Consider the following 57,671-nt stretch of genomic DNA (forward strand, 5'->3'; position numbering starts at 1 on the left):
GCCGGCGCCGGCGCGCTCCACCTTGATCACATCCGCGCCGAACCACGCGAGCAACTGCGTGCAGGTCGGGCCTGATTGCACATGCGTGAAATCGAGAATGCGCACACCGTCGAGTGCCTTGCCCATGCTACGTCTCCCATCATCGTTGAATGCTTGCCGCTGGCGCTGCTCGTGTTCCGGGGGGGTGCTTCCCTCCGCGTCGAACCCGCCTGATATGTGATATATCGTATTTACAGGTCGCTATTTGGGCAAGCTTTTTCCCCAGTTTTTGAGCGGGGATAAACCCCAGGGTGTTTTTTGCTTGAGGTGCGATGTCGCCTCGGGCGGCGAGCGGCTTTTTGTTGGTTTTCGCGAGGCGTTTTCGGATGTGCTTTTTCGCTGGCATCCGCGTGGCGCCTACGCGGCGCGGGCGTTGCCCCTGTGCGGGGCGGCACCTACTTTTCTTTGCAGCGGCAAAGAAAAGTAGGCAAAAGAAAGCCGCTCACACCGCCAACTCTTGACGTTTACCCACGGGCCTCCCACGTCCCTACACTTCGCACGGCAACTTGCAACGAGATCTCCGTTGCAATCGCGCTGATCCAGCGCCTCATCCATTTCATGCAACGACGTCGAAGCCCACAATATGGAAAATCCCCGCCCCACGTGGCAAACGACGTAAGAGGGCCTTCGCGCAGCATCGGGCACCATCGCAAGAGAACGGTTTTCTGTCCGTGCCGTGGCCTGAACGGCATGGCGACCTACACACAGTTTGCCACCTGGGCGGCGCAAACGATTCGCTGCCGCTGGCTACGCTATGGGTGAGTGAAGTGGGTGATGCGCCTGTTCAATGCGTTGGCAACGGCGTCAAATAGCGCGATGCCGCGCGAAGGACGGGGACACGTTGAGAGCCCCTGGGCAAACGTCAAGGATTGGCGGTGTGAGCGGCTTTCTTTTGCCTACTTTTCTTTGCCGCTGCAAAGAAAAGTAGGTGCCGCCCCGCACAGGGGCAACGCCAGCAAACCAAAGACATAGCGCGGATGCCAGCGAAGCGAAAACCCCAAAAACCCAGGATGGCGACTGCGTCGCAGACAAAAAAACCTACACCGCCTACGGCGAAATAATAGCCACAACAGCGCCGCGCGCAGCGGCAATAGCAGCTGCCTCAGTGGCAAAAACAGTCTGATCGACAACCTGTTGAAAAGGCAAAACGGCAATGGGCGCCTCAGCCCCATCATCGAGCTTACGGACGGCAGCAAAAGCAGCCCACCCACCGTTATGAATGAACTGCATCGCAGACAGTTCGAGCTGGTAAGGTCCAAAGTTTTCTACACGCATCGATATTCTCCGTGCGATCGCCACGACGGCGATGAACAAGATATAAACGACTGCGCGAAGCGCAAAGCGGCCCGTTACGTGACCGCCTTCAGGCAACAATACAAAACGACACCTCAGGCGCCGACACGCGCCTCAAGTTCCGCGATGCGCTTGCGCAGACTGCGGTCTTCCTGGAAGCGCGCGGTCTCATCGCGGATCACCGCAACGATGCCCGTCAACTCGCGCTCGGGTGAGTAAAGCAATGCAACGGTAAAAGCAATGGACAGCGCACGGCCATCCTTGTGAACGGAAGGCACACGCAACAGGTCGTGACCATAGCGCGTCTGTCCCGTCGCCATGGTCTTCTCATAGCCTTCCCAATGACGCCCGCGAAGACGTTCGGGAATGATCAGATCGAGCGATTTGCCGAGTGCTTCTTCCTGCGTGAAGCCGAACATGCGCTCGGCTGCGGGATTCCACAGCGTGATCGCGCCGCTCTTGTCCGAGATCACGACGGCATCGCCGATCACGTTCACCAGCTGTTCATAGTCGATGGCTGCTTGCATATAGGGGCTCGTGTGTAATTTGACTTAGCTGCCGCTCAGTTGAAAACAGCGCCACGCCGGCGCTGTTCAGCGGACCGCGCTGCCTTCATTGCAGCGCAGTCCATTCAAACGCCTCCTGTGATTACACCACCTTCGCTTCCCGCATGTTGGCGATCTGCTCGAAGCTGTAACCGAGGCCCGCGAGCACTTCTTCCGTGTGCTCGCCGAGCAGCGGCGAACCCGTGATCTCCGGCTTCATGTCCGAGAACTTGATCGGGCTGCCGACCGTCAGGTACTTGCCGCGCGCCTTGTGGTCCACTTCCACGATCGTGCCGCTCTTGCGCAGCGATTCATCTGCCGCGATTTCCTTCATCGACAGAACCGGCGAGCACGGAATATCGAACTTGCGCAGGATGTCGACCGCTTCGAACTTCGTCTTGTCGGCGAGCCACTGTTCGATCGTGTTGAAGATATCGAAGATGTGCGGCTGACGTGCCTGCGCCGTCTTGTAGGCCGGATCGTCGATCCATTCCGGCTTGCCGATTGCACGGCAGATCGGCTCCCATGCGTGGCCCTGCACCGTGAAGTAGATGTACGCGTTCGGATCCGTTTCCCAGCCCTTGCACTTCAGCACCCAGCCCGGCTGACCGCCGCCGCCTGCATTGCCGCCGCGCGGCACGACATCGGTGAACTCGCCGTGCGGGTACTGCGGATATTCTTCGAGGTAGCCGATGCGGTCCAGACGCTGCTGGTCGCGCAGCTTCACGCGGCACAGGTTGATCACGCTGTCCTGCATCGACACGGCCACCTTCTGGCCCTTGCCCGTCTTGTCGCGGCCGATCAGCGCCGTGAGAATGCCGATGGCAAGGTGCATACCCGTGTTGCTGTCGCCGAGCGCCGCTGCGCTGACCGTCGGCGGGCCGTCCCAGAAGCCCGTCGTCGATGCGGCGCCGCCTGCGCACTGCGCGACGTTTTCATAGACCTTCAGGTCGTCGTAGTGGTGGCCGTCGCTGAAGCCCTTGACCGAGGCGACGATCATCTTCGGATTCAGTTCGTTGATGCGCTCCCACGTGAAGCCCATGCGGTCCAGCGCGCCCGGTGCGAAGTTCTCGACCAGCACGTCCGATTCCTTGATCAGGCGTTCGAGCACTTCCTTGCCGTCCTGCGTCTTCGTGTCGAGCGTCAGCGAACGCTTGTTGCTGTTGAGCATCGTGAAGTACAACGCGTCGGCTTCGGGAATGTCGCGCAACTGGTTGCGTGTCACGTCGCCAGCACCGGGACGTTCGACCTTGATCACATCCGCGCCGAACCAGGCAAGCAACTGGGTGCACGCCGGACCTGCCTGGACGTGCGTGAAGTCGATGATCTTGACGCCTTCGAGTGGTTTGCTCACTTTTGTATCTCCGTGATGGGCTGCTGTTACTTTTTCATTGCCGCGCTTTGCGGGTTCAGATTGGTCAGGCGTCCGCTTTCCGTGCCCGCCGCTTCGTCGATCACTGCGTTGATGAGCGTCGGCTTGCCGGAAGCGATGGATTCCTTCACGGCCTTCTCAAGCTCTTCAGGCGTCGTCACGTTGTAGCCGATGCCGCCGAATGCCTCGATCATCTTGTCGTAGCGCGCATCCTTGACGAACACGGTCGGCGCAACGTCCTTGCCGCCCGTCGGGTTCACGTCGGTGCCGCGATACACGCCGTTGTTGTTGAAGATGATCGTGCACACGGGCAACTCGTAACGGCAGATCGTTTCGAGTTCCATGCCGCTGAAGCCGAACGCGCTATCGCCTTCGATCGCCAGCACCTGCTTGCCGCTCGTCACGGCCGCGCCGATCGCGAAGCCCATGCCGATGCCCATCACGCCCCACGTACCCGAGTCGAAGCGCTTGCGCGGCTGGTACATGTCGATGATGGCGCGCGCGTAATCCAGCGTGTTCGCGCCTTCGTTCACCACGTTGATGTCCGGGTTCTCCTTGACGATGTCGCGCAGCACGCGCAGTGCGCTGTGGAAGTTCATCGGCGACGGACTCTTCGCGAGCGTCGCGGCCATCTTTTCGAGGTTCGTGTTCTTCTTCTGGCTGACGGCGTCGAGCCATTCCTTCGGCGGCTGCGGGAAGTTGTCGCCGACCTGATCGAGCAGCGATGCGACGCACGAACCGATGTCACCGACGATCGGTGCCGCGATCGCGACGTTGCTGTCCATTTCCTGCGCCGAGATGTCAATCTGCACGAACTGCTTCGGCTTGCCCCACGTCTTGCCCTTGCCGTGCGCCAGCAGCCAGTTCAGACGCGCGCCGATCAGCACGACGACGTCGGATTCGGCGAGCACGAACGAACGCGCCGCGGAAGCCGATTGCTCGTGCGTGTCGGGCAGCAGACCCTTCGCCATCGACATCGGAAGATACGGAATGCCCGTCTTCTCGATGAATGCGCGGATTTCCTTATCGGCCTGCGAGTACGATGCGCCCTTGCCGAGCAACACCAGCGGACGCTTCGCGCCCTTCAGCAGATCGATGGCGCGCTTGACGGAATCCGGTGCGGGCAGTTGACGCGGCGCGGCGTCGATCACACGGACGATCGACTGCTTCGCCTTGACGGCGTCGATGGTCTGCGCCAGCAGCTTCGCGGGCAGATCGAGATACACGCCGCCCGGGCGGCCCGACACGGCAGCGCGGATCGCGCGTGCGAGGCCGATGCCGATGTCCTCTGCGTGCAGCACGCGATACGCAGCCTTCGCATATGGCTTCGCTGCGTTCAGCTGATCCATTTCTTCGTAGTCGCCTTGCTGCAGGTCGACGATTTCGCGTTCGCTCGATCCGCTGATCAGGATCATCGGGAAGCAGTTGGTCGTCGCGTTGGCGAGTGCCGTGAGGCCATTCAGGAAGCCCGGCGCGGACACCGTGAGGCAGATGCCTGGCTTTTGCGTCATGTAGCCGGCGATGGCGGCTGCATGACCTGCGTGCTGTTCGTGACGGAAACCGATAAAGCGCATTCCTTCGGCTTGCGCGAGGCGCGCGAGGTCGGTGATAGGAATGCCGACCAGACCAAAAATGGTGTCGATATCGTTCGCTTTCAGCGCATCGATGACGAGGTGGAACCCGTCCGTCGTTTGTTGTGCGTTCTCTTCAGCGGATTCTTGCGGTCTGATCTCAAGTACATCTGCCATGACGTCTCCTCCTTGGCCGGGTGTTGTGTGGCGTCTCGTGATATACAATATTCCAAACACAATATTAGTCAACGAATTTTTGCGGGTGCTACTGGGTGTTGCTGCATTGCAAAAGGTCTCGCGGGCTTTGTGTCTGAAGGGTTTGGGCGCCTGAATCGTGCGATGCATCAAGCGTCCGTACGGGATAGTCCTGGGGTCGCGTTACGTCGTTTGTGTCGTGTGACGGCGGCCTTAGTCCAGAAAATCGCAATGTGTTTCGACATACAGCGCGAGGTCGAGCGAATGCTGACGCACGAGCGTTTCGACCTGCTCGGTGTCGCGCGCCTCGAGCGCCTCGATGATGCGCATGTGGTCCTCGATCGAACGCGATGCGCGGTCGCTCTGCGCGATCGTCATGCGGCGTATCGCGCGCACGTGCATGAAGATGTTCTTGATCGTATCGAGGATGATCTGCGAGCCGGACAGTTCGACGAGCGCCTGATGAAACGCGATGTTCACCTCGCTGTACTCCTCGATGTGATCGGTCGGCGTCGCGGAATGGAAGTCGTCGAACATGGCCCGCAGCTTCGCGATGTCGGCGCTCGACGCCCGTTGGGTCGCGAGGCGCGCCGCGACGCTTTCCAACGCGGCCCACATGCAGATCATCTCGACGATCTCTTTCTTGGTCTTGCGCAGGATGTAGACGCCGCGGCGCGGCACCGTGCGCAGGAAGCCCTCCTGTTCGAGCAGCGTCATCGCCTCGCGCACGGGCGTGCGGCTCACGCCGAGCGCTTCGGTCAGTTCCTTCTCATCCAGACGCACTTCTTCACGCGAGTGATAGATGTCGGTGTTGGCAATCGCCTGCTTGAGCCGCGCGTACGCCTGATCGCGCAGCGAAGCCGTCGCGTTGATCGGCGTGAGGTTCAGGCTCAACGGGACCGCGCGGACATTTTCTTGCGTGTCGGTGGACATGGTCGACGTGTCTCCTCGATGTCGAAAACGGTGATGGCCCACTCGACGGACGCCGGATACGGGGTGGTCGTTGAGCCTTTCTGCGTGTCTGCGTATACCGCTTTGTATATGTGCAATACTGTATATCACATATCTATCCGCGACCAATTCTCCTGCACCCTAGGTTTGCAGCGGTCTTTCCATACATGTTAGTTAATGGTTTTCAAAGAAAACTTTAACTATCGTGAATTGATTGATTTGCCTATGCTGTCTTCACGGCAATCGATGACATGGAGGGGATGATGCGCAACGCACACGATCAACACCGGACCGACTACGACCACGCGGTCGAGATGCAGCTGTGCGCGTTCAATAGCGCGTTTGCAGATCTCGGTCTGCGGTTCCGCTGGGACGCTGAGACGCTGACGTCGCTTGCGACGATCGATGGCGAGCATGCTCGCGTGGTGGCCTATCTTCAGGCGCAGCAGGCGCATTTGCTGAATGCGTATAGCGCTGAGTTTTTGTGTGCGGCCATTCTGGCCAAGAAGAGCGCGCATACGGCTGCTGTTTTGCCGACTCAGGCATCTGTCGATGCGGGTCGTGCCCGGCCGTCGGTGTTTTCTATCTCGCGGTATTTCGCCGATGATGGTGTGCCGGCGTTGGCGGGGGCTTAAGGTTTTTCGCCTGCGGCGCGGCGTTGCCGGTTTGGTTTTTTGCTTTTGGTTTTGGTTTTGCTCTCTTGGCTTTGGCTTTTCGCTGGCATCCGCGTTTTGCCTTCGCAGTTCTAGCGTCGCCCCTGTGCGGGGCGGCACCTACTTTTCTTTGCAGCGGCAAAGAAAAGTAGGCAAAAGAAAGCCGCTCACACCGCTAATCCTTCTTCCTGCCTGCGGGCCCCCTACGGGTCCCGCACTTCAAACGGCACCACATCATTTTGCGCCCGTTGCCAGCGCGTTGAAGCGACGCATCCCCCACTCCAATCACCCGCAGGATAGCCAGCGGCAGCGAATGATCCGCGCCGCCCAGGTGGCAAACTGTGTGTAGGTTATCGCACCGTATGCGTTCGCGCTTCTACGACACCGATCCCGCTTTTCAGTCCGGAGTGGTGCATTTCCGTCGTGACGACCTACACACAGTTTGCCACCTAGGCGGCGGTGGAGGCCTGATAACGCAGTCCGTGACGCGGGAGTGCGAAGCGGGGGATGCGTGCAGTTAGCACGCTGGCAACGCACATGAATTAGCGCGATGCCGCGCACAGGACGGGGACGTTGAGAGCCCCTGGGCGAACGTCAAGGATTGGCGGGGTTAGCGGCTTTCTTTTGCCTACTTTTCTTTGCCGCTGCAAAGAAAAGTAGGTGCCGCCCCGCACAGGGGCGACGCTAGAACGACGAAGGCAAAGCGCGGATGCCAGCGAAAAGCAAAAGCAAAAAGCAAAAACAAAAACCCAAACCGGCACCGCCGCGTCGCAGACAACAATCACTCGCCAGAAGTCGCGCTCAACCGCGACGCACTCGCCGAAGAGGAACTCGCGGCACTCCCCTCGATCCACCGAGCCCGCATCGGCGCCAGCACGAATTTCGCCGAGACGCCGGCAGCAATCGTAATCACAGCCGACACGATGAACACGAGATTCCACCCACCTGCAGCCGACAGCACCGAAGCCAGCGGCACGAGCAAAGCAGCCGTTCCCTTGGCGGTATACAACGTGCCCGCATTCGATGCGGCAAACTTGCTGCCGAACGTGTCCGCGCAAATCGCCGGAAAGATCGAGAAGATCTCGCCCCAGAACAGGAAGATCAACGCAGCGAACGTCATGAACGCATAAGGATTCTGGCCATACTGCATCATGCCCAGCAGTGCGAGCCCTTCGCCGATGAAGATCGCGAACATCGTGTTCTCACGGCCGATCTTGTCCGAGATGAAGCCGCACAGCGGACGCGTAAAGCCATTGCAGATGTTGTCGATCGACAATGTCATCGTCAGCAGCGGCAGCGTCATGCCGAACATCGTCATCGGCAGCTTCGCGAGGCCCCAATCCTTTGCGATCGGACCGATCTGCGCCGTCGCCATCAGACCGCCCGCCGCTACCGCGACAAACGACACATAGATCACCCAGAACACCGGCGTCTTGATCATCTGACCCGGCGTGTAGTCCACCTTGCTCACCGCGAACTTGCGCTTCACGTTGCCCGTCGCACGCGCCACCGGCTTGTGCAGCAACAGCGCCAGCACCAGAATCGCGACGCCCTGCAGAATGCCGAAGAACTGGAACGTGTGCTCGTAACCCGAGCGCGTAATCATGTTCGCAATTGGAACCACGGTGACGGCAGCGCCTGCACCGAAGCCCGCAGCCGTCAGACCGGCAGCAAGACCACGCTTGTCCGGAAACCACTTCAGCGCATTGCCCACGCACGTGCCATACACGCCGCCCGCGCCGATGCCGGCGATCACGGAGCCAATGTACAGCTCGGGCAGCGTCGTCGCATGCGCGAACATCATCCACGCGAGGCCCGCGCAGATCGCGCCGCCCGCCACGACGGGACGCGGACCGAAACGGTCGACGAGCCAGCCTTCAACGGGCACGAGCCACGTTTCCGTGAGAATGAAGATCGAGAACGCAAGCTGAATCGATGCTTCGCCCCAGTGATGCCGCGCATTCATCGGCGCAACAAAGAGCGTCCAGGCGTATTGAAGGTTAGCGACCAGCGCCATGCACAGCATGCCGATCACCAGCTGACACCAACGGTTTGAGAGCATGCCGCTCCCCGTCGCCTGTCGGGTGTTTCCATTCATGAGCATCGTCTCCGCTTTCTATATTGTGTCGATGCTGGCCGCGCCATTCGTGACAGCGCCGCTGCATCCGCCTTACTGGTTTTCTTCTACCCGGCGTTGGGGACTTTCGACAGACCTGCGTAGTTAACCATTCAAACAGGTTGTCAGTCTTTACATTTTTATTCCAGCAGCCTGCGGATTTTCCCCAATGCGATGCACATGAATGCGCATTCGCACGCGTTAACCCTTATGTCAGACCACTACCGGGCGAATCCATCGTAAGGTGCCGCGGCGGATTGCGAATAATTAAAGAAAGTTATCGACACTATTCGCGATCGTTTATGGATGCGATGGCGCGGGGCGCGCAGAGGAGCATGCTGCTTGGCAATGAGGGAAGACGCGAACATCCTGGAAGGATGTCCGCGATAGATCAACAGCGGATCAACGGCAGGCGTGACTTGCCCGCAGGATTACGCTCAGTCGAGGAAGTCGCAATTCGCTTCGATGAATGCGGCAAGATCGAGCGAGTGCTGGCGCGTCAGACGCTCGGCGAGTTCGGTGTCTCGCTTTTCCAGTGCTTCGATGATGCGCAGGTGATCGACGATCGAGCGCGACGCGCGGTCGCTCTGCGAAATCGTCATGCGCCGGATCGCGCGCACATGGATGAAGATGTTCTTGATCGTGTCGAGAATGATCTGCGACTTCGACAGTTCCACGATCGCCTGATGGAACGCGATGTTTGCATCCGAGTACTCGGCGATATGCTCGGCCGGCGTCGAATCGCGGAACTGGTCGAACATGTGGCGCAGCCTCGCGATCTCCTCGTCGGTGGCATGCAATGTCGCGAGACGCGCGGCCATGCTTTCCAGCGCGGCCCACATCTGGATCATCTCGACGATCTCGCGCTTGCTCTTGCGCACAATGTAGATGCCGCGACGCGGTATCGTGCGCACGAACCCTTCCTGCTCGAGCAGCGTCATCGCCTCGCGCACGGGCGTGCGGCTCACACCCAGCGATTCACTCAGCGCGCGGTCGTCGAGACGAATCTCTTCGCGCGACGCGTAGATATCGGCATCGGCGATCGCCTGACGCAGCATCGCGTATGCGCGGTCGCGCAGGCTGGCACTGGTGCCGATGGGTTGCAATGACAGGGTAAACGGCGTGGCCGCTGGCTGGCTGTCCAGTTCTGACGACATGCATCGCCTCTGATCCGGTCGGTGCGAAGTGAGCACCGTAAGTTGACTCGAGCGGCGTACTGCGCCGCCTCCGTATCCGCGTGTTGCCTGCTGCCGTCGCCGTCACGCGGACTCTGAATGTATTTAGTATATCAGCGTGTGAGGTATTGTCGACGTCAGCCGCATGCACACTGGCCCGGCGCGGCGCGAAACCGCGATCAGGGATTGGGAACCGTCGACGCGGCGCCCGTCGCGGCCGCCGTCAATGCTTCGGGCGCCGCAGACGCCTCGCGCGGCGCTTCAAGCGCTATCGTGCCGCATTGAAGCCGGCCGTTGTCGCTGGATTCGAGTTCGGCGGCGTTCAGGTTGGCGCAGGCCGCATCGACGATCGTGCCGATATCGTGCCGGTTGCGCTCACGCGCGGCGTGCTTCATTTCGGCGTGGAGCCAACCGCTAAAACTGAAAACGGCGAACACGGCAAGGGCGGAAAGGACGGACTCGGTCTTGGTCAAACGCATCTTCGTTATGGCTTTGCATGAGGGACGGCCATTCACGTTATCGGCAGCGGCGCGGAAAGCTTGAATGCATCAACACACGTCGTAGAAGCCTTCAAACAGCGCGATGGGCGCATCGACGGCCAGCGCGCGCAACGGAAAACATTGCGCGATCTCGTGCACGCCTGTTTGCCGCGCGAGCCGTTCGAGGAATAGCGCCCTCATGTCCGGCCTCACGTTGCCGTGCCGGTCGAGGAATTGCCCCCACAGCGACATGCTCTGAAAGCGCGACGATAATTCGCGCGCCGTATCTATATAGCCGGAGGGAAAGAGCCTGCGATAAGCGGGCAGATTGTAAAGCCACGACGTGCCCAGAACGCGTTGTATCGCCCGGCGCGTTTGCCGGATGCGCTCGACATGATCGAATAACGCGCGTAATTCGGCGCGCCTTGCACCGATACGCTCGCTGCTCAGTGGCGAGCAATCATGCGACTCCGTATTGGCGAAATGCAGTCGAATGGCGTCATTGCCCGCATTCGAGAATGAAAAGCAGCCGAATGTCGCAACCAGCAAAGGCGGCGGCACATGGGGTCGCGTGAGAAAGAAACGCCAACTCCACTCCACAGGCTCCGCTGCATTGGACAACCCGTCGATATAAATTCGCCACACAGGATGGTTAGTATCGAATTCGCGGCCCAATCCGAAGCGAATATAGAAATTCGTGTAATGCAGCAGCGCCTGCTCGCACGGCACGCCCGACATAGCGGCAACGCGTTCGGCAAATTGCCATTGCAGTTCGAAAAATGCCCGGCTATACCTGATCACGCGTCGCCCTTCATGCAAATTGCGTCGAGCCAATCGTCTTGATGTTAGCTGAAATGATCCTTTGGCTTGCCGACGGCCTCAATAGCACCAACATTACCGCCGGCTTTCAAACGCCGAATAGAAATCTGCAAACCGGCATACACACATCTATTCATTGGAGCGCGTCACATGGCCGCCGAACCTGGGAGTTTCCGCGATCGGTTCGTCTCGCTGTTTCAGTCAGCCGTCGATCAGGTCGTGCGCAACACGACGCCTTCCACGGCGCTCGTCACGCGGCCCGGCACGGACAACGCGCTCGTCAATGCAGCCGCGGCAATCGGCTCGCTGACATCATCGCAGGTGCCGGGACAGACACCGTTGCCCGACACCGCGCCCGGCGGCATCGCGCAGGACGCATGGACCTGCGCGAAGATGGGCTTCGCGCTGTTGCAGGCTCGCGCCCGCGGCGATACGGCGGGTGCGTCCAGCATCGAGGACGACCTCCGCTTCAACGTCTGCGATCCGGCCTGGATCAAGGTCATCGAGAGCTACGTGGCGTTCTTCGGGCCCGACGGCAAGGGTGCGTCGATTCCGTATCGGCGCGCGGCCACGATCGGGCCCGTCACGCTGCCGCTGAAAGCGGGAGCAACCGTCGCGCTGATCGCCGACTGGGGCACGGGCACACAAGTCGCCGTCGATCTGCTGGAACAGGCGGCGCTGCAGAATCCCGATGTCGTGATCCATCTCGGCGACATCTACTATTCGGGCACGCCGGAGGAATGCGACGCGAACTTCAGGAACATCGTCGACACGGTACTCGCGCGCAGCACGAACGACGTACCCGTCTACACGCTCGCCGGCAATCACGACATGTATTCCGGCGGCGCCGGCTATTACGGGCTGATCGACACGCTCAACGATCACGCGCGCCGTCAGCCCGCGAGTTTCTTCTGTCTGCGCAATGACGACTGGCAGTTCATCGCGATGGATACGGGGCTGCACGATTACATCCCGATTGTCGGCAATGAAATGCTGACGTTCCTCGAAAAAGACGAGGAAGACTGGATCACCGAACGCATCGCCGAATTCGGCGGCAAGACGATCCTGCTGTCGCATCATCAGCTGTTTTCGGCGCTGTCGCAGATCGGCCCGCTTCAGTCCGGCAACAAGCTCATCGCGCACAATCCGAAGCTGCTGCCGAGCTTCCAGCGTTTCGCGCAAGCCGCGAAGCAACCCATCTCCGCATGGTTCTGGGGCCACGAGCATAACCTGAGCATCTATCAGCCGTATCTCGGACTGAACCGCGGACGCTGCATCGGGCACGGCGCCGTGCCCGTGCTCGCCGACGGTCCGGAGAATGCGCCTGATCCGCGCATCGTCAATCCGCCCGCGCTGCAAGGCGTCTTGCTGAAGGAGGCGAACAAGGTCTACATGCACGGCTTCACGATCATCCGGCTCGGGCAAGGCGCACAGCATGCACAGGCGTCGGCGGAATACTACGAAAGCAGCGACGGCACGACGCCCATGTTCACGGAAATGCTCTAGCGCTTCATCGACGCATTCATACCTCGACGATCACTTCGAAGCCGCCGTAGATCAGCCGCTTGCCGTCGAACGGCATGGTCATCACGTCGGGTTGAAGGCGCGGATCGGCCATGACTTTTTTCATGCCTTCGTCGCGCACCGCGCGCGAAGGCCATTCGACCCACGAGAACACCACCACTTCGTCCGGCTCGCGCTTCACGGCCATCGGAAACGATGTGAGCTTGCCTTCGGGCACATCGTCGCCCCAGCATTCGACGACCTTCAGCGCACCATATTCCCTGAACACCCCTGCCGCAGTAGTAGCATGCCTGCGGTAAAGATCGCGATTCTCCGCCTTGACCGCAACGACGAACCCGTCCACATAATTCATTGCAACGCTCCTTTGCGATGTTGTCGGAACCCGGGCATAAACAGCGTGACTGCCCGGTCCTATACACACGACGAACGAGCCGATAGCGAATCGACAGCCTCGCGAAGATTCTCACGTTCGAATACGCGATTGCGCCTCGCAGCGCACGCCGGTGTCATAATTCCGCGCAGCGTCGCGTAGACGGTTCCACAACACGGTTTCAACATGTCGAGTCAGTTCCATCGGAAGATTGGCAGCATCATCGGATTGCTCGCGATCCTGATGGCGACGCTCGCGCCCACTGTTTCGCAGGCTATCGCGGCGAAGCGCGGCGCCTATGATCCCGCCGCCGCGCTCTGCTCGGCGCAAACGGCCAGTCCCGCCGACGCACAAGAGGACAATCCCACCGACACCCACACTCTGGCATCGCACTGGCACGCATGCGGCTATTGCAGTCTGCTCACGCATGTTCCCGTGCTGCCCGCGTCACCGTCGGCCTTCGCGCTGACGGTGACCGTCATCTCGCAGCGTGTCGCGACACGTTTCGAAAGCGTCGCGCTGATTGCGCCGTTCGAGGCTGCGCAACCGCGCGCGCCGCCCATTTCTCTCTGAGTCGATTTTGCGTTGCGGCTGCGCCGACAGGGTGCAGCCGTTCTCGCGCGTGCCGCTTCGCCTCGCGCAAGCGGTCCGCGCACGCCCCTGCTCAGGATGAACCGATGAACAACCGACACCACAGGCGCGGCGCGTTGCCGCTCGCCTGCTGCATGCTTGCAGCCCTGCTCTTGCCTTCCGTCACCCACGCCCATGCGATCGCCGGCGACCGCGTCTTCCCCGCCACGATGGCTGTCGACGACCCGGGCGTCGGCGACGAACTCAATCTGCAATACGGCCATCAGCGCGTGCCCGGCGACGACGGCGACCAGAGCGTCAACACCTTCAGCTTCGAATACGACAAGCTGATCACGCCGCGGCTCGCGGTGTCGATCTCAGGCGCGTATGTCGGGCAGAACAATCCGACCGCGCATGGCTTCGACAACTTTGGCGTCGGCGTCAAATATCTGCTGTACGTCAACGACGCGCACGAGTTCATGACGTCGGTCGGCTTCGACGCGGATCTGGGCGGCACGGGCAGCCACGCGATCGGCGAGAGCTTCTCGACCCTCTCGCCGACGATCTTCGCCGGCAAGGGCTTCGGCGACCTGCCCGATTCGCTCGCGTATCTGCGCCCAATCGCGATCACCGGCGAAGCAGGCCCTGCGTTCACAACGGGCGCCGGCCAGCCGAACGCGTTCAACTACGGCGTGACCGTGCAATACAGCCTGCCGTATCTGCAACAGCATGTGCGCGACGTCGGCTTGCCGCAGCCGCTCGCGAACCTGATCCCCATCGTCGAAATTCCGTTGTCGCGCAGCCAGGGGCAAACCACGGGCACGGTGAACCCCGGCGTCATCTGGATCAACCGCTATGGTCAGTTCGGCATCGAAGCGCAGATTCCCGTCAATCGCGCGAGCGGTTCGCACGTCGGCGTACTCGTGCAGGCGCACCTCTTCTTCGACGACATCGCGCCGACCACGATCGGCAAGCCGCTCTTCCACTAACGAGGACACGATCATGAACAACACGACTCGATGCGCGGCAGCGCTCGCGCTTTCACTCGCGCTCGCGCTGGCGCCCCTCGCCGCGCGAGCCCATGTGTTTCCACAGAAGCAGGACCCCGGCGCGGGCGCGACCGTCGAAGCGCCGGCGAAGGTGACCATCGCGTTCGACGGTCCGCTCGAACCGGCATTCAGTTCGCTGACCGTGACGGATGCATCGGGCAAGCAGGTGAACACGGCGAAATCGACGGTCGATGCGCAACATCCTGACGTCGCTTCCGTCGCGCTTCCGACGTTGGCCGCGGGCAAATACACCGTGCATTGGGTGGCCGTGGCATCGGACGGCCATCGCACGCACGGCGACTACTCGTTCAACGTGAAGTGACATAGCGAGGCATGCCTCGCGGTTCACCGAAGGACGCACCGGGTTCACGGACCTCTGCTGCGCGGCAATAAAAAATGACGTAAAAACTGGGCTCGCGTGTGCAGCGACGGCGTCATGGCAATGGCCATGACGCCGCGTCGAGAGAGGCCGTGCTACTGTCGCTGCACATGTGTTGCATGTCCTGTCGACTGTCCAATCCCGCTTTGGAGTGTGCGTGAACAATCCGCTGATTTTCGGCTTTGCGCTCGTCGCAATCGATGTCGTGATCTGGCGTTGCGCGATACCCAAGAACGAAGTGGCGCGGCTGCTGGTGCGCCTGTGCGTGTATGCCGCGTTCAGCTCGCTGCTGTTCAGCTCGGGCTTGAGCCCGTTCTCGCAGGCACCGTATGCGGATTCGAAGCCGCTGCACGTGCTCGGTCAGGTGCTGGAAGTCATCTGGTGGCTGATGGGCGCACGCCTGCTCAGCATGGCGCTCGACACGCTGCTGCTGCCGAAGACCTGGCGCCGTCAACGGCTCTTTCAGGACGTATTCGGCGCGCTCGTGTTTCTCGCGGCCGTCGTCGCCGCGCTCGGCTTCGTGCTGGAGTTGCCCGTGCGCGGGCTCGTCGCCACATCGGGTGCGCTCGCCATCGTGCTGGGCCTTGCGATCCAGAGCACGCTCAGCGACGTATTCGCGGGCATCGTGATCAACACGACGGAGCCGTATCACATCGGCAACTGGGTTTCCATCGACGGCGTCGAGGGCAAGGTGCTGGAGATGAACTGGCGCGCGACGCATCTGCTGACGTCGCAGGGCAACATCGTGATCGTGCCGAACGCCGTCGCGGCGAAGGCGAAGATCACGAACAGCAGCCGGCCGCCGACGCTGCACGGCGTGACCATTCTGCTCGAGATCACACCCGAGGCCCGGCCTGGCACCGTGCTGGCCGCACTCGAAGCCGCGCTCGCGGGCGTGCGCGCGGTGCTTGCCGACCCGGCGCCGTATGCGCTCGTGAAGCGGACGAGCGCCGTGTCCGTCACCTACGAAGCGACCGCGTATGTCGACGACATGGGCAAGAAGCTCGCGGTCACGAACGAGCTTTACGACCTGTGCTATCGCCAGCTCGAGGCAGCGGGTGTCGCGCTTCGTCCGCTGGGTGCCGGGTATGCGCAGCCGTTGGCGGCGCCTGCACCGGAAGCCGATCCGCGTATGAATCTGCTGCGTCGGGTGGAGATGTTTGCAGCGTTGACGCAGGACGAACTCAAGCGCCTTGCGCCGCTGCTTTCGCGCCGCGATTACGAACGGGGCGACACGGTGGTCACACCTGACAAGGTGCTTGACCAGTTGACGATCGTCGATTCGGGCGTGCTGTCCGTCGTGGCTGAAGATGCATCGGGTCCCGTCGAGGTGACGCGGCTCGGTCCCGGCGATGCGCTGGGGGAAGCGGGACTGCTGGCGGGCATGCCGGCGCGCGTGACGATTTCCGCGCTGACTGCGGCGACTGTTTTTCAGTTGAACAAGGATGATTTGACGCCTTTGCTGAAGGATAAGCCGGATGTGGCCCGGCTTATGTGCCAGATGCTTTCTCGCAGGCGGGATACGCTTGATAAGCTCGGGACGCCGACGCCTGTTGCCCAGTCGGAGCAGTCGGTGTTTCAGTGGTTGTTGGATGGGATGAAGAAGTTGCACGATCTGACGTTTTGAGTTTTTTATTGTCTGCGACGCAGTCGCCATTCTGGGTTTTTTATGTTTTGATTTTCGCTGGCATCCGCGATTTCATGTCGGTGTTCAGGCGTTGCCCCTGTGCGGGGCGGCACTTACTTTCTTTGCCGCCGCAAAGAAAGTAAGCAAAGAAAGCGGGCTAACACCGCCAGTGCTACTCGTTGCCTGCGGGCCCCCAGCCGTTCTTATGCTTCACGCGGCAACACGCTATTTTTCCGCCCGTCGCCAGCGTGCTAACTGCACGCCTCACCCACTTCACACTCCCTCGTCACGAACTGCGTTACCAGACGTCCACCGCCGCCCAGGTGGCAAACTGTGTGTAGGTCGTCACGACGGAAATGCACCACTCCGGACTGAAGAGCGGGATCGGTGTCGTAGAAGCGCGAACGCATGCGGTGCGATAACCTACACACAGTTTGCCACCTAGGCGGCGCAAACCATTCGCTGCCGCTGGCTGCGTTACGGGTGAGTGGAGTGGGTGATGAGCCTGTTCAACGCGCTGGCAACGGGCGGAAAAGGGTGCGTTGCCGTTTGAAGTGCGGGACCCGTTGGGGACCCGCAGGCAATCACTAGCACTGGCGGTGTTAGCGGCTTTCTTTTGCCTACTTTTCTTTGCCGCTGCAAAGAAAAGTAGGTGCCGCCCCGCACAGGGGCAACGCCAGCAAACCAAAGACATAGCGCGGATGCAAGTGAAAGAAAACCAGAAAACCAGAAAACCTGGAACCGCGACTACGTCGCAGACAAAAAAGAGCCCCCAATGCCCGCATCACCCACGCCAAAACCGCCATCATTAGAATGCCGCTCGCTGAGCAAAACCTACACAGCGACAAGAACGGTACTAGACCGGTTGGACTTCAAGCTCGCCGCAGGCGAATTCATAGCGATCATGGGCGACTCAGGCGTCGGCAAGTCGACGCTATTGAACCTGATCGCGGGCCTGGACCGCGCCGACTCCGGCGATGTGCTGATCGACGGCACACCGATCTCCACCCTCGACGACGACGCCGCAACGCGCCTGCGTCGCCAGAAACTCGGCTTCGTGTTTCAGGCCTTCCACGTGCTGCCGCATCTGACGCTCGCGCAAAACGTCGCGCTGCCGCTACTGCTGAACGGCCTCGCGCCGCAACGCGCCCACGACATGCTCGCAGCCGTAGGGCTCGCAGGACGCGACGACGACTTGCCCCGCCAGCTCTCGGGCGGCGAACTGCAACGCGTCGCGATTGCGCGCGCCCTCGTGCATCGCCCGACGCTGATTCTCGCCGACGAACCAACGGGCAATCTCGACCCCGACACCGCACACGAAGTGCTCGCGCTGTTGCGCGAAGAGACCAAGGCGAACGGCGCGGCCACGATGATGGTCACGCACTCGGAAGCCGCCGCCGCTTTCGCCGATCGCGTGCTCGTACTCAGCGACGGCAAGCTGCACGCAGCAGACAACCCGCAAGCACACGCGTTGCGCCCTTCGCATGAATGACGCCGCACTCGACGCAAGCAAGCCCGCACGCCACGGCCTGCGCACCCTCACCCGCTGGCTCCTCGCCGCCGAATGGCGCAGCCACAAAGGCCGCGCGCTCATCGCCATCGCGACGATCGCACTCGGCGTCGCGCTCGGCTATGCCGTTCAACTGATCAACAGCGCCGCGTTCAACGAGTTCTCAGCGGCAGCGCGCAGTCTGTCAGGCCAGGCTGACCTGCAGGTGCGCGGCGCACAGCCCACGTTCGACGAACGCGCCTATCCGCCGCTCGCGACCCAGGCCGGTGTCGCGCTCGCAAGCCCCGTGCTCGAACTCGACGTGACCGTGCCGAACCGCACTGCGCCGCTGAAAGTGCTCGGCATCGACGTGTTCCGCGCGCGCCGCATCGCGCCCGACCTGACGGGCGTGACGGACGGCGACACGCCGCTCGATGCGCTCGCCGACGACGCCATCTTTCTTTCGCCCGCGGCGCAGCAATGGCTCGGCGTGCGCATCGGCGACCCGGTGACGCTGCGAAGCGGCACGTCCGACGTGCGTCTGCGCGTCGCGGGCGGGATCGTGAGGGCGCGGCCCGGACAACGCATCGCGGTGATGGATATCGCTGCCGTGCAATGGCGTTTCGGGCGCATCGGCAAGCTGTCTCGCGTCGATCTGCAACTCGAACGAGGCGTCGATCGCGAACGCTTCCGGCGCGAGTTGCAGGATCGTCTCGGCAGCCGCTTCGTGGTGGGCGAGACGCACGATGTCGAAAGCCGCACTGACCGGCTGTCGCGCGCCTATCGGATCAACATGAACGTGCTCGCGCTCGTCGCGCTCTTCACGGGCGCGTTTCTCGTGTTCTCGACGCAGGCGCTCGGTGTGGTGCGGCGTCGCGCTCAATTCGCGATGCTGCGCGTGCTCGGCATCACGCGCGCGCAGTTGCTTCGGCAGATCCTGCTCGAAGGCGCGTTGCTCGGCACGCTCGGTTCGATTGCGGGCATCGCGCTCGGATTCGCGCTCGCCTATGTCGTGCTGCGCTTTTTCGGCAGCGATCTGGGTGGCGGCTATTTCCCGGGCGTGCAGCCGACTGTCGGCTTCGAGCCGCTTGCCAGCGCGATTTTCGTCGTGCTCGGCATCGGCGTGTCGCTGCTCGGCAGTCTCGTGCCAGCACTCGAAGCGGCGCGCGCGCATCCCGCGCCCGCGCTGAAGGCGGGCGGCGAAGAAGCCGCGCTCCACAAGCTCTCGACGCCCTGGCCCGCGCTCGTCTGCCTCGCGCTCGGCGTGGCGCTGACGCAAGCGCCGCCCGTGTTCGATGTGCCCGTTGCGGGTTATCTCGCCGTTGCGTTGCTGCTGATCGGCGGCATTGCGTTGATGCCGCGCGTCACGTCGATGCTGTTTCGCACCCTGAGTCGCGCAGGCAACGGACGGCGACGCTCACCTGCGACCGCGCTGGCGCTCGCGCGGCTCGCGAATGCGCCGGGCCAGGCATCGATTGCGATGGGCGGCGTGCTGTCGAGCTTCACGCTGATCGTCGCGATGGCGATCATGGTGGCGAGCTTTCGCGTGTCGGTCGAAGACTGGCTCGCGCATCTGCTGTCGGCCGACGTCTACGTGCGCGTCGCACCGAACGGCGACACGGGCGGCCTGAACCTGCAGCAACAAACGCTGCTCGCCGCTACGCACGGCGTCCGGCACGCGGCGTTCGCGCGCACGTCGCAGTTGACGCTCGATCCGTCGCGCCCGTCCGTCGCCTTGCTCGCGCGCGAAATCGATGCCGCCGATCCCGGCGCGAACCTGCAGATCACGGGCGCGCCCTTGCCGCCCGCCGCGTGGCGAGAGGGCGAGACGCCCGTGTGGGCGTCGGAAGCGATGGTCGATCTGTACGGCTATCGCGTCGGTCAACGGCTGACGCTGCCCATCGGAGAACACGGTACGCGCTTCGTGGTGGCGGGCATCTGGCGCGACTACGTGCGGCAAACGGGTGCGTTGCAAATCCGTCTTGCCGATTACCGGCGCCTGACGAGCGACACGAACGCCACCGAAGCCGCCCTCACACTCGCGCCCGGCGTGAGCGCAGCGCAGGCGATCGCCGCGTTGCGCACGCTGCCGTTCGCGGGCGCGCTCGAGTTCGCGCAACCCGGCGAGATCCGCGCGCGCACCTTGACCATCTTCGACCGCAGCTTTGCTGTCACCTATCTGCTGGAGGCCGTGGCCATCGTAATCGGACTGTTCGGCGTCGCCGCGACGTTTTCCGCGCAGACGCTCTCGCGTTCGCGCGAATTCGGCATGCTCCGTCACGTCGGCGTGACGCGCGCGCAGATTCTCGCGCTGCTCGCGACGGAAGGCGGGATGCTCACCGCCCTCGGCATCGCGATGGGTTGCGTGCTCGGCTTTGCGATCAGCCTGATTCTCGTGTTCGTCGTCAATCCGCAGTCGTTCCACTGGAGCATGTCGCTGCATGTGCCCTGGATGCTGCTGTCCGTGCTCGCGCTCGTGATGCTCGCGTCGTCGTGCACCACGGCCGTGGCGGCGGGCCGTCAGGCCGTTTCCGTCGATGCCGTGCGTGCGGTCAGGGAGGACTGGTGATGCGCTTTCGCTTATTCGCGTTGGCGTGTGCGTTCAGCGCATCGCTCGTATTCGCGGCCGAGCCGCAGTTCGCCGCCGTATCGCCAGGCAAGGCCATTGAACTGCCTGGCGATACGGGCGCGCATCCCGCGTATCGCACCGAATGGTGGTATGCGACGGGCTGGCTCGACACGCCTGATCACCAGCCGCTCGGCTTCCAGATCACCTTCTTCCGTTCGGCGACGGGCCACGCGGCAAACGATCCGAGCGCGTTTGCGCCGACGCAGCTGATCATCGCGCACGCCGCGCTGAGCGATCCGACGCTCGGGCGGCTCGTGCACGACCAGAAGATCGCGCGACAAGGCTTCGGACTCGCGTACGCGAAGCCAGGCAACACCGATGTCCGGCTCGACACCTGGCGCATGGTCCGCGCGCCGGACGGTCATTACGACGTGAGCGCCGACGCCGCCGGCTTCGCGCTGCATTTGACCTTCACGCCGACGCAGGCGCCGCTGCTTCAAGGCGACAACGGCTACTCACGCAAGGGACCGCTGGCGGAGCAGGCGAGCTACTACTACAGCGAGCCGCAGCTGCGCGTGACGGGCAGCGTCACGCGGCCCGCTGCCGATGGCGCGAGTCGCGCCGTCACGCCGACGCCCATCACGGGCAGCGCGTGGCTCGATCACGAATGGTCGAGCACGCTGCTCGCGTCCGATGCCGTCGGCTGGGACTGGCTCGGCGCGAACCTGTCGGACGGCGCCGCGCTGATGGCGTTCAAGGTGCGCGGCGCGGACGGGCACGCGGTGTGGGCGCACGCCGCGCTGCGCGCCGCCGACGGCCACATCACGCAGTACGGTCCCGGCGATGTCGACTTCACACCCACGCGCCAATGGCGCTCGCCGCGCACGGGCACGCTGTACCCCGTGGCGACCGTCGTCCGTACGGGCGACATCCGCTGGCAACTCGCGCCCTTGCTCGACGACCAGGAACTCGATTCGCGCGAATCGACGGGCGCGCTGTACTGGGAAGGCGCCGTCACCCTGAAGCGCGATGGGCAACAGGCGGGACACGGTTACCTCGAACTCACCGGCTATGGCAAAAAACTCAAGCTCGAACGGCGTTGAGGCCGGTCCTGCGGGCTTGCAAGGGTAAACCCTGAAATATGGAACAGTGACTTCCACCGGACGGGCTTAATCTTAAGCGGCTACTTACCTACACTGGCTTCACTGATTGCGAACAGGGCTGTTCGCAAAGTCAAAGCAAAGTTGGAGGTCATCATGAAGTCGCTCATCAACGCTGTTGCCATCGCTGCCGTGCTCGCTATCCCTGCTGTGTCGTTCGCCCAGTCGAACCAGCCCGTCACGCGCGCGCAGGTTCGCGCCGAGCTGGTTCAACTGGAACAGGCCGGCTACCGTCCGGGCGCAGGCACGGAAGCGCATTACCCGGAAGAACTGCAAGCCGCTCAAGCGCGCGTGAACGCGCAGAACGGCGCAGCGAGCGGCTACGGCGGCGTCGCCAACGGCGTGTCGCAGTCGGGCCGGCCGGGCGTATCGGCTGCGGACTGGAACGCGATGTACGGCCGTCCGTAAGTCCCGTCCGTCTCTTCTGCCCTTGATTCGCTGCTATTTCGCGCCCGCCGTCCCGATCGCGGGCGCGACTCGCCACACCGTGTTGCCGACATCGTCGGCGACCAGCAGCGCGCCGCGCGCATCCAGCGCGACGCCGACGGGCCGTCCGAGCGCGTGCCCGTCCGGCGTCAGAAAGCCGGTCAGAAAATCTTCCGGTCCGCCTGCCGGTTCGCCCTTCTCGAACGGCACGAAAATCACCTTGTACCCCGCATACGGCTTTCTGTTCCATGAGCCGTGTTGCCCAATGAATGCGCCGCCCCGATACCGATTCGGAAACAGCTTGCCGTCATAAAACGCCAGTCCCAGCGACGCGGTGTGATTGCCGAGCGCATAGTCGGGCGCGATGGCTCGCGCGACCATATCGGGGTTCTGCGGCTTCACGCGCGTGTCGACGTGTGCTCCGTAGTAGCTGAACGGAAAGCCGTAGAACGCGCCCTGCTTCACCGACGTCATGTAATCGGGTACGAGGTTGTTGCCGAGTTCGTCGCGTTCGTTGACGGCCGTCCACAGCGCACCCGTTTGAGGTTGCCACGCCATCCCGTTCGGATTGCGCAGCCCCGTTGCGAAGGGGCGCATCGTGCCGCTCGCGATATCGAATTCGAGAATGCGCGCGCGATCCGCTTCCGCATCGACGCCGTTTTCGGCGGCATTGCTGTTCGATCCGACCGTGATGTAGAGACGCTCGCCATCGCGGCTCGCGAGAATGTTCTTCGTCCAGTGATGGTTGATCGGGCCTGCGGGCAAATCGGCCACTTTCACGCCAGACGACGGGATGCGCGTTTCGCCGATGTCGTAATCGAAACGCAGCAGCGCATCCGTATCGGCGACGTATAGATGGTTGCCGATCAATGCCATGCCGAACGGCGAATGCAGATTGTCGATGAACACGTATTGCTCGTCGGCGATGCCGTCGCCATTGGTGTCGCGCAACAGCACGATCCTGTCGGGACTCGGCACGCCCGCACCCGCTCGCTTCTGGAACTGCTTCGTGATCCAGCCGACGAGGCCGCGTCCCGTGTCGTGCGGTTCCGGCGTGTTGGTCTCGGCGACCAGCACGTCGCCGTTCGGTAGCGTGTAGAGCCAGCGCGGATGCTCGAGATTCGCGGCGAACGGTGTGACCGTGAAACCGGGCGGCGCCGTCGGATGCGTTCCCGCCGCACGCGTTTCGACGGGCGCGACATGGACCGTCGGGATCAGCGACGTATCGGGCGCGGGCAGAGTCGGCGACGCGCCGAAGCTCGCTTCTTCCGGTGCCGTCGAAGGCGTGGCGCACGCGGCCAACGGAACGACCAGGATCGCGACGAGAGTGGGACGGACGCGCATGGAGCCTCCAGCGACGATGCAGTCGATGCAATTGATGCGAACAGCAACTGCTCAGCAAACGTCTTGCCCAGACACAGCTATCCACAGAAACTGTTGAGAGGTTTGTGGACAAGCTTGGGGTAGCCGGCGTAAGTCCTTGATGCGGCGGGGTTTGCGTGTTGCGGTGCAGAGTGCGTCACGGAGGCGGGTGTAGCGTGTTAAGGCCGCAGAATCGGCGCTCACGGAGCCCGCCGGATCGCCGCGTCGCGAGGCAAGCCGGCCCGACGCAACTTTTCCACAGATTTTGTTGGCAAGCCTGTGAGTATCCTGCGCAAGACTCACGCAAGTGCTTGATGCGACTCGGGTTGTTCGCGATGCATCGGCAATCCGTTCACATACCGCTCGATCCCTACAGCAATTCGTACCCGCTGTTATCCACAGTTTTCGTGGGTAACCCTGTGGACAACGCCCGGACTCGACGTCCATCTGCCTGACGCATCACGACTTTTCAGCGCTTCGCCATCGGGCAGCAGTTCACGCTATCCGTTCGTACGCGTGCGCTCGCGCACGCCCTCCAGCCGCTGTCGCACGAAGCGCACGTGCTCGCGCAACACGTAGAAGCCGTCGGCATAAGCCAGCGGCATCCGCAGCGTGTCCAGCGACGCCTCGATCCGGTCGAGTTCGGCTAGCAGCTCGCTGCGCTCTTCGGCCGACGAGTCGCGCATCGCGTCACGCTCGATGGCAATCAGCGAGCCGTAATACCGGTAGATCCGCGAACGCACCCGCCACGTGAACAGCGCAGGGATGAGCCGCAGCGCCGGAAACAGCAGCACAGCAATCGGCAACAGCAACACCAGCAGACGGTCGACCACGGTCGCGAGCCAGAACGGCAGCGTGCGGTACAGAAAGCTCTTGCCCGACTTGTAGTAGCGCATCGCGTCCTCGCTGATCCGGTACTCATGGACAACGGGATTCGGAAACTGCCCGGCTCTCTGCAGCAGGCCCGCCATGCCGTGCACTTCCTGCGCGGCTTCGATCAGCAGATCGGAAATCGCCGGATGCAGGCTGGTGCGCGCAACCAGTTCCGCCGTCGGGCTGATCAGGTGGATCGTCTCGGGCGGAATCCGGCGACGCAGGTCAAGCGCGCCGGGCGGCAAATCGAGTTCGTCGAGATAGGGAAAGACGCGCGTATAGGCCGTCGCTTCGTCGAAGTTCATCACCGAAACGCCGGGAATGCCGAGCAGCCGCAACATCAGCACGCGCGTCGCGGAGTCGCCGCTGAGCAGCGCCGCATCGACCTGATTGGAGACGAGCGCCTTGGCGGCGTCGAGCCCGTCGAGCGGCAACAGCGTCGTCTCGCCGCCCGGCCCGATGCCGTTCGCTTCGAGCAGCTTCAGCGACAGCATGCGCGTGCCGCTGCCCTCGCGCCCGATTGCGATCCGCTTGCCATCGAGATCGGATAGCTGCGTGATGCCGCTGCCGCGATAGAACACGACGAGCGGCACATAGGTCACGCTGCCCAGCGACATCAGCGAAGACGTATCCCGTCCGCCCGCGACGCCGCCCTGCACCAACGCGATATCGACTTTCTGCTTTGGATCGAGCAGCCGGTCGAGATTCTGCACCGAGCCGTCCGACACCAGCACCTTGAGCGTCACGCCGTTGCGCGCGAGGACCTTCCCGTACTCCTCGGCGATCTGCATGAACGAGCTGTCTTGCGGGCCGGCGCTGATCGTGATCGTGCGAGGCGGAGCGGGATCGACGAGCCACACGACCAGCCAGACGAGCACCGCGAACAGCACCACGAACGGCAAGGACGTCAATGCGAGATCGCGCCACACGGGATGCGTGTGATCGCGAAGAAAATGCGGAGAATGCGGACGAAGTCCTTTCATGATCCGGCTCGGCTCCCATGTGCGCCAGTCAATCGTAGCCGTCTCGCGCGCTTCTGGGGAGCGCCCGTGCGATCGGCGTGCTCGATGCAAATCGGCCGCCGACAACAAAATCACGCGAAGCACTTGCGCGATCGAAAGGGTGTCTCTATAATTCGCGCCTTCGCTAGGCTCGTAGCTCAGCTGGTTAGAGCACCACCTTGACATGGTGGGGGTCGTTGGTTCGAGTCCAATCGAGCCTACCAACGAACAAGCAGTACAAAAAGGCGGCAAGCATTTTTATGCTTGCCGCCTTTTTTTCGTTCCGGGTTTGCGCGCAAGCCGCACGCGGATAAACAACCGATACGCCAACAAAAAAGCCGAAAGACATATTTGTCCTTCGGCTTTCACTCAACAGGCGTCGCGCTCTAACGCGCGACGCCTGTATGCGTGTGCAATCAGCTCAGCGCGACATCATGTTCATACTGACGTTGTGCATGACCCACACCGTACCGAACACCAGGAACATCGCAGCCAGCACCGTATAAGCGAGCGCGAGCGTGTTCCAACGTTGGCCCGACGTCGATACGCTCATGTGCAGGAAGAACACCAGATGCACGACGATCTGCACGACGGCGAGCGCCGCCAGCACCATCGGAGCGGACGCGGCCGGCAGCCAGCCCTGTATCACGATGCCGAACGCCGCAGCCGTCAACACCACGGCCAGCACGAAGCCGACCACATAGCCGCCGATACCGCCGTGCCCTGCTTCGGCGTCGAGCGCATGGGAATTCGAGTGAGCCATCAGTACATGCTCCCGAGATAGACAAAAGTGAACACGCAAATCCACACGACATCGAGGAAGTGCCAGAAGAGGCTCAGGCACGTCAGACGCGTGATTTCGCGCTGCGTCAGTTGCGGCGCGCGCGCCACCTGCACGGCGAGCACGGCCATCCAGATCAGGCCCGTGGCTACGTGCAGACCATGCGTGCCGACCAGCACGAAGAACGACGACAGGAACGCGCTACGCGACGGACCCGCGCCTTCCGCGATCAGATGCGAAAACTCGCTCAATTCCAGCTTGAGAAACAAGGCGCCGAGCACGAACGTGACAGCCAGCCAGCCGAGCACGGCGCGCGGACTCTGACGACGTGCCGCGACCATCGCGAAACCGTACGTGATGCTGCTCAACAGCAGCGCTGCCGTTTCGACGGCGACGCCGGGGATGTCGAACAGATCCTTGCCCGTCGGACCGGCGTTGAACTGATGCGCCATCACGGCAAACACCGCGAACAGCGATGCGAACAACACGCAGTCGGTCATCAGATACAGCCAGAAGCCGAACACCGACTGCGATTCGCCATGATGACCGTGGCCGTCGACCTCGTTCAGGGTTGCGGCGTGGACTTTTTGCAGCATCACTCGACCTCCGCGAGCGCCGGAGCCATATCCGCGCGTTGCGGAAGCGGCGTGCGGCCTTTGTTTTCGATCGTCCGCACCACGTCGGACGGAATGTAATAGCCGTCATCGCGGCCAAAGCTGCGGCCGATCACGGTGGCAGCAATCGCCACCATCGACACGATCGCGAGCCACCAGATGTGCCATACGGCGGCGAAACCGAACGCGAGACTGAACACGCCGATAAAGAAGCCGGCGGACGTGTTCGACGGCATGTGGATGTCCTGATAGACAGCCTGAACGCCGAGACCCTTGCCCGTTTCCTTCATATGCGCGAAGGCATCCAGTTCTTCGACGACGGGAATCGTCGCGAAGTTATAGACGGGCGGCGGCGACGAGATCGACCATTCGAGCGTGCGTCCGCCCCAAGGATCGCCCGTGACATCGCGATACTCCGGCTTGTTGCGGTTGATGATGCTGACCGCGAACTGGGCCACCTGGCACACCACGCCGATGGCGATCAGTCCGGCGCCGCAGGCCGCGATGATCATGAGCGGCTGCCATGCGGGATTGTCGTAGTGATTCAGACGGCGCGTCGCGCCCATGAAGCCGAGCACGTAGAGCGGCGTGAACGCCACGAAAAAGCCGACGAACCAGAACCAGAACGCAGTCTTGCCGAGCCTGTCGTTCAGCTTGAAACCGAACACCTTCGGGAACCAGTAGCTGACGCCCGCCAGATAGCCGAACACCACGCCGCCGATGATCGTGTTGTGGAAGTGCGCGACCAGGAACAGCGAGTTATGCAGCACGAAGTCCGCGCCCGGAATCGCCAGCATCACGCCCGTCATACCGCCGATCGTGAACGTGACCATGAAGCCGATCGTCCACAACACAGGCGCCGTGATTTCGAGTCGGCCGCGATAAATCGTGAACAGCCAGTTGAAGATCTTCACGCCCGTCGGAATGGCGATGATCATGGTCGCGATGCCGAAGAACGCGTTGACGTCCGCGCCCGAGCCCATCGTGAAGAAGTGGTGTGCCCACACGAGGAACGCGAGCACCATGATCACGCACGATGCGTACACCATCGTCTTGTAGCCGAACAGCGGCTTCTTCGCGAACGTCGAGATTACTTCCGAGTAGATGCCGAACGCGGGCAGAACCAGGATGTAGACCTCGGGGTGGCCCCAGGCCCAGATCAGGTTCAGATACAGCATCGCGTTGCCGCCGGCTTCGTTCGTGAAGAAGTGCATGTCGGCATAGCGGTCGAGGCCCAGCAGCGCCAGCGCGATCGTCAGGATCGGGAACGTGGCCATGATCAGCACGTTCGAGCACAGCGCCGTCCACGTGAACACGGGCATCTTCATCAGCGACATACCGGGTGCGCGCATCTTGACGATCGTGACGAAGAAGTTGATCGCCGTGATCAGCGTGCCGACGCCGGACAGTTCCAGCGCCCAGATGTAGTAATCGACGCCCACGCCCGGACTGAACTGCAACTCGGACAGCGGCGGATACGCAAGCCAGCCGACCTGCGCGAACTCGCCGATCACCAGCGAAACGTTCATCAGGATCGCGCTGATCGCCGTCATCCAGAACGACAGCGAGTTCAGGAACGGGAACGCGACGTCGCGTGCGCCGATCTGCAGCGGCACGACGATATTGAACAGACCCACCATCAGCGCCATCGCCATGAAGAAGATCATGATGACGCCGTGCGCGGTGAAGATCTGGTCATAGTGATGCGGCGGCAGGTAACCCGTCGCGCCACCGCTCGCGAGCGCAAGTTGCAGGCGCATCATCACGGCGTCGGCGAAACCGCGCAGCAGCATCAGCACGGCGACGACGATATACATCACCCCGATTCGCTTGTGATCGACGCTCGTGAGCCATTCGGTCCACAGCCAGCGCCACTTGTGCGCGCGCGTGAGAAACACGGCGACGGCCAGCACGATCAGCCCCATGAGCGCGCCCGCACCCATGATGATCGGCTGATCGAACGGAATCGCCTCTAAAGTCAGATTGCCGAACATGCGTTACTCCTTCGAAGCGTTCGTGGCGCAATTGGCGTCACGGAAATCGACGACATGCCCACTGTTGTATTTCGCAATCACGTTGTGGAACAGCTTCGGATCCACCGACGAGAAATAGCGCACCGGGTTCTTCTCGCTCGGCTTCGCGACCGCGTAGTACCCGTCCATATCCAGCCGGTCCGACGACGCCTTGACCTTCTGCACCCAGCTGTTGAAATCGGCCTGGCTCACGGCGAGCGTGCGGAACTTCATGTCCGAGAAACCCTTGCCGCTGAAATTCGCCGACACACCCGCGTAGTCGCCGGCTTCATCGGCGACCAGGTGGACGCGCGTCTGCATGCCCGCCATCGCGTAGACCTGCGTGCCCAGCTGCGGGATGAAGAACGAATTCATCACCGAGTCGGACGTGATGTGGAAATTGACGGGCGTGCCGACGGGCATCGCCAGCTGGTTCACCGACGCAATGCCGAGATCGGGATAGATGAAGAGCCACTTCCAGTCGAGTGCGACGACTTCGACGTCGATAGGCTTCACGTTCGATTCGAGCGGCTTGTACGGATCGAGTTCGTGCGTGGTTCGCCACGTGAGAATGCCGAGGAACAGGATGATCAGCGCGGGGATCGTCCATACGACCACTTCGATCGCTGTGGAGTGCGCCCACTTCGGCGCATAGACCGCGCTTTTGTTCGACGCGCGATACCGCCACGCGAAGAGCAGCGTCAACAGAATGACGGGGATGACGACGATCAGCATCGTCCACGTTGCCGTCGCGATCAGCGATTTTTCGGCGACGCCGACACTGCCTTTCGGGTCGAGCACTTCAAGTTGACATCCCGCAAGACACGCCGTCAGACCGACGCTGACGGGTACGAGGCAACCTCTTAAGGTTTTTCTGGCTAACATGTTTGCCCAATGATCGATGAACCACGCTGAACACGTGTGGGGTTTGCAAGGCAAAAAGCACAAGGTCCTATGTGCCAGGCGATTCTAGGGACGCGCAGCGTTTGAAATCCTGACTTCAATCAAGAATGCCGACAGAAGGGCAGCCGGAAGGCGTGCGACGCGTTGTCACACGATGTCGGAATGCCGGAAGCGCCCTGTCATTTCAGGCCGAGCGGTCTGACAGAATTCTTCCGGCCTGCTGTCGATGTGAATCGCACGCGACAGCGATCTGATCTGATGGGCCGCCCGAACATCGTCGACGTCCAGGCGGCCGGGACTATCACGCCTGTCCGGACTCCGCGTTATCGGGTGCGTCGTCTTCCGTCTTGCGGCCAACGAGTTCTTCCAGCGCGCCCGCGCCCTTGAAACCCGCGACGGCCGCGACGCCCTTCGTCAACAGCGACGCGTTCGGGTCCGCCTTGTCCAGCGCTTCGACGGCGGCTGCTGCGCCGGCGATCTCGCCCAGTGTGTCGAGAATGCCCATCGCCGCTCCTTAGCTCGTGAGGTCGGAAGGCAGCTTGCCGCCGTTTGCCGCGAGCGCCGTCATCAGCTGCTTGTGCAGCCAGAGGTTCATCGACGCGGAATCGTTCGTGTCGCCGCCGTACTTCAACTCGCCTGCCAGCTGCTTGCGATGCTCGAGGCTGCTGTCCACGTCGAGCAGCTTCATCAGATCGACGATCGAGCGGCGCCAGTCGAGTTGCTGCGGATTCGACGCCGCCAGCTGGTCCATCACGGCCGCGACATCGACGTCCGCGAGCGCGGTCGAGACAGGCGCAACGGGCGCGTCTGCCGATGCGTCGGCGGGAGTGGGTGCCACGGGCTCGGCGGGCAGCGTCTCCGCCGGCTTCGCCTTGCCGAAGATCTTGCTGACGATGGTTCCAAAAATGCTCATGATTCGGATCCTTCTTTGATGGGATTGGAAAGAGACTGCGCAACGTCGCCCGCATTCCGGGTTTCACGAATCGCGGCGACGCTGCCTGCGAGTAACGCCAGCCGTTCCGAACCGTTGACCTTCGTGCGCGATTTGCCGCAACTTTCACGCTTGTTTGCACTCCGGCGCATCCTCGCGACACCTTCTCGTCAAAATTTGAAAAATTTTGCATGCCTGATCAAATTTCAACCTGGTTCAGCAAGAATCGTGGGGTGAAGCGGATTCTCCACTTTTCCAACAACGACATCACGACCATGAAAAAACTGTTCACCGCCGCAGCCTTCGCCGTCTCCCTGTCGATGCTCGCCGCGTGCTCCGGCCTGAATCGCAGCAACGAAGAAGCGCTGAACCAGCAAGCCGGCATCGAAGTCTCGCAGACCAAGGAAGGCGTGCAGGTTCGCCTGCCCGAAAAAGTCCTGTTCAACTTCAACGAGTCGAGCCTGCGCCCCGATGCCGCCACTGCACTCTCGCGCGTAGTCGTCGTGCTGAGCCGCACGCAGAAGCCGATGATCATTGAAGGCCATACGGACAACGTCGGCACGCGCGAATACAACCAGCACCTGTCCGAAGCGCGCGCGAAGTCGGTTGAAGACGAGCTCGAGCGGCGCGGCATCAGCGCGTCGCGTATGACGATCAAGGGCTACGCGTTCGATCGCCCCGTCGCGGATAACGACACGCCCGAAGGTCGCGCGCGCAATCGCCGCACGGAGATCGTCGTGATGGGCGAATCGCTCGAAGCGGTAATGGGCAAGTAAGGTCCGTCGCAATCACGCAAGCGCCTCAGCGTCATTCGGGCGCTTGCGTTGCGCCGGTCCGATTGTCGCGGACACGTAAAGATTTGTCAGAAAGCCGGTACCACTGCGAAAGGTCGTCAACCCAAAAATATTGAGACCGTTGGAACCCACTTCTCTTGCCGATTGGGGTTCTATCGTGTCGAGTCTGCGTATTGTTGGATTACTCGGAATATTCGGAATATTGGCTGGCTGCACGCAAATTCCGCCGGAACATCAGGCGTCGAATGCGATCGACGCAGTAGCGACACCAACGATGCTCATCGCCGTTGACGGCGCGTCGGGAAACGCGAGTCCGCAATCTGAAGCTATCGCGGCTCAGCCCCAAAGCGGCACGATTCAAACCGGCAACGCATCGTGGTATGCGCGCAAATTCCAAGGGCGTCGTACTGCAAGTGGTGAACGGTTCGACAACCGATCGTTGACAGCAGCACATCGCACGCTGCCGCTCGGCACGTACGTGCGCGTGACTTCGCTCGCTACGGCGAGATCGGTCGTGGTGCGCATCAACGATCGCGGGCCATTCGTCAGCGGACGCATCATCGATCTGTCTCTTGCAGCGGCTGACGAACTGGGCTTGACTCGAGCGCCATCGACACGAGTGCAGATTCAACGCGTCGAGAAGGTGGCGACGCGCGCGACGTCCAACGGGTCGGAATCTTGATCCGCGTCGTGATTGCTGCGTGCGTGATCACGCTTGGCACCTCCGGCGCTTTCGCCGCGCGTTCGAGCGACGAAACGCACACCGCCACACCGCGAGCAGATTACCAACCGAACGCGCGGCCGCTCCACGCTCCCAAAGCGCAAGTGAAGACCGCGCCGCCTCCACGCAAGCCTCGCCGCAAGAAGAAAGCGGTGCGCCATCCTGATGTCTTCTATCGCTGGTCAGCCGAACAGCTGATGTTCGGCGGCGTCAATCCGTCGCGAGTGGGAAAAGATACGGATGACATCACAGGAAGAACGGCAAGCAAGAGCGCGGCCTCTTCCAGATAGAGGCCGTGCAAAGCTCGGATCAGGTGGAAGCGTTGCCGTACTTCACGACATCGAGCAGCGTCTTCTTCTTGTCCTGATAGTGATACAGCGTGATCGCGCCTTCCTTCATGTCACCATGTGCGTCGAACGCGATATGTCCGATTACACCCTTGTAATCGGTATCGGGCAACGCGGCGAGCACCTTCGCGGCGTCCGTGCTGTCGGCCCGCCTCATCGCGTCGGCAATCACGTGAACCGCGTCGTAGGCGAACGGCGCATTGAACAGAATCGGACCATTGAAGCGAGCCTCGAAACGCTTCTGGAACTCAGCGCCCTTCGGCATGCGGGAAACAGCGAGACTCGCCTCGGAACACACGAGATTGTTCACGGAGTCGCCCGCAAGCTCGGCCACTTTCTCGGTGCACGCGCCATCGCCGCTCAGAACCTTCGCGTTCAAGCCAAGCGCGGCTGCTTGACGGATGAATGGCCCGACCGTCGAATCCATGCCGCCGAACATGATCACGTCGGGATGCGCACTCTTGATGGTGGTGAGAATGGCGCGGAAATCGGTGGCCTTGTCGGTCGTTGCCTCGCGCGCGACGATGCGCGCGCCGCCGGCTTGCGCTGCCTTCGCGAACTCGTCGGCGAGCCCCTTGCCGTAGGCCGTCGCATCGTCGACGACGGCAATCGACTTCGCGCCCAACGACCGGAGCGCATAGCCCCCGAGTGCGGGCCCCTGCTGCGCATCTGTCGCGACGACGCGGTACGCGCTCTTGTAGCCTTGCTTCGTATAGTCGGGATTGGTGGAAGAGGGTGAAATTTCCGCGATGTTCGCGTCGTTATAGATACGCGACGCGGGAATCGACACGCCCGAGTTCAGGTGGCCGATCACGGCAACCACATGCTCGTCGACGAACTTCTGCGCAATCTGCGTGCCCGTCTTCGGATCGGCCGCGTCGTCCTCGCCGTCCAGTTCGAGCCGCACCTTGTGCCCGCCGATCACCAGCCCCGTGCGGTTGATGTCTTCGACGGCAAGGCGCGCACCGTTCTCATTGTCCTTGCCCAAATGGCTGCTGCCGCCCGTCAGCGGCCCGACGTGTCCGATCTTCACCACTTCTTCGGCTGCACCGCCTTCACTTTGCGCTGCGTGCTGCGATGGTTGCTCTTTCCTGTCGCAACCCATCAGCGTCAGGCTGGTCAGCGAGATGCCGACCAGGGTCAGTCTTGCCAGATTATTCAACGGCGTCCTCCTCCATAAAGATGCTACGTTTCTTGATCGGTTTTTACGAATCATTCAATTCGCATTCCGAATCTATATCCAAAAAACGGTAGCACAGTGAGGTACTCATCGCTGTAAAGATTGGTCAAGCGATGGAATCGCCACACACCCGCTCTTCCTTGACAGAGTTTGACGCATCTTGCGCGCTATCCAATGGAAAATCGGGTACGCACGTCCGGCCTCTTCGTCCGGCACGGCGCGCATTGAATTCACCTATCAACCGGAATGAAAGCAACCATGAAAAAAACCTCTATCGCCCTGCTCGTTTCGCTGCTGGCGTTCGCGGGCGCAGCATCGGCGCAAGCCGACAACAACGGCATCGTGATGACGCACGATCGCGACGTCGCCTCGAAGATCGAACAGCATGCGCGTGACGTCCAGGCCCAGCCGGTCGTCCAGAACGACATGGATGCGCCTGTCGAAAAAGTCGAGCAGAAGCCGGCTCACCATCATCACCACGGCCACAGTCACAATCATCACCACACCGTGAAGTCGAAAGCCGCGCACGCCCACGTCGAAGCCGAATAAGCACGCAGCATCAACGAAAAACGGGCTAGCAGAAGCTAGCCCGTTTTTTTTGCAGCGAGGATCGCCCGGAAGATCAGGCCTCGGCCATCTCCGCCGCTTGCGCGTCCTCCGCGTCTTCGACGCTCGAACGGATCAGGTGATCGAACGCGGCCAGCGATGCCTTCGCGCCCTCGCCCACGGCGATCACGATCTGCTTGAACGGCACCGTCGTCACGTCGCCCGCCGCGAACACGCCCGGCACCGACGTCGCGCCCTTCGCGTCGACGACGATCTCGCCGTGCTTCGAGAGCTCGATCGTGCCCTTCAGCCATTCGGTGTTCGGCACGAGACCGATCTGCACGAACACGCCTTCGAGTTCGACATGCTTCGACTCACCCGACACGCGGTCCGTGTACGTCAGGCCGTTGACCTTCTTGCCGTCGCCCGTGATTTCCGTCGTCTGCGCCTGCGTGATGACGACAACGTTCGGCAGGCTGCGCAGCTTGCGCTGCAGCACTTCGTCGGCGCGCAGCGCGGCGCCGAATTCGATCAGCGTGACGTGATTCACGACACCCGCCAGATCGATTGCCGCCTCGACGCCCGAGTTGCCGCCGCCGACGACAGCGACGCGCTTGCCCTTGAAGAGCGGGCCGTCGCAGTGCGGGCAGTACGCGACACCGTGATTGCGGTACTCGCGCTCGCCCGGCACGTTGATCTCGCGCCAGCGCGCACCCGTTGCCAGCACGATCGTCTTCGCCTTCAGCACTGCGCCGCTCGCGAGGCGCACTTCGTTGATCTTGCCGGGAATCAGCGCTTCGGCGCGCTGCACGTCCATCACGTCGACTTCGTAGCTCTTCACGTGCTGCTCGAGTGCCGTGGCGAACTTCGGCCCTTCCGTTTCCTGCACGGAGACGAAGTTTTCGATCGCCAGCGTATCGAGCACCTGGCCGCCGAAGCGTTCTGCGACGACGCCCGTCGCAATGCCCTTGCGTGCCGCATAGATCGCAGCCGCGGCGCCAGCGGGGCCGCCGCCGACGATCAGCATATCGAACACCGGCTTCTTCTCCAGCTCCTTCGCGGCACGCGCGCCGGCATTGGTATCGAGCTTCGCGAGGATTTCCTTCACGCCGCTGCGGCCCTGGCCGAACACTTCGCCGTTCAGGAACATCGTCGGCACGGCCATGATCTGGCGCGCCTCGACTTCGTTCTGAAACAGCGCGCCGTCGATCGCCGTGTGGCGGATGCGCGGGTTGATCAGCGCCATGATATTGAGCGCCTGCACCACTTCCGGGCAGTTCTGGCACGACAGCGAGAAGTACGTCTCGAACGCAAAGTCGCCGTCGAGTTCGCGGATCTGCTGGATCACGGCGTCGTCGAGCTTGATCGGGTGACCGCCCGTCTGCAGCAGCGCGAGAACCAGCGACGTGAACTCATGCCCCATCGGAATGCCCGCGAAGCGGATGCCCGAGGCCTTGCCCGGCTCGCCGATCGAAAACGACGGCTTGCGTTCGTCGTCGCCACGGCGTTCGATCACATTCACACGCTCCGACAGCGACGCGATGTCGTTCAACAGCGCCAGCAGCTCTTGCGACTTCGCGCTGTCGTCGAGCGAAGCGACGATCTCGATAGGACGACTGACTTTCTCGAGGTAGGCTTTGAGTTGGGTCTTCAGATTCGCGTCGAGCATGATTTTTCGGGTCCGTGGCGAGATGGGATGAGGTATCGATGCGTGCCGCGCGCTGCGTCGAACGCGGGCAGTAAGACAGTTCGCAAGGCGAGACCTTGCGGACTGTCTCACGCGGCGCCGCTCGTGGCGGCGCCGCTTGGGAGACAGCAGTACGGCGGGTAAGCGCGTGTGGCTTCTAGCGAGCCGTGAAACTTAGATCTTGCCGATCAGGTCGAGCGACGGGCTCAGCGTTTCAGCGCCCGGCGTCCACTTGGCGGGGCAGACTTCACCCGGATGCGCCGCGACGTATTGCGCAGCCTGCACCTTGCGCAGCAGCTCGCCAGCGTCACGGCCGATGCCGTTGTCGTGGATTTCGCACAGCTTGATCTCGCCTTCCGGGTTGATCACGAACGTGCCGCGCAGCGCCAGGCCTTCTTCTTCGATCAGAACGTCGAAGTTGCGCGAGATCGCCAGCGTCGGGTCGGCAACCATCGGGTACTTGATCTTCTGGATCGTGTCCGACGTGTCGTGCCAAGCCTTGTGCGTGAAGTGCGTATCCGTCGACACGCTGTAGATTTCCACGCCGAGCTTCTTGAACTCGTCGTAACGGTCGGCCAGATCGCCCAGTTCCGTCGGGCACACGAACGTGAAGTCGGCCGGGTAGAACACGACGACGGACCACTTGCCCTTGAAGGTTTCGTCGGTGACGGTCACGAAATCGCCGTTGTGGAATGCGGTTGCCTTGAACGGTTTGACCTGGCTGTTGATGATCGGCATCTGATGCGTCCTCTTCGGTTAAGTGAGTTGGGTTGGTACTGCAATGAGGTGAAGTATGAAGGATATGCAGAATTTGCTAAATTTGATTGTTCCGATTTACCCAATTTAGTTTTCCTATCGCGGCACCCCTTCCTGGCACAAGCGATTGATTGGAAAGGAAAAAACAGTCGGCGCGCACCACGGCCGGGCGGGTAGAATGATCGAAAAAAATTTGTCGTCATGGGTTTTCAGCAAGGGTTTTCCGCTTGAATGAGCTTCAACAAGGGTTTCTTCTGACCCGCCATTGGCGCGATACGGCCGCCGGAACGGAGGTCGATTTCTGGCTCGCGACCGACGACGGTCCGCGCCACATCCGCCTGCGCCCGCAGCCGAACGTCGCGTTCGTCCCCGCCGCGCAGCGCCCGCGTGCGGAGGACGTGCTGCGCCAGGAGAAAAACACCCGCGGCGTCGAACTGCGCCCGCTCGACCTGATCGATTTCCAGCATCGGCCGGTGCTGGGGATGTATTGCCCCCAATATCGCCAGCTGACCGGGCTCGAAAAGCGGCTGAAGCAAGGCGGCGTCGACGTGTACGAAGCCGACGTTTTCCCGCCCGATCGCTACATGATGGAGCGCTTCATCACGGCGCCCGTGCTGTTCGGCGGCGAGGCGAATCCCGCCGGCGGTCCGCTGCTCAATGCCGACATGAAGCCCGCGACGGGCTACCGGCCGACGCTCAAGCTCGTGTCGCTCGATATCGAAACCAGCGCGCACGCGGAGCTGTACTCGATTGCGCTCGAAGGCTGCGGGCAGCGCCAGGTTTATATGCTCGGGCCGGAGAATGGCGACGCGTCAGACCTCGATTTCGCGCTCGAATACTGCGAGACCCGTGGGCAGTTGATCGAGCGGCTGATCGAATGGCTCGAACGGCACGATCCCGACGCGATCATCGGCTGGAATGTCGTGCAGTTCGACCTGAAGGTGCTGCATGAAACGGCGCAGAAGCATGGCGTGCCGCTGCGCATCGGGCGCGGCGGCGCGGTGATGGAATGGCGCGAGCACGGCCTGAAGCAGAATCACTTCTTCGCCGGCGCGGCCGGGCGGCTGATCATCGACGGCATCGAGGCGCTGCGCTCCGCTACGTGGAGCTTCCCGTCGTTCAGCCTTGAGTACGTGGCGCAGTCGGTGCTGGGCGAAGGCAAATCGATCGACAACCCGTATCAGCGGATGGACGAAATCCAGCGCCGCTTCGATGAGGACAAGCCCGCGCTCGCACGCTACAACCTGAAAGACTGCGAGCTGGTCACGCGCGTCTTCGAGAAGACGGACCTTCTGTCGTTCCTGCTCGAACGCGCGACCGTGACGGGCCTGCCCGCCGATCGCAGCGGCGGCTCGGTGGCCGCGTTCACGCATCTGTACATGCCGCGCATGCACCGGCTCGGCTTCGTGGCGCCGAATCTCGGCGACGTCGCGGGCGCGGCGAGCCCCGGCGGCTTCGTGATGGACTCGAAGCCCGGACTGTACGACTCCGTGCTCGTGCTGGACTACAAGAGCCTGTATCCGTCGATCATCCGCAGTTTCCTGATCGATCCCGTGGGCCTGATCGACGGCGTCCGTCATCCTGACGACGAGCATTCCGTACCCGGCTTTCTCGGCGCGCGTTTTTCGCGCACGCAGCACTGCTTGCCGTCGATCGTCGCGCAGGTGTGGGAAGGACGCGAAGCCGCGAAGCGCGAGCAGAACAAGCCGCTGTCACAGGCGCTGAAGATCATCATGAACGCGTTTTATGGCGTGCTCGGATCGACGGGCTGCCGCTTCTTCGATCCGCGGCTCGCGTCGTCGATCACGATGCGCGGTCACGAGATCATGCATCGCACGCGCGAGCTGATCGAGGCGAGCGGCTACACGGTGATTTACGGCGACACGGATTCGACCTTCGTGTGGCTCAAACACGCGCATGGCGAGCAGGACGCGGCGCGCATCGGACGGGAACTGGTCGGCGGAATCAATGCGTGGTGGCGCGAGCATCTGCGCGAACGCTTCGGCCTGGAGAGCGCGCTGGAGCTGCAATTCGAGCGCCACTACAAGCGCTTTTTCATGCCGACGGTGCGCGGCGCGGAAGAAGGCAGCAAGAAGCGCTACGCGGGCTTGACCGTGATGGCGGACGGCAGCGAAGAGGTCGTCTACAAAGGGCTGGAGACGGTGCGCACCGACTGGACGCCGCTCGCGCAACGCTTCCAGCAGGAGTTGTATCTGCGCATTTTCAAGCAGCAGCCGTATCGCGATTACGTGCGGGATTATGTGCGGCGCACGCTTGCGGGCGAGTTCGACGATCTGCTCGTGTACCGCAAGCGGCTGCGCCGGCCGCTCTCCGACTACGAGCGCAACGTGCCGCCGCACGTGCGCGCGGCGCGCACCGCCGACGAATTCAACCGCCGGCGCGGCCGGCCGTTGCAATACCAGAACGGTGGTTGGATCAGCTACCTGATGACGAGCGGCGGACCCGAACCGCTGGAAACGCTGCGCTCGGAAATCGATTACGAGCATTATCTGACCCGTCAGCTACAGCCCGTTGCCGACGCGATCTTGCCTTTGTTGAAGGATGATTTTTCGACACTGGCATCGGGGCAGGCGCAGTTGTTCTAGCGGCCACGACAAAGCTGCGTCACGCGCGATTCGAGCCGTGCCGTCATGAATCAGACGAGACTGATTGTGATGAAACGCCCATTCCAGAAAATATCGTTTTTATTGACACATTTTCTGGAAAGGCAAATGGCTATTTCATTCCGCACATGGCTAGAACAGCAGACCGGGCGAGACGGTTCACGCGGCCGGTTCGCGCGCGATGTCTGTGGGGACGCTAAGGCTCCCGATGGCTCATCGAAGCAAACATGGCTCGACCACCTTGCGCGGTGCAATGCCGGACCGGGTGCGACGGCTGCCTTTGAAGAGGCGTGGACCGAATTCAGCCAACTCGTCAAGACCGAAGGCGGTACCCACAAAATCATGCTGACCATCCGTATGCCGATCTGCGTCACGGATCTGTCGCAGCGATCGACCCAACATTAGCTGTTGTACGGGTTGCATGAAGCGGGTAAGGCGTAGACTGCGGGCGCGTACCCGTATGCGCATGCAGATTAAGGCTGCTCTACCAGCCAGCCGAGCAGCTTTCTTTACAGCCCGCCTCCGAGCGGGCTTTTTTTCGTCCGCCGGTTTCCAGTTTTTCTTCGCGGCAATCAGACAAGACCTATTTCGCTCGACGTGTTGCGCGCGCGCCAGTCTTTGCAAACCTTGACACTTCCGCCTTCGTGAGTCCGATAAGTTTACCGATTCGACATAATTCGCATACCGAATAATAATGAATAAAAAAAGCCATCGGCTGGTATTCAGCAAACTGAGAGGCATGCTGATCGCGGTCGAGGAAAGCGCGACGGCCTCCGGAAAATCGGCCGGCCAAACACGCGCAACGGGACGCGCATCGAGGAAGACAACCCACTCACCACTGCAACGCCTGGCGGCACTGCCGTTTGCCGTCGCGCCGCTTCTGGCGTTCGCGCAGATCGTTCCGGGCGGCACGCACGCGCCAGGTGTCATCAGCACGCAGAACGGCATTCCGCAGGTGAACATCAACAAGCCCGCGACCAGCGCCGGCGTGTCGATGAATACCTACAACCAGTTCGACGTGTCGCCGAAAGGCGCGATCCTGAATAACTCGCCGACCCTGGTCAACACGCAGCAGGCGGGTTATATCAACGGCAACCCGAACTTCGGGCCGAACGATGCCGCGAAGATCATCGTCAATCAGGTCAACTCCAGCAGCGCGAGCCAGATCAACGGCTATGTCGAGGTCGCCGGGCCACGCGCTGAAGTCGTCATTGCCAACGGCTCAGGCATCAGTGTCAACGGTGGCGGCTTCATCAATACGTCCCGCTCGATTTTGACCTCAGGCTCGCCGAACTTCGCGGCGGACGGGTCGCTCGCGGGTTTCAGTGTGACGGGCGGCAACGTCACGATTCAGGGCGCGGGCTTCAACGGCTCGAATATCGACCAGGTGGACCTGATCGCGCGCGCTGTTCAGGTCAATGCGGCCATCTACGCCGGCAAGAACCTGAACGTCATCACAGGCGCAAACAGCGTCGACCACGACACGCTCAATGCAACGCCCATCGCGGGCAGCGGCACCGCCCCTGCTGTGTCCATCGACGTGAGCAATCTGGGCGGTATGTACTCGGGAAAAATCCTTCTTGCGTCCAACGAATACGGTGTCGGTGTTTCTAACCGGGGTGTTATCGCGACACAGTCGGGTGACCTGACGCTCACCTCAGAGGGCAAGTTGGTGCTGGCCGGACAGACCAACGCGAGCGGCAACATCAACGCTTCTGCACACGACGGCATCGACAACAGCGGCACCACCTACGCACAGCAGAACGTCAGCGCGACGACATCGGGCGCACTCTCCAACAGCGGTACGCTCGCCGCGCAGCAGAACACCAGCATCAGCGCGGGCAGCGTCGCATCGACGGGCACGCTCGGCGCGGGTGTGAACGGTGACGGCACGGTTACGAACACAGGCGACCTGTCGGTGAGTTCGGGCGGCGCGATCTCCGCGACCGGCCGCAATGCGGCGGGCGGTAACGTCACACTGAGCGGCGCGTCGATCGACCTCTCGAACAGCAGCACGTCGGCCAAAGGCGCGCTTGCGCTTGCGGCAAACAGCGGCGATATGAACCTGTCGGGCGCGACCTCGACGGCCGGGACGACGCTCAACGCAAACGCAAGCGGCACGCTGACCAGCGACAACGGCACGCTGTCATCGGGCGGTGCACAGACCATCGCGGCGGGCGCGCTATCGAATCGCAAAGGACAGATCGTATCGGGCGGCGCGCTAACGGCGAATGTCGCGGGCGCCATCGAGAACCAGGGCGGCACGATGCAGGCGGCGGGCGGACAGACACTGCACGCCGGTTCGCTCGATAACACCAGCGGACATATCGCGTCGTTGAACGCTGACGGCCTGAGCGTCACCGTGACGGGCCTGCTGAACAATGGCGCGCTCGGCACCATCGGCGGCAACGGCAACGCGACCCTACAGGCCGGACAGATCGCGAACGCCGGATCCATTGCAACGGTTCAGAACCTGATTGCGGCAGCGGTGCAGACGTTGTTCAACAGCGGCACGGTCGCGGCCAACGGCAATGTGACCCTGTCGGCGGGCACAACGCTGACGAGCAGCAACACGATTGCTGCGGGCCGCGCGCTGACACTGACGGCCGCGACTTTCGATAACAGTCACGGCTCGGCCAGCGCCGACCAGATCGCGCTGCACGCGACGAACCTCGTCAACCGCTCGGGGAGCATCGCGCAAACCGGTACGGGCGCAACGACCGTCGATGTGACGGGAACGCTCGACAACACCAGCGGCAGCTTCCAGACCAACGCGACCGACCTGACACTCTCGCCTGCCGGTATCGTCAACGACAACGGCACCATTGCCAGCGCGGGCACAGGTACGCTCTCGGTCCGCACGGGCACGCTCTCGAACAACGGCGGCACGATGGCGACGAACGGAGCGCTCGACGTGAACGCAGGCGCGGTGTCGAACCGTGGCGGCACGTTTGCCGCGCAGACAGGCGCCACGTTCACGGTCGCATCGCTCGACAACAGCGCGGGTGGCTACGTCGGCGCGCAGTCGGTATCGGTCGCGGATTCTGGCGCGCTGAACAACGCGAGCGGCACGATTCAGGCGAATGACACGCTCAAGGTCGCCGCCGACTCGGTCGCCAATGATGCGGGTTCGATTGCGAACGGCGGCACGGGCGCGACGACCGTCACAGCGAACGGTGCGGTCACGAACACGAACAGCGGCATGATTGGCGGCAACGGCGATGTGTCGGTCGTGGGCGGCAGTGTCGACAATTCGGACGGCGTCGTCACGGCGGGCGGCGCGATATCCGTGCAGTCCGGCAGCACGCTCGGCAATCGCGCGGGCCTGATCCAGGGCACGGGCGCGGGGGTGACGGCGAGCGGCGCAATCGACAACACGGCCGGTCAGATTGAATCGGACGGCACGGGTTCTGCGCTTTCAGTCTCGGGTGCATCGCTCGACAACACGAACGGACGCATCGCCAACACGGGCAGTGGCGCGACCGCGATCAGCGCCACCACGATCACCAATACGAACACAGGCGGCGTTGCGGACGCGGGCACCATCGGCGGCAATGGCGATGTCACGGTCAACGCACAGACGCTGTCGAACACAAACGGCGCGCAGATGCTGTCCGGTCACGACCTGACGCTGACCATTGCACAACTCGCGGACAACACGAACGCGACGCTCTCGGGCGCGAACAACCTGACACTGAACGGCCCGAACGCGGCTCTCATCAATGCCGGCGGCTCGATTCACGGTAACGGCGCGGTCACGTTACAGACCGCATCACTCGATAACACCGCCGGACGCGTCGGCAACGACACGGGCAGCGGCGGCAGCGTCGCGATCAGCACGGGCACGCTGACGAACCAGAACGGCGCAATCGGCAGCGATCAGAACCTGAGCGTTACCACGAACGCACTGACGGGTGACGGCCGCATCGTTGCGGGCAATGACGGCACGGTCAACGTCAACGGCGACTACACGCTCGATACCGCAAACCAGATCCAGGCGAATCACGACCTGACGTTCACGACGACAGGCAACTTCACAGTCCAGGGCACGCTCGGCGCGGTCAATGCGCTGACGGTGAACGCCGCGAACGTCGATAACCAGGCGGGCGCGGATATCAATTCGGCCAACACGACCGTCAACGCGGCGAACGCGATCACGAACGAAGGACGCATCGAGGGCAATAACGTGACGACGCACAGCGCGTCGCTCGCCAATACCGCGACCATCGTCGGCAATACGGTAACGCTGAACGCCGGGTCGATTGCGAACGCGGGCGCGGCAGCGGCGATTGCCGCGGCTTCGGCGGTGAACCTGTACGGGTCGGATATCTCGAACACGGGCGGCGCGAACATTTTCAGTCTCGGCGACATCAACATCGCAGCGGACGGCACGCGCGACGGCAACGGCCTGCTCGCGAACCGCGCGAATTCGGTGACGAACGACCAGTCAAGCATCGACGCACAGGGCAACATCGAAGTCGCCACGCAGACGCTGACCAACACGCGCCCCGCTCCCACGGTCGACACGGTGACGACCGATGTCTCGACGCAACATCTGACCAAGCGCGACAAATACATGGCCTGCACGCCGACCAACGGCGACAAGGGTTACTGCACCCAGGCCATGTGGGACAACGGGTACAAGAACCCGCTGAACGCCACTTTCGGCAATGCCGATGTCGTGTCGACGGCAAGCGGCCCGAACGCCGTTGACCGTGTGCTCGTCGTGAACGTCAACGGCCAGCCGACGACGATCTACTACAACTCCATCACGAACAATGCCGACGGCACGATTACCGTCAACTACTGGGACGCTTACGATCCGCACGTCAACTACGATCCGGGCACGGAATATCCAGGCGACAACCAGGCGCATCACGGCTACCAGCGCATCGAGGCAGCGCGCGACACGACGACCACGACGCAGCAGGATCAGGTAACGGCGCAGGCACAGCAGGCGCAACTCATGGCGGGCGGCAACCTGACGCTTGCCAACGTCGGCACCGTGAACAACAGCTACAGCGCAATCGGTGCTGGCGGCTCGATCCAGATCGGCAGCAGCCAGGCAACGGGCGATGTGACAAGCGGTAGCTACGGCGGAACGGCCGTCAACAACACCGGACAAACGCTGTATCAGTACCAGCAGCAGGACATCGTGTCGACCTACGCGTGGAACGAGAACATCACGCGCGACGTGGGCCAGGTGGTGCAACCGACAGTCATGCTGACGCCGGTTGCCATCGGCGGCCTGGGCGGCACGATCATCGCGAACAACGCGGTGCAGATCAACGCGACCGACATCAACAACACCAACGTCGCAGCGGCGAACTCGGCCACGGGCGCAACGGGCGGAACGCTCGGCGCGAACGGCGCCGTGGGCGGCGTCACGGGCGGCGGCTCGCAGACCGTCAATCTCGCGACCGGGCAGACGCAGACCATCAACGCGCCGCAGTCGGTCGCGGGCGCGACGGGCGCGCTGAACATTGCATTGCCGAAAAACGGGCTGTACACGTTCAACACCGCGCCTGGCGCGTCCTACCTGATTGCCACTGATCCACGACTGACCAGCTACGCCAGCTTCATTTCGAGCGACTACATGCTCAAGCAGTTGGGCTACAACCCGTCGACGGTCGAAAAGCGTCTCGGCGACGGTCTGTATGAAGAACAGATGATCCGCAACCAGATTACGCAACTGACGGGCCGGGTCTATCTGGAAGGCTACACGACCAATGAGGACGAATACCGTACGCTGATGAACAACGGCGTGAACGTCGCGAAGGAATTCAGCCTTGAGCCGGGCATGGCGCTGACAGCCGCCCAGATGGATGCACTCACGAGCGATATCGTGTGGCTCGTCAACCAGACGGTCACGCTGCCGGACGGCAGCACGCAGACGGTACTTGCGCCCGTTGTCTATCTCGCTCACACGCACGCGAACGACCTGCAACCTACGGGCGCGCTCATCGCGGCCGACGATGTCGAGATTCACGCGACGGGCAGCGCGAACAACTCCGGCGTCATCAAGGGCGGTTCGCAGACCGTCATCAGCGCGACGAATATCGTCAATCGCGGCGGCTCGATTGGCAGCAGCACGGACAACGGTACGACCGTGGTCTCGGCGACGAACGATGTCGTCAACGCATCGGGCCGCATCACCGGCAACCGTGTTGCAGTGATCGCCGGCCACGACATCGTCAATACGACGCTGGTCGATGCTGTCGGCGTCAGTTCAGCGGTCGGCAACAGCAAGGTCAGTCAGACGCTGGTCGGCGCACAGGGCACGATTGCATCGACGGGCGACATGGTAATCGGGGCCGGTCGCGACCTGAACGTGCATGGCGCAAGCATCGCGGCGGGCGGCAATGCGCAGATTGCAGCGGGCCACGACATCAACGTCGATACGGTCGAGTCGCACACGTCGCAGTCGGTGATGACGAACGCCAATAGCCACATGCACGCCGATACGACGCTCAACCAGACGAGCGGCATCAGCGCGGGCGGCAGTCTCGCGATGCAGAGCGGCAACGACATGACGTTCAGGGGCGCGGCAGTTTCCGCTGGTGGCGACCTGGCGGTTGCTTCGGGCGGCAACCTGACGGCCACGACGGTGACGAACACCGCAAGCCGCGATGACGTACATCTTGACGACAAGACGCGCAGCACGCAAAGCCACAGCTATGACGAGCAGGCAGTCGGCACCTCGTTCAAGGCGGGCGGAAATGCGACGCTTGCCGCCGTTGGCACCGATGCGAGCAAAGGCAACGTCGCGCTCACGGGTTCGTCCCTGGCGGCCGACAAGGGTGCGGCCAGCATCGCCGCAACCGGCAATGTCACGATCAACGAAGCGCACGAGGAACACGACAGCCATACCGAGACGGAATCGAAGCGCGGCAGCTTCGTTCATGCCTCGACGACCGACACGATGCAGGATTCGCGCGCCAACGTCAGCGTCGGCAGCACGGTATCGGGCGACAGCATCAACGTCAGCGCAGGCAAGGATCTGACGGTCAAAGGCTCGACTGTCGCCGGTACGAACGACGTGAGTCTCGCGGCAGGCGGCAACGTGAACATCAGCACGTCGCAGGACACACAAACGTCGTCGAGTTACTACCAGAAGCATGAGTCGGGCTTTGGCACGGGCGGCGGCATCGGCATCTCGGTCGGCAGCAGGACGCAGACCGACACGGCGCATGACGCCACAGTAACGAACAACAGCAGCACGGTCGGCTCGCTGAATGGCAACCTGAACGTCGTCGCCGGAAAGGATCTGCACGTCACGGGCAGTAACCTCGTTGCCGCCGGAAACGTCACGGGCACGGGCCAGAACGTCACCATCGACGCGGCAACGGATACCGCGCACCACGACGAGACGCACGAGGTCAAACAGAGCGGCTTTACGCTCGCGATCAAGGCTCCTGTTATCGACGCTGTTTCGAACACCATCGACCAGGCGCGCGGCGCGAGCCATAGCCAGGACGACCGTGCAGCCGCATTGCACGGCATGGCAGCGGCAAGCGGCGCGGTTGACGCTTACGGCGCGGCAGGCAAGGCAATGGGCCAGCTCGCCAGTGGCAAAACGCCGGACGCGAAGATCGAATTGAGCTACGGCAGCAGCCACAGCAAGAGCACATTCACGGAAGACAGCACGACCAACCGGGGTTCGAGCGTCACACCGGGCGGTACGGCTGCGTTCGTCGCCACGGGCAACGGCACGCCGGGGAGCGGCAACGTCACGATTGCAGGTTCGAACGTGAACGCGAGCGACGTGATACTGGCGGCAAAAAATCAGGTCAATCTCGTCAACACGACAGATACCGATTCAACGCGCAGCACGAACCAGTCGGGTAGCGCCAGCGTCGGCGTGTCGTATGGCACGCAGGGCTGGGGTGTCGATGCGTCGGCGTCGAAAGCGAAAGGCAACGCGAACAGCGACGCCGCGATGCAGAACAACACGCATGTGACGGCGGCGAATACCGCGACGATCATCTCGGGCGGCGATACGAACATCGTCGGCGCGAACGTGAACGGCCGTCAGGTGAATGCCGATGTCGGCGGCAACCTGAACATCGCGAGCGTGCAGGACACGACGGCGAGCAGTGCTCATCAGGAAAGCATGGGTGGTGGGTTCAGTGTGAGTCAGGGCGGCGCGAGCGGCAGCTTTAGCCGGACGAACGCCAACGCCAACGGCAGCTATGCGGGGGTGAATGAACAGGCCGGCATTCATTCGGGTGACGGTGGGTTCAACATCAGCGTCAAGGGCAATACGGACCTGAAAGGCGCGACGATCGCAAGCGACGCGGACGCATCGAAGAACAACCTGTCGACGGGTACGCTCACCTTCTCCGACATTCAGAACCAGTCGAGTTACAGCGCGAAATCGGGCGGGTTCAGCGCGGGCGCCACCACGGGCGATGGCGGGATGAACTACACCACGCACGGCAATACGTCCGGTGTGAACGCGGGCGGTGGCGCGCCGATGCTGAGCCAGAACGACAGCGGCAGCAGCAGCGCGCTCTCGCGAAGTGGCATCAGTGCGGGCACGATCGACGTCACCGACAACGCGCACCAGACGCAGGATGTGGCGAGCCTGAACCGTGATACGTCAAACACGAACGGCACGGTGGCAAAACTGCCGGATGTGAACAACCTGCTGGACAGGCAGGCGGACATGATGGCGGCGGCGAGTGCGGCGGGTGAAGCGGTATCGCGGCGTATCGGGGACTATGCGGACAAACAGGCCAGGTCGACAGGTGATCCTGAGTGGGCCGAAGGTGGTGCGAAGCGCGCAGAAATGCAGGCTGCAGGCGCGGCGCTCGTGACGGGGCTTGCGGGCGGCAATGCGCTCGGCGGTGCAGCTGGAGCTGGTATCGCTTCGATTGCAGCAGGCAAGCTGAACGAACTGAGCGGCTCGGTCGCTGATTCGACCGGCAATTCGGACATGGCGAAGGCACTCGGGAACATCGTTTCGGACGCGATTGCGACGGGCATGGGCGGCGCTGTTGGCGGCAATGCGGGAGCGTTCTCTGGATATGACGTGGACCGTTATAACAGGCAGTTGCATGATGACGAAAAGCAAGTCATCAAGAATTTGGCGGAAGGCGATGCGGCCAAAGAACATCGTCTAGAAGCGGCTGCTTGCGCTCTCGTTCAGTGCGCAGCCGAGTATGCACCAGGCACCGCCGATTACACAAAATATTCGGCGCTTCAGACAGAAGGCGCGGCCTACACCGTCGAACAGAGTCAACTGAAGAACTACAGCGGAACGTCCTTCTCGGCGTCTAACTATGGTGGCATGGTGCAACAAACCACCGGAAACAGTCTGTTCCACTACAGCGCGAGTGATGCGCAGGGAGACAACAGGGCAATGCAGGCCGCGATGGAGGCTCAACGCCCAGGGTCTGTTGATTATTTGACAATACAAGGCGGCGGTCTAGGGGTCGGCGGTGCGATCACAGTCAATCTTCACAACGGGAATGTCTATTTATCGGGCTCTGGTTCTGTGCCTGTCGCGCCGGGTGCGTCAATTGTCGGCGGGATGGTGGCCTCCAATGCAGGATTACCTATGGGAAATCGAGGAGGCAACACCGACGATTTCTTGGCAGGCGCATCCGCTGGCGGTGGTGTATGCGCGTTCGGCGTCTGCGGCGGAGTGAATCACGGAATCGGCGGTGATACTGCTTTTGAAGTAGGCGTAGGCACCGGTGGGATAACCAAGGCACCCAATTTTAGCGGATATGGCGGCACAGGCTACGGCGGTCGCATCGGCAAAATGCCCGGGTATTGACTGGAGCGTAACACGTGAGAAATCTAAAACTCTGGTTTGGTGTGGCACTTGTTCTCGTCTTTGTGCATCTCTTCTTTCATAACGTGTTGCTCAAAAATCCAACCGATGTCTCGCGTAAGTTTGTTGTGATGAAGTCCGACATGGACTACATGCTCGGGATGGGCGGGAACGTCGTTTACCGAAAGGACTTGGACCGCGGAAGCGTAGCGTCCTTAACACGCAGCATCAGTGCCGACTCATGGACCAACCAATTGTTTGGCAAGTATCAGGCGGCACTTGAAGATCGAGGATGGAAAGTCAGACCGCACACCGAAAACGCTAGATGGGAAGCATGCAAGCTCGGTGTACTAGCCGCGCTGGACAAAAAGCCAGAATTCTTCCCCGCGCTATCCACTGAAACGTATGGGGTTCGCTTCGAGTACAGCGCGGGAACCATTAGCGAGTGTGGCCCTTGAGATGATGGCGGCGGCAGGCGCAGCGGGCGAAGCCGTATCGCGGCGTATCGGTGACTTCGCGAAAATGAAGTATGACGAAGCCGCCGCCGCAGGGGATCAGGCGGGCATGAACGCATGGAAGGAAGGCGGCACGGCTCGCGCGGAAATGCAGGCGGCGGGAGCGGCAATCGTGACGGGGCTGGCGGGCGGTAACGCCGTGGGCGGCGCGGCGGGCGCGGCCATCGCTTCTATCGCTGCGGGCAAGCTGAACGAACTCAGCGGTGCTATTGCTGGTGCTGACCCGACCGGCAGCGATGACGTGAACAAGGCGCTTGGCAACATCGTTTCCAACGTCATCGCAACGGGAGCAGGCGCGGCAATTGGAGGCAATGCGGGCGCGTTCGACGCTTACAACGTGGATCGTTACAACCGGCAGCTCCACCCCGACGAACGCCAGTGGGCGAAGGACAACGCGAAGGACTTTGCGAAATTCTACGAAGACAAAACCGGACAGGCCATTACGCCAGACCAGGCGCAGCAGATGTTGCTGGCAAACGGCTATCGCCTCGTCGACGACATGGCGAGCAAGGGGCCAGGCGGAAACTCAACCGCGATCCAGTTCATTAGCCAAAATGCGAACGGTCTTTTTACGGCGCCCCCTGCTGAACGCGCGAACCCTGGAACACTGAGCAGCAACTTGGCGCCGGAGCAGAAGGCACTAAATGGAAACTGGGGAACGCCGCCGAACTTTAGTGTTAGTTTGGGTGCTAACGCCCAAGGCCAACTGTTCACGATTGGACTCGGTGCTGAAATCGGTGTGACGCTTGGCATTGGTGACAAACCGAATATGTGTGTTTACGGGCAAGCGTGTGGAAACTACGGTTTGGGTTTCTACGGGGGGGCCGGTGTTTCGGTGACAGTAAGCCAAGGAGCGCCTAGCAGTGGAAGCGCAATCAGCAAAGGTGGATTCTTGGCTGGCGGTGTTGGACCCGTAGCAGACATTACCGTGACTCGAGATCAATCGAGTGGTGCAATATCTGCTGGAAAGGGAGTAATTGGGATTGGTGGCGGACTCGCTGGAGGAGGCACGCAATGCAAACAATATTCGGCATGCGCGCGAGGAAACTAAATGGAATTCAAGATTGGCGCAATGTGTGTTGCTATCGCGTTCGCGGCGACTTTTGTCGTCATTAAACGATTTGCTACAGATGACAAGTATCGTGGATTGCGAATTGTGGCATACGGACTTCCCGTTGCTGCACTAGGGCTGACAGTGGCTGCCCTCGGCTACATCGACCTTGGAATGATTTTGGTTGCAGTTACGTTCCCATGTTATGTAATTGGGGCAATCAAGCATGTCAAAGCAATGCTTGGTAGGAGTAGTCGCTGAGGCAGGTGAAGCAAATGATGGTGACCGGTTCACCCGGCAGTAGCACGATGACGAAAAGCAAGTCATCACGGATTTGGCGAAAGGCGATGTGGCCAAAGAACATCGTCTAGAGGCGGCTGCTTGCGCTCTCGTTCAGTGCGCAGCCGAGTATGCACCGGGCACCGTCGATTACACAAAATATTCGACGCTTCAGACAGAAAGCGCGGCCTGCGCCGCCGAACAGAGTCAACTGAAGAACTACAGTGGAACGCTGTTCTCTTCCGGCACGTATGGCGGGATGGTTCGGCAGTAAGCACAGGAACACTTGTAAAAGACATGCACTTTCGATTTTAAGGTCTTACAACAAAAATTAGAGCGGTAGCGGGCGCCATACCGCTCGCCGCGCACAGACGGACCAAGGATCGGGCGCATGGACGACGCTCATCAAAATAAGCGTCATTTTGCTTTACATTTTGTCATTAACTTAGGAATGCATATTTAAGATAAAAATCTTGCCTTAAAGATAATCAAACGACTTTCTATAATTCGAACAAGATCATGTCTGACCTCGCATCCCGAATTAAAACAACAACCGACTCAATGAAGTACCGCCCCGACATCGACGGCCTGCGCGCCGTCGCCGTGTCGGGCGTTGTCATCTTTCATGCATTTCCTTCCGTGCTGCGCGGCGGGTTCGTCGGCGTCGACATCTTTTTCGTGATCTCAGGCTATCTCATCACGAATATCTTGCTAGACGAACTCGACCATGGACACTTCAGCATCAGAAGCTTCTACGCGAGGCGGATCAGGCGAATCTTCCCGGCGCTAGTGTTCGTTCTGATGTTCACATACGGACTGGGCTGGATCTCGCTTTTCAAGGACGAGTACAAGCAGCTTGGCAAGCACATCGCCGCTAGCGCCGCTTTCGTCGCTAACCTTGTATTCTGGAACGAAGCGGGCTACTTCGACAGTGCCGCAGAGACAAAGCCGCTGCTACATCTCTGGTCGCTAGGAGTCGAGGAGCAGTTCTACATTATCTGGCCGCTGCTGTTGGCGTTCGTATATCGCCGCCGGTCCAATACCGCACCGCTCATACTTGCCGGACTCGTGCTCTCGTTGGCCATCAACGTCGTTCTGATCCAACATCACCCCGCAGCGGCATTCTTCTCGCCGCTGAGCCGGTTCTGGGAATTGCTTCTGGGCGCAATGCTTGCCCATTCAAACCGAACCCAGCTCGCTTTCAATGACGCTTCCTTGCACGGGATGTCCATCGCGGGATCTGTGCTCTGCATGGTCGCGATGTCATGCCTGAACCGAGAGATGTCATTTCCGGGATGGTGGGCGTTGGTGCCGACGTGTGGCGCATGCCTACTGATAGGAAGTAGCCGAAGGGCATTCGTCAACGAGAAGGTTCTGAGCCAGCCGATCATGATATGGATCGGAAAGATCAGCTACCCGCTCTATCTTTGGCACTGGCCGCTACTGTCGTTTGCCACAATCCTGGCGGGCCGGACACCTGCGCCGTATGTTCGTATCTCGCTTATCGCGGCCAGTATAGTGCTCGCGTGGCTGACGTACATCCTGCTAGAGCGGCGCATCCGCTTCGGCACGAACCACTGGATCAAGGTCGCGCCTCCTTGTGTCCTACTAGTTGCGATGGGCTATATCGGGGGTATGACGTACGTTCGCGATGGTCTGGGCTTCCGCAAGGGCTACAGCCTCGTTGCGGACGTCAATTCCGCCACCCTTGGCGCGGGCCACGAGTTCGTAAGACCTGAATGCGGTGTGCCCGCGAATCAACAACGCCTGTTCCAGTTCTGTTCTCAAGACCGAAGGGAAATACCTCGAGCCGTCGTATGGGGTGATAGTAAGGCAGATGCGCTCTATTGGGGGATGGTACGGGAGTCAGCACGCGATCGCCGATGGAGTCTGGTAGCTCGTACTGGTTGCGCCCCGATGAGCGGCGTTGTTCGCATCTCATCGTATGCGAATGACAATCCTGACGAATGCGCGAACGCGAACCGCGTTGCTATGCAAGCAATCACGTCCAATCACGACATCAAGCTTGTGGTGCTAGCTACAGCGGCTCGCGTGCTCGTCGGTCCTGAATATGCGCTAGCGGGCACTCATCAATCGATAGGCTCTGCCGCCATAGATGGGCTCAACAACTCCATCGAGACATTGCGAAAAGCGGGCAAGGAGGTTGTGCTAGTGATGGACAACCCGACGCTTCCTGATCCGCGTGGATGCATGGACCGCAAGCTGATGGGCTACCCGTTCATGCAGACCCTTCTCAGCGTGAAGCAGTCAAGTTCGTTCGCAAGCAAATGCGCGATCACGTATGGCGAACATCTGGCTGCAACCACAGGCTATCGGGCGATCGTCGCGAAGCTCCACGTGATGCATCCCGACATGCTGATCTATGATCCGGCGCCCGTACTGTGCGACATGCAGAAAGGCATGTGTTCAGTGACACAAAACGGAAAATTTCTCTACAGCTATGGCGATCACATTTCAGATACAGCCAATACGCTGATCGCCGACCAGCTCCTGCCCCAAATCAAAGGAAGCACCCAGAAGTGAAGCGTGATATCAGAAAGAAAGTTGTCAATGTTCAAGCAGCGAAAAACGGACCATTTGGAAGAAAAGGCCGGCTGAGTCTCATTGCAGGGGCGATTGTCGGACTGTTGAATCATGGTGCAATCGGTTCGCTGTACGCGGCAGATGGGCCGACGCCGACAGACGCCGCAGCAGCCGCGCGCGCGAACGCCGAACAGAACCAGCAGCTACAGCAGCAGCGCGACGCACAGCAGCGCGCGGCGACTGTCGCTACGCCCGTTGTACGCTCGACTGTGCCAATGGCGGGCGAATGGCCAGTGTTACCCGTCGAAGCACCGTGTTTCCGCATCGACACATTCGCGCTCGATGTGCCCGCGACACTGCCCGATATCGCACGCAAACACGGCGCGTCGAATCTGCCGCTTGATCCGTTCTGGTTCGCGCGCGAATGGCTCGACCACTACAAGGGTCAGTGCATCGGCAAGGTAGGACTCGATACGCTCACCAAGGGCTTGCAGCAAACGATACTGTCGCGCGGCTATGTGACCACGCGCGTGCTGCTACCTGAACAGGATCTGTCGACCGGCACACTCAAGGTCGCGCTCGTGCCAGGCGTCGTGCGCCATATCCGCTTCGCCGATCCTGACACACGCGGCACATGGAAGTCCGCGTTTCCTGCGCGCAACGGCGACCTGCTCGACGTGCGCGACCTTGAGCAAGGGCTGGAGCAAATGAAGCGTGTCGCGTCCCAGGACGTGGACATGAAGATCGAGCCGACAGAAACACCCGGCGAGAGCGATGTCGTGCTGAACGTGAAGCGCGCGAAGCCCTGGAGCTTCGTCGCATCGGTCGATAACTCAGGCACCAAGGCAACGGGCAAGTGGCAAGGCAACGTGAGCCTTGGTCTCGACAACCCGCTCGGCCTGAACGACGTGCTTGCAGCAGGCGCGAACCAGGACCTGTCATTCGGCAACAAGACACTTGGCTCGCACGGCTTTAACGGCTCGTACTCCGTGCCATGGGGCTACTGGACCGCGACGCTGTCAGGCAACACGAACACGTACTATCAGAACATCGCGGCGGTCAACGAGACGTTCGTATCGAGCGGCAATTCGCAGACAGCCGCGTTCAGGCTCGCACGTGTGCTGTCGCGCAGCCAGACCGACGTACTCGGTGCGTACATCCAGTTGTCGAAGCGCTTCGGTGAGAGCTTCATCGAAGGAACGACCATCCCGATCCAGGACCGCAACAACACGTTCATCGAAGCAGGCGCGACTGACCGCCACTATTTCGGCGCGGCACAGTTCGATGGCACGCTCGCATATCGACAGGGCGTTCGCGGCCTCGGCGAGACGGGCGATCCGAACCCCGGCCTGTACGACCAGACCAACAAGCCCGCAACCTATCCGACGTATCTGTTCAGGATGGCCGTGCTCGACGCGAACCTGTCCATTCCGTTCGCTGTCGCGTCGCAAGCCTTCCGTTACGTGACGACCGTTCACGGTCAGTTCACGAACGACACGCTGTTCTATCTCGACGACCTGACGATCGGCAGCCGCTACACGGTGCGTGGCTTCGACGGCGAAACGATGCTCGCGGCAGAGAAAGGCTTCTACTGGCGCAACGAACTGCAATGGCCGATCTTCCAGACCGGGCAGACGCTCTATGCAGGGATCGACTACGGCCGCGTGTTCGGCCCTAACACGGCGATTCTGGCGGGCACCCAACTCGCAGGCGCGGTGATCGGCATTCGCGGCGGCATACCGGCGAAGTACGCGGGAATCTCGTATGACCTGTTCGTGGGCACGCCCATCTACAAGCCAGCCGGATTCCCCACTGCACGCGTGACGGTCGGCGTGCAGGCGACGGCACAGTTTTGAATTCGGCGTGATCTGATTGGTGGGACAAGTCCGCCTGTTCAGGATGAGTGCGCCGGTCCTCGCAGGTTGGGGAAACCTCGTGACACGCTGGAGTGGCGTTCAGGCATAAACGCCACTGTCACGGCTTTAGCACGCGACCGGGGGTATGGCGCGCCTTGCCGTCCCCCTTGACGGTCAGCAGGAAATCGCGGTTGATGTTGATGCGCGCCATTTTTTGCTCTCTCCCTGCGTCGTAGAACCGACACTGCACAGGGGCAACGCTTGAAGTGCGAAGACAAAACGCGGATGCCAGCGAAACCGCAAACCCAGCACGCGCAGCAAAAATCCGATCACCACAAAAACCCACATAAAACAACAAAATTACGCAATAATCTCCATCCGCCCAATCTCCAACGTTGCCCGCCCAGCGCCCCCAATGCAGAGCTCCGTCGTCCTGTTAGTCCTCTTATCCGCGATGCTCCACGCGAGCTGGAACGCTTTCCTGCGTCTGGCGGAAGACCGCATCTGGCTGCTGGGCATGATGTCGATTCCATACATCGCGGTGAGCGCAATCGGCGTAATCGTGCTGCCACTCCCCGAGCCAGGAGCATGGTCCTACATCGCCGCTTCGGTCATCCTCGAATTCGGCTATTGCCTCGCACTCATCCGCGCCTACCGCAGCGGCGACTTCGGCCAGATCTATCCAATCGCGCGAGGACTCTCGCCACTACTCGTCTTCGCAGGCGCGCTCGTGTTCGCACACGAAACCCTGAAACCCCTTGCAGCGACAGGCGTCGCGCTGGTCTCGATCGGCATCGTGTCGCTCGCGTTTCGCCGCGACATGCGCTTCTCCGGCGAAAGCGTGCCCTACGCCCTACTGACAGGACTCTTCATCTCGGCATATTCCGTCGTCGACGGCATCGGCGCGCGCGTCGCGGGCAACGGGCTCAGCTACATCATGTGGGTCTATCTGCTCTGGAACGTGCCGCAGTTTCTGCTCGTGTGGCACTGGCGCGGCGGCGCAAAAGGACTCTTCACGTCGCGCGACACGATGCTCAAAGGCATGCTGTCAGGCGTGATCGCGTTGAGCGCCTATTGCCTCATCATCGAGGCCTATCGCTTTCTTCCCATCGCGATGGTCTCCGCGCTGCGCGAACTCAGTTCCATTTTCGCCGTGCTGATCGGCTTCTCGTTCATGCACGAACGGCTCACGCCGCGCCGCATATTCGCGTGCACGCTGGTCACGCTCGGCGCGGTTCTGATCCGCCTCTAAGGCTTCGCGCGCCGATCACGCGAACAGCGGGAGCGTCGTATCGATCGCGTCGGCAAGCGTGTCGAACGCGGGCGCGATCTCTTCATCGGGCACGCACGCATAGCCGATCAACAAACCCGACTGCGCGCGCGATGGCTCCGCGTAATACCCCGACAACGGACGCACGACGATATTGCGTTCGAGCGCAGCCGCCGCGACCGCACGGTCGTCGGTGCCTTCGGGTAGCTGCATCACGAGATGCAGGCCCGCGTCGCCGCCCACTGCGGGAAGCGCATCGCCATAACGCCGCGCGGCGGCATCGAGCAAGGTCGAGCGACGCTGCCCGTACAGCGTGCGCATCTTGCGGATATGCGACGTGAAATGCCCTTCGGCGATGAATTCCGCGAGCATCGCCTGCTGCAGCAACTGCCCTTCGCGATACAGCTCGGCGCTGGCCGTCGCGAAGCTCTCGGCGAGCGCCTCGGGTACGACCAGATAGCCGATCCGCAGCCCCGGAAACAGCGTCTTGCCGAAGCTCCCGACATAGATCACCTGCCCCGCCGTATCGAGCCCTTGCAGCGACGCAAGCGGACGGCTGCCATAGCGGTATTCGCTGTCGTAATCGTCCTCGATGATCCAGCACTGGTTCTGCCGCGCGTATTCGAGCAGCATCCGCCGGCGCGCGAGGCTCATCACCATCCCGAGCGGATACTGATGCGACGGCGTGACGAGCATCAGCTTCGGCGGATGTGCGAGATCGTCGGACGACGGGTTGATGCCTTCGTCGTCGACGGCGATCGGGCGCGACTTCAGCCCCGACACGTGCATCACGCTGCGCACGCCCCAGTAGCACGGATCTTCCGTCCAGATCACGTCGCCGGGATCGGACAGCAGGCGCACCGCGAGATCGA

At 61.7% G+C, this 57,671-nt stretch carries 46 protein-coding genes and 1 tRNA gene (1 of these 47 running past the window's edge); 24 read left to right on the plus strand and 23 right to left on the minus strand.

The genetic code is table 11. The features are described 5' to 3' along the window. The 6 genes from G3N95_RS32240 to G3N95_RS32265 all read right to left on the minus strand — a co-directional run. The coding region (locus G3N95_RS32240; protein ID WP_205806409.1) for a CoA transferase at nucleotides 1–126 on the minus strand (126 nt) is incomplete at its 3' end. A 960-nt stretch (nucleotides 127–1,086) separates the two neighbouring features. Next, nucleotides 1,087–1,314, minus strand: a complete 228-nt coding sequence (locus tag G3N95_RS32245) for a hypothetical protein (protein ID WP_205974148.1) — start codon at nucleotides 1,312–1,314, stop codon at nucleotides 1,087–1,089. 113 nt (nucleotides 1,315–1,427) lie between these two features. After that, the gene (locus tag G3N95_RS32250) at nucleotides 1,428–1,859 is read right to left on the minus strand and encodes a PAS domain-containing protein (protein ID WP_205974149.1); all 432 of its coding nucleotides are present in this window, start codon (nucleotides 1,857–1,859) and stop codon (nucleotides 1,428–1,430) included. Between the two features lie 121 nt (nucleotides 1,860–1,980). Further along, nucleotides 1,981–3,231, minus strand: a complete 1,251-nt coding sequence (frc, locus tag G3N95_RS32255) for a formyl-CoA transferase (RefSeq protein ID WP_205974150.1) — start codon at nucleotides 3,229–3,231, stop codon at nucleotides 1,981–1,983. Nucleotides 3,232–3,257: 26 nt separating this feature from the next. After that, complete coding sequence (gene oxc / locus G3N95_RS32260) at nucleotides 3,258–4,997, minus strand: oxalyl-CoA decarboxylase (protein ID WP_205974151.1); 1,740 nt, start codon at nucleotides 4,995–4,997, stop codon at nucleotides 3,258–3,260. A gap of 231 nt (nucleotides 4,998–5,228) precedes the next feature. Beyond that, nucleotides 5,229–5,948 carry a GntR family transcriptional regulator gene (locus tag G3N95_RS32265; RefSeq protein ID WP_205974152.1) on the minus strand — a complete coding sequence of 240 codons (720 nt, stop codon included), beginning with the start codon at nucleotides 5,946–5,948 and terminating at the stop codon, nucleotides 5,229–5,231. Between the two features lie 278 nt (nucleotides 5,949–6,226). On the opposite strand from G3N95_RS32265, the gene G3N95_RS32270 reads away from it, so the two are divergent. Then, on the plus strand, nucleotides 6,227–6,601 hold the full coding sequence (locus G3N95_RS32270) for a hypothetical protein (protein ID WP_346778430.1): 375 nt from the start codon (nucleotides 6,227–6,229) through the stop codon (nucleotides 6,599–6,601). Between the two features lie 799 nt (nucleotides 6,602–7,400). On the opposite strand, the gene oxlT is transcribed toward G3N95_RS32270, so the two are convergent. The 4 genes from oxlT to G3N95_RS32290 all read right to left on the minus strand — a co-directional run bounded on the left by oxlT (nucleotide 7,401) and on the right by G3N95_RS32290 (nucleotide 11,190). Continuing rightward, nucleotides 7,401–8,717: an oxalate/formate MFS antiporter gene (gene oxlT, locus G3N95_RS32275; RefSeq protein ID WP_205974153.1), complete on the minus strand. Its 1,317-nt coding sequence runs from the start codon at nucleotides 8,715–8,717 to the stop codon at nucleotides 7,401–7,403. A gap of 455 nt (nucleotides 8,718–9,172) precedes the next feature. Beyond that, nucleotides 9,173–9,892, minus strand: a complete 720-nt coding sequence (locus tag G3N95_RS32280; RefSeq protein WP_205974154.1) for a GntR family transcriptional regulator — start codon at nucleotides 9,890–9,892, stop codon at nucleotides 9,173–9,175. Between the two features lie 197 nt (nucleotides 9,893–10,089). Then, nucleotides 10,090–10,389 (minus strand): hypothetical protein, encoded by a 300-nt coding sequence (locus tag G3N95_RS32285; RefSeq protein ID WP_205974155.1) that lies wholly within the window; start codon nucleotides 10,387–10,389, stop codon nucleotides 10,090–10,092. A 69-nt stretch (nucleotides 10,390–10,458) separates the two neighbouring features. After that, nucleotides 10,459–11,190, minus strand: coding sequence for a hypothetical protein (locus G3N95_RS32290; protein ID WP_346778431.1), 732 nt, complete (start codon nucleotides 11,188–11,190; stop codon nucleotides 10,459–10,461). A 168-nt stretch (nucleotides 11,191–11,358) separates the two neighbouring features. On the opposite strand from G3N95_RS32290, the gene G3N95_RS32295 reads away from it, so the two are divergent. Then, nucleotides 11,359–12,714, plus strand: coding sequence for a metallophosphoesterase (locus tag G3N95_RS32295; RefSeq protein ID WP_205974156.1), 1,356 nt, complete (start codon nucleotides 11,359–11,361; stop codon nucleotides 12,712–12,714). Nucleotides 12,715–12,730: 16 nt separating this feature from the next. Here the strand turns inward: G3N95_RS32295 and G3N95_RS32300 are convergent, their stop codons facing one another. After that, a complete protein-coding gene (locus tag G3N95_RS32300) occupies nucleotides 12,731–13,084 on the minus strand; it encodes a DUF1428 domain-containing protein (RefSeq protein WP_205974157.1) in 354 nt (117 codons plus the stop codon). A 204-nt stretch (nucleotides 13,085–13,288) separates the two neighbouring features. Between G3N95_RS32300 and G3N95_RS32305 the strand changes: the two genes are divergently transcribed. The 8 genes from G3N95_RS32305 to G3N95_RS32340 all read left to right on the plus strand — a co-directional run bounded on the left by G3N95_RS32305 (nucleotide 13,289) and on the right by G3N95_RS32340 (nucleotide 22,353). Further along, complete coding sequence (locus G3N95_RS32305) at nucleotides 13,289–13,675, plus strand: DUF2946 domain-containing protein (protein ID WP_205974158.1); 387 nt, start codon at nucleotides 13,289–13,291, stop codon at nucleotides 13,673–13,675. Nucleotides 13,676–13,779: 104 nt separating this feature from the next. Next, a complete protein-coding gene (locus tag G3N95_RS32310; RefSeq protein WP_205974159.1) occupies nucleotides 13,780–14,661 on the plus strand; it encodes a hypothetical protein in 882 nt (293 codons plus the stop codon). 13 nt (nucleotides 14,662–14,674) lie between these two features. Then, complete coding sequence (locus G3N95_RS32315; protein ID WP_205974160.1) at nucleotides 14,675–15,043, plus strand: copper resistance CopC family protein; 369 nt, start codon at nucleotides 14,675–14,677, stop codon at nucleotides 15,041–15,043. Between the two features lie 214 nt (nucleotides 15,044–15,257). Beyond that, nucleotides 15,258–16,727, plus strand: a complete 1,470-nt coding sequence (locus G3N95_RS32320) for a mechanosensitive ion channel family protein (protein ID WP_205974161.1) — start codon at nucleotides 15,258–15,260, stop codon at nucleotides 16,725–16,727. 775 nt (nucleotides 16,728–17,502) lie between these two features. Further along, nucleotides 17,503–18,219, plus strand: coding sequence for an ABC transporter ATP-binding protein (locus G3N95_RS32325; protein ID WP_205974162.1), 717 nt, complete (start codon nucleotides 17,503–17,505; stop codon nucleotides 18,217–18,219). Beyond that, entirely contained in the window at nucleotides 18,212–20,785 is a 2,574-nt protein-coding gene (locus tag G3N95_RS32330; RefSeq protein WP_205974163.1) for an FtsX-like permease family protein, read from the plus strand. The genes G3N95_RS32325 and G3N95_RS32330 overlap by 8 nt, the downstream gene beginning before the upstream one ends. Further along, entirely contained in the window at nucleotides 20,785–21,888 is a 1,104-nt protein-coding gene (locus tag G3N95_RS32335; RefSeq protein WP_205974164.1) for a carotenoid 1,2-hydratase, read from the plus strand. Before G3N95_RS32330 ends, G3N95_RS32335 begins: the two co-directional genes overlap by 1 nt. Before the next feature lie 153 nt (nucleotides 21,889–22,041). After that, nucleotides 22,042–22,353, plus strand: coding sequence for a DUF4148 domain-containing protein (locus G3N95_RS32340; protein WP_205974165.1), 312 nt, complete (start codon nucleotides 22,042–22,044; stop codon nucleotides 22,351–22,353). A 33-nt stretch (nucleotides 22,354–22,386) separates the two neighbouring features. Here G3N95_RS32340 and G3N95_RS32345 read toward each other — a convergent pair whose 3' ends face one another. Both G3N95_RS32345 and G3N95_RS32350 read right to left on the minus strand, forming a co-directional pair. Further along, entirely contained in the window at nucleotides 22,387–23,715 is a 1,329-nt protein-coding gene (locus tag G3N95_RS32345; protein ID WP_205974166.1) for a sorbosone dehydrogenase family protein, read from the minus strand. A 518-nt stretch (nucleotides 23,716–24,233) separates the two neighbouring features. Next, nucleotides 24,234–25,589 carry a TAXI family TRAP transporter solute-binding subunit gene (locus G3N95_RS32350; RefSeq protein WP_205974167.1) on the minus strand — a complete coding sequence of 452 codons (1,356 nt, stop codon included), beginning with the start codon at nucleotides 25,587–25,589 and terminating at the stop codon, nucleotides 24,234–24,236. A gap of 165 nt (nucleotides 25,590–25,754) precedes the next feature. Here G3N95_RS32350 and G3N95_RS32355 point away from each other — a divergent pair. Next, nucleotides 25,755–25,831, plus strand: a tRNA-Val gene (locus tag G3N95_RS32355). A 197-nt stretch (nucleotides 25,832–26,028) separates the two neighbouring features. Here the strand turns inward: G3N95_RS32355 and cyoD are convergent. From cyoD to G3N95_RS32385, 6 genes are all read right to left on the minus strand, one after another. After that, a complete protein-coding gene (gene cyoD, locus G3N95_RS32360; RefSeq protein ID WP_205974168.1) occupies nucleotides 26,029–26,370 on the minus strand; it encodes a cytochrome o ubiquinol oxidase subunit IV in 342 nt (113 codons plus the stop codon). Then, nucleotides 26,370–26,984: a cytochrome o ubiquinol oxidase subunit III gene (gene cyoC / locus G3N95_RS32365; RefSeq protein WP_205974169.1), complete on the minus strand. Its 615-nt coding sequence runs from the start codon at nucleotides 26,982–26,984 to the stop codon at nucleotides 26,370–26,372. Before cyoC ends, cyoD begins: the two co-directional genes overlap by 1 nt. Further along, nucleotides 26,984–28,996, minus strand: a complete 2,013-nt coding sequence (cyoB, locus tag G3N95_RS32370; protein WP_205974170.1) for a cytochrome o ubiquinol oxidase subunit I — start codon at nucleotides 28,994–28,996, stop codon at nucleotides 26,984–26,986. The genes cyoC and cyoB overlap by 1 nt, the downstream gene beginning before the upstream one ends. 3 nt (nucleotides 28,997–28,999) lie before the next feature. Further along, entirely contained in the window at nucleotides 29,000–29,899 is a 900-nt protein-coding gene (cyoA, locus tag G3N95_RS32375) for a ubiquinol oxidase subunit II (RefSeq protein ID WP_205974171.1), read from the minus strand. Between the two features lie 319 nt (nucleotides 29,900–30,218). Beyond that, complete coding sequence (locus G3N95_RS32380) at nucleotides 30,219–30,422, minus strand: hypothetical protein (RefSeq protein WP_205974172.1); 204 nt, start codon at nucleotides 30,420–30,422, stop codon at nucleotides 30,219–30,221. A 9-nt stretch (nucleotides 30,423–30,431) separates the two neighbouring features. Then, nucleotides 30,432–30,830, minus strand: coding sequence for a DUF3597 domain-containing protein (locus tag G3N95_RS32385; protein ID WP_205974173.1), 399 nt, complete (start codon nucleotides 30,828–30,830; stop codon nucleotides 30,432–30,434). A gap of 293 nt (nucleotides 30,831–31,123) precedes the next feature. On the opposite strand from G3N95_RS32385, the gene G3N95_RS32390 reads away from it, so the two are divergent. From G3N95_RS32390 to G3N95_RS32400, 3 genes are all read left to right on the plus strand, one after another. Next, nucleotides 31,124–31,624 (plus strand): OmpA family protein, encoded by a 501-nt coding sequence (locus G3N95_RS32390; protein ID WP_205974174.1) that lies wholly within the window; start codon nucleotides 31,124–31,126, stop codon nucleotides 31,622–31,624. Between the two features lie 139 nt (nucleotides 31,625–31,763). Continuing rightward, complete coding sequence (locus G3N95_RS32395; RefSeq protein ID WP_241019072.1) at nucleotides 31,764–32,324, plus strand: septal ring lytic transglycosylase RlpA family protein; 561 nt, start codon at nucleotides 31,764–31,766, stop codon at nucleotides 32,322–32,324. Further along, the gene (locus G3N95_RS32400; RefSeq protein WP_205974175.1) at nucleotides 32,321–32,653 is read left to right on the plus strand and encodes a hypothetical protein; all 333 of its coding nucleotides are present in this window, start codon (nucleotides 32,321–32,323) and stop codon (nucleotides 32,651–32,653) included. Before G3N95_RS32395 ends, G3N95_RS32400 begins: the two co-directional genes overlap by 4 nt. A 19-nt stretch (nucleotides 32,654–32,672) precedes the next feature. Here the strand turns inward: G3N95_RS32400 and G3N95_RS32405 are convergent, their stop codons facing one another. Further along, nucleotides 32,673–33,872, minus strand: a complete 1,200-nt coding sequence (locus G3N95_RS32405) for a branched-chain amino acid ABC transporter substrate-binding protein (RefSeq protein WP_205974176.1) — start codon at nucleotides 33,870–33,872, stop codon at nucleotides 32,673–32,675. A gap of 276 nt (nucleotides 33,873–34,148) precedes the next feature. On the opposite strand from G3N95_RS32405, the gene G3N95_RS32410 reads away from it, so the two are divergent. Then, entirely contained in the window at nucleotides 34,149–34,439 is a 291-nt protein-coding gene (locus G3N95_RS32410) for a hypothetical protein (RefSeq protein WP_205974177.1), read from the plus strand. A 73-nt stretch (nucleotides 34,440–34,512) separates the two neighbouring features. Here the strand turns inward: G3N95_RS32410 and ahpF are convergent, their stop codons facing one another. Both ahpF and ahpC read right to left on the minus strand, forming a co-directional pair. After that, nucleotides 34,513–36,105 (minus strand): alkyl hydroperoxide reductase subunit F, encoded by a 1,593-nt coding sequence (gene ahpF, locus G3N95_RS32415; protein ID WP_205974178.1) that lies wholly within the window; start codon nucleotides 36,103–36,105, stop codon nucleotides 34,513–34,515. A gap of 192 nt (nucleotides 36,106–36,297) precedes the next feature. Further along, nucleotides 36,298–36,861 (minus strand): alkyl hydroperoxide reductase subunit C, encoded by a 564-nt coding sequence (ahpC, locus tag G3N95_RS32420; protein ID WP_205974179.1) that lies wholly within the window; start codon nucleotides 36,859–36,861, stop codon nucleotides 36,298–36,300. A gap of 245 nt (nucleotides 36,862–37,106) precedes the next feature. Between ahpC and G3N95_RS32425 the strand changes: the two genes are divergently transcribed. From G3N95_RS32425 to G3N95_RS32465, 9 genes are all read left to right on the plus strand, one after another. Next, nucleotides 37,107–39,485, plus strand: a complete 2,379-nt coding sequence (locus G3N95_RS32425) for a DNA polymerase II (protein ID WP_205974180.1) — start codon at nucleotides 37,107–37,109, stop codon at nucleotides 39,483–39,485. 45 nt (nucleotides 39,486–39,530) lie between these two features. Further along, on the plus strand, nucleotides 39,531–39,908 hold the full coding sequence (locus G3N95_RS32430; RefSeq protein WP_205974181.1) for a hypothetical protein: 378 nt from the start codon (nucleotides 39,531–39,533) through the stop codon (nucleotides 39,906–39,908). 289 nt (nucleotides 39,909–40,197) lie between these two features. Next, a complete protein-coding gene (locus G3N95_RS32435) occupies nucleotides 40,198–49,287 on the plus strand; it encodes a hemagglutinin repeat-containing protein (RefSeq protein ID WP_241019073.1) in 9,090 nt (3,029 codons plus the stop codon). Nucleotides 49,288–49,301: 14 nt separating this feature from the next. Next, complete coding sequence (locus G3N95_RS32440; protein WP_205974182.1) at nucleotides 49,302–49,742, plus strand: hypothetical protein; 441 nt, start codon at nucleotides 49,302–49,304, stop codon at nucleotides 49,740–49,742. 1 nt (nucleotide 49,743) lies between these two features. Next, nucleotides 49,744–50,850, plus strand: coding sequence for a hypothetical protein (locus G3N95_RS32445; protein WP_205974183.1), 1,107 nt, complete (start codon nucleotides 49,744–49,746; stop codon nucleotides 50,848–50,850). After that, on the plus strand, nucleotides 50,851–51,111 hold the full coding sequence (locus G3N95_RS32450; protein ID WP_205974184.1) for a hypothetical protein: 261 nt from the start codon (nucleotides 50,851–50,853) through the stop codon (nucleotides 51,109–51,111). Between the two features lie 537 nt (nucleotides 51,112–51,648). Next, on the plus strand, nucleotides 51,649–53,673 hold the full coding sequence (locus G3N95_RS32455; protein WP_205974185.1) for an acyltransferase family protein: 2,025 nt from the start codon (nucleotides 51,649–51,651) through the stop codon (nucleotides 53,671–53,673). Between the two features lie 128 nt (nucleotides 53,674–53,801). Next, on the plus strand, nucleotides 53,802–55,529 hold the full coding sequence (locus G3N95_RS32460) for a ShlB/FhaC/HecB family hemolysin secretion/activation protein (RefSeq protein ID WP_241019079.1): 1,728 nt from the start codon (nucleotides 53,802–53,804) through the stop codon (nucleotides 55,527–55,529). A gap of 415 nt (nucleotides 55,530–55,944) precedes the next feature. Beyond that, a complete protein-coding gene (locus G3N95_RS32465; protein ID WP_205974186.1) occupies nucleotides 55,945–56,781 on the plus strand; it encodes a DMT family transporter in 837 nt (278 codons plus the stop codon). Nucleotides 56,782–56,796: 15 nt separating this feature from the next. On the opposite strand, the gene G3N95_RS32470 is transcribed toward G3N95_RS32465, so the two are convergent. Next, nucleotides 56,797–57,671: the 3' portion of a PLP-dependent aminotransferase family protein gene (locus G3N95_RS32470; protein WP_205974187.1), read on the minus strand. 688 nt of this gene lie beyond the right edge of the window; the window shows 875 of its 1,563 coding nt (coding positions 689–1,563); its start codon lies off the right edge, out of view; it ends in the stop codon at nucleotides 56,797–56,799.

Source organism: Paraburkholderia sp. Tr-20389, assembly GCF_017104565.1.
Lineage (GTDB): Bacteria > Pseudomonadota > Gammaproteobacteria > Burkholderiales > Burkholderiaceae > Paraburkholderia.

Excerpts from the sequence above, each read along its gene's own strand:
- G3N95_RS32335 (WP_205974164.1), top strand. The coding sequence starts at position 20,785 with ATGCGCTTTCGCTTATTCGCGTTGGCGTGTGCGTTCAGCGCATCGCTC.
- G3N95_RS32300 (WP_205974157.1), bottom strand. The coding sequence starts at position 13,084 with ATGAATTATGTGGACGGGTTCGTCGTTGCGGTCAAGGCGGAGAATCGC.
- G3N95_RS32435 (WP_241019073.1), top strand. The coding sequence starts at position 40,198 with ATGAATAAAAAAAGCCATCGGCTGGTATTCAGCAAACTGAGAGGCATG.
- G3N95_RS32350 (WP_205974167.1), bottom strand. The coding sequence starts at position 25,589 with ATGAAAGGACTTCGTCCGCATTCTCCGCATTTTCTTCGCGATCACACG.
- cyoA (WP_205974171.1), bottom strand. The coding sequence starts at position 29,899 with ATGTTAGCCAGAAAAACCTTAAGAGGTTGCCTCGTACCCGTCAGCGTC.
- G3N95_RS32345 (WP_205974166.1), bottom strand. The coding sequence starts at position 23,715 with ATGCGCGTCCGTCCCACTCTCGTCGCGATCCTGGTCGTTCCGTTGGCC.
- G3N95_RS32270 (WP_346778430.1), top strand. The coding sequence starts at position 6,227 with ATGATGCGCAACGCACACGATCAACACCGGACCGACTACGACCACGCG.
- cyoD (WP_205974168.1), bottom strand. The coding sequence starts at position 26,370 with ATGGCTCACTCGAATTCCCATGCGCTCGACGCCGAAGCAGGGCACGGC.
- G3N95_RS32385 (WP_205974173.1), bottom strand. The coding sequence starts at position 30,830 with ATGAGCATTTTTGGAACCATCGTCAGCAAGATCTTCGGCAAGGCGAAG.
- G3N95_RS32465 (WP_205974186.1), top strand. The coding sequence starts at position 55,945 with ATGCAGAGCTCCGTCGTCCTGTTAGTCCTCTTATCCGCGATGCTCCAC.
- G3N95_RS32250 (WP_205974149.1), bottom strand. The coding sequence starts at position 1,859 with ATGCAAGCAGCCATCGACTATGAACAGCTGGTGAACGTGATCGGCGAT.
- G3N95_RS32265 (WP_205974152.1), bottom strand. The coding sequence starts at position 5,948 with ATGTCCACCGACACGCAAGAAAATGTCCGCGCGGTCCCGTTGAGCCTG.
- G3N95_RS32455 (WP_205974185.1), top strand. The coding sequence starts at position 51,649 with ATGTCTGACCTCGCATCCCGAATTAAAACAACAACCGACTCAATGAAG.
- G3N95_RS32310 (WP_205974159.1), top strand. The coding sequence starts at position 13,780 with ATGAACAACCGACACCACAGGCGCGGCGCGTTGCCGCTCGCCTGCTGC.
- G3N95_RS32315 (WP_205974160.1), top strand. The coding sequence starts at position 14,675 with ATGAACAACACGACTCGATGCGCGGCAGCGCTCGCGCTTTCACTCGCG.
- G3N95_RS32330 (WP_205974163.1), top strand. The coding sequence starts at position 18,212 with ATGAATGACGCCGCACTCGACGCAAGCAAGCCCGCACGCCACGGCCTG.
- G3N95_RS32390 (WP_205974174.1), top strand. The coding sequence starts at position 31,124 with ATGAAAAAACTGTTCACCGCCGCAGCCTTCGCCGTCTCCCTGTCGATG.
- G3N95_RS32305 (WP_205974158.1), top strand. The coding sequence starts at position 13,289 with ATGTCGAGTCAGTTCCATCGGAAGATTGGCAGCATCATCGGATTGCTC.
- G3N95_RS32380 (WP_205974172.1), bottom strand. The coding sequence starts at position 30,422 with ATGGGCATTCTCGACACACTGGGCGAGATCGCCGGCGCAGCAGCCGCC.
- G3N95_RS32450 (WP_205974184.1), top strand. The coding sequence starts at position 50,851 with ATGGAATTCAAGATTGGCGCAATGTGTGTTGCTATCGCGTTCGCGGCG.
- ahpF (WP_205974178.1), bottom strand. The coding sequence starts at position 36,105 with ATGCTCGACGCGAATCTGAAGACCCAACTCAAAGCCTACCTCGAGAAA.
- G3N95_RS32295 (WP_205974156.1), top strand. The coding sequence starts at position 11,359 with ATGGCCGCCGAACCTGGGAGTTTCCGCGATCGGTTCGTCTCGCTGTTT.
- cyoC (WP_205974169.1), bottom strand. The coding sequence starts at position 26,984 with ATGCTGCAAAAAGTCCACGCCGCAACCCTGAACGAGGTCGACGGCCAC.
- ahpC (WP_205974179.1), bottom strand. The coding sequence starts at position 36,861 with ATGCCGATCATCAACAGCCAGGTCAAACCGTTCAAGGCAACCGCATTC.
- G3N95_RS32430 (WP_205974181.1), top strand. The coding sequence starts at position 39,531 with ATGAATCAGACGAGACTGATTGTGATGAAACGCCCATTCCAGAAAATA.
- cyoB (WP_205974170.1), bottom strand. The coding sequence starts at position 28,996 with ATGTTCGGCAATCTGACTTTAGAGGCGATTCCGTTCGATCAGCCGATC.
- G3N95_RS32280 (WP_205974154.1), bottom strand. The coding sequence starts at position 9,892 with ATGTCGTCAGAACTGGACAGCCAGCCAGCGGCCACGCCGTTTACCCTG.
- G3N95_RS32285 (WP_205974155.1), bottom strand. The coding sequence starts at position 10,389 with ATGCGTTTGACCAAGACCGAGTCCGTCCTTTCCGCCCTTGCCGTGTTC.
- oxc (WP_205974151.1), bottom strand. The coding sequence starts at position 4,997 with ATGGCAGATGTACTTGAGATCAGACCGCAAGAATCCGCTGAAGAGAAC.
- G3N95_RS32245 (WP_205974148.1), bottom strand. The coding sequence starts at position 1,314 with ATGCGTGTAGAAAACTTTGGACCTTACCAGCTCGAACTGTCTGCGATG.
- G3N95_RS32445 (WP_205974183.1), top strand. The coding sequence starts at position 49,744 with ATGATGGCGGCGGCAGGCGCAGCGGGCGAAGCCGTATCGCGGCGTATC.
- G3N95_RS32325 (WP_205974162.1), top strand. The coding sequence starts at position 17,503 with ATGCCCGCATCACCCACGCCAAAACCGCCATCATTAGAATGCCGCTCG.
- G3N95_RS32410 (WP_205974177.1), top strand. The coding sequence starts at position 34,149 with ATGAAAAAAACCTCTATCGCCCTGCTCGTTTCGCTGCTGGCGTTCGCG.
- oxlT (WP_205974153.1), bottom strand. The coding sequence starts at position 8,717 with ATGAATGGAAACACCCGACAGGCGACGGGGAGCGGCATGCTCTCAAAC.
- G3N95_RS32340 (WP_205974165.1), top strand. The coding sequence starts at position 22,042 with ATGAAGTCGCTCATCAACGCTGTTGCCATCGCTGCCGTGCTCGCTATC.